Here is a 57,671-nt window from a genome sequence, read left to right on the forward strand (position 1 = left end):
TCGGTTTCCGAACTATTCCTCAAGCACAACGCGCACTCTCCAACCAACTCGATAGAGTTTTTTCTTTCTTTGTATGAAACCACCCTGCTCCCCGCCTGCGGGGAGGGGAGACAAAGCATTGCTTTGGCGGGGTGGGGTTCTTAGGGTTTAGTAAGTAATCAAACGGACATGATATTATGTGTACAGCGTAACCTTTTAGGAGAAAAGTTTATGCATTTGAAAAGCGCTTTAACCATCAAAAATCGCCAAAATCATTATCTATACTTAAGCTAATAGTCCAATCTTGTCGCACCAATTCGCTGTCATCATCAGCATCACGCAGCGTCTCGCAGACAAAAAATTCGTAAAGAGTGAGTAAGTCCTAATTCACTCAATCTTGCATTTTTTTAAACATCTGTTACATTACTTTACAGACAGTTATAACTGCTACAACACTTGAACCTTGGAGTTATGCTCATGTCAGGTTTTAAGAATCCTGCGCCTATTGTTTCAGAAGATCCTAATGCTGTACGTTTTGGCTTCACTCCTCAGAGTGAAAATTGGAACGGTCGTCTAGCTATGATTGGTTTTGTATCTGCGATTTTGATTGAGGCTTTTTCTGGTCAAGGGCTACTCCATTTCTGGGGTATCCTCTAAATTGGCGATCGTAGGGTAGAACGGCTGTACTACCCTACATAACTCTCTATATTCCATGCAAGTCATTCGTTTCTAACATATGACGGCTATTGCCATTGGTGCAAAATATCAGATTTTTCCGGTTGAGCCAAAATATAAGTGAATAATTACTTTACATTGAATATGTATAGCTAAAACTCATGGAACTACCCCAACGCGTATCAGTCCGCTACAAAGACGCGTCCTTCAACACCAATGAAATCCGCTTGAGAACTTTTCGGCTTGGTTTGCAAATATGGGATGAACAAACCAAACCTAGAAAAACAGAGCTTTATCAGTTTATATCGTCTTGTTTGAAACAAGTTGACCGCCAAGATCGTTTTATGTTTTCTCTGTTGTTCATAGAATTAACAGACCTCATCCGCAACTCTTCTCTGGAAAGAGGAACGAAAGAGGTTCTGATTAAAACAGCTTTTAGAGAATTTGCTTGTGCAATAACAGACTTTGAAGACGTTGCCAAATAAGCTTAGTCCTGGGGATACTGGAATTGCGTAAGCGTAAGCATCGCCCGAAAGTCAGCTAACCTAATCGAGTAGGATATTTATAAAGCAAACAGCTTTCCAATCAGATTAGTTTTTTCGCTCAATGCGCGGATGGGTAGGTGTTGGGGAAGGGGGGAATACAAAAATAGCTGAATTGCGGTATATGCAAGGTTTTGAGGACTGTAGCATCTTCAAACCATCCGCGCACCTTATGTAGACTGAGTTTCAGCTATTTACATTTAGCACAATTGCCACTCCTTATGTTATGATTTTTGCATTCGCGCTATTGAACCTTGAAAACCAAATAACACAAGTCTTTCAGACGCCTGCCATCACAATCAACTAAAATCCCTATTAGGGATTGAAACGATTTGCCCAAGATGGAAACCAAGATATCTGATTTTATCACAATCAACTAAAATCCCTATTAGGGATTGAAACACCCGGCATCCCTGGCAGAGATGGGAGAAATGGTATCACAATCAACTAAAATCCCTATTAGGGATTGAAACATTTTTAAATCTTTATTTAGGCACAACTACGTAAATCACAATCAACTAAAATCCCTATTAGGGATTGAAACGTGTAAATTTAAGAGTTGGACTCCCAAGATTACCATCACAATCAACTAAAATCCCTATTAGGGATTGAAACATATCAGTAACTTTCCTAGTTACTATTCTTCACAAATCACAATCAACTAAAATCCCTATTAGGGATTGAAACGGGTTTACTACCCGGACAGTTGGGTAAGAAATACCGTGAATCACAATCAACTAAAATCCCTATTAGGGATTGAAACGTTGTCGAATAAGTAAGGAATGATTACAGAATCATCACAATCAACTAAAATCCCTATTAGGGATTGAAACAAAACAACTAGCTGGGGCTGGGGTAGAAGTTTAATCACAATCAACTAAAATCCCTATTAGGGATTGAAACAAAAAACTCTAAAGCTGTTAATAGTAAAGATTTCAATCACAATCAACTAAAATCCCTATTAGGGATTGAAACTTGTAATTGTCACAATCACCCGCGTCTATCCCTACATCACAATCAACTAAAATCCCTATTAGGGATTGAAACCCAAAGCGCGATCGCCCTTCACAACCGCAACGACTTATCGCAATCAATTAAAATCCCTATTAGGGATTGAAACTTATCTTCTATCGTCTTGGTGCGATCGCCCGATGGTGCAATACGATCGCAATCAATTAAAATCCCCATCAGGGATTAAAACGTATACTGAAAATTAACCTCTAAAAGCTAGTATCAAAAAGTACAAATATTACTTCAAAGGTCATTCCACATCCAGCTTGAGGGCTGTGATATTATAGGAGACTGCTGCATACATTTAGAAAAACAAGAAACCGAATCGACCATGGCCCTCACGCAACTGCGGAAACAAGAAATAATCTCCAACTACCAAGTTCACGAAACTGACACTGGCTCGGCTGATGTCCAAGTAGCTATGCTAACTGAGCGCATTAACCGCCTCAGCGAACATCTTCAGGCAAATAAAAAAGACCATTCTTCTCGGCGGGGACTGTTGAAGCTAATCGGACAGCGCAAGCGTCTTCTAGCTTATATATCGCAAGAAAGCCGTGAAAAATATCAAGCTTTGATTGCTCGTCTCGGTATTCGTGGATAGGACTACCGCTTATGTCTGCTGAAGAATCTGAACGCAGTCGTTTGCCCTTTGAACCGAACAAAAAGCGCCAAAAAACACCAAAAACTCAAAGTAAACCAGCCGCACAGCCCCAAGAATCTGTCAAACAGGCTGATAAAAAAGTGGTTTACACCAAACAAGAGATGGCAATTCCCCAAGTTGTCAGCCAACGGATGATCCGACGGGTAGCTGGGTTCTCTGGTGTACCAACGGCTTTGGGTATTAGCGCCTTGGTTGCTAGCTATCTGCTTGCTGCCTACTCCGATATCCGACTACCTCCCATCGCCGTGTTATTGGTGAACATGGGATTATTTGGTTTGGGGGTTTTAGGGATAACTTATGGCGTTCTCTCTGCCTCTTGGGATGAAGAAAAAGTCGGAAGTTTTCTGGGTTTGGGTGAGTTCAACACCAATTTGGGACGAATGGTGGCAGCTTGGCGCGAAACTCGGCAAAAAAACTTATAATGAATGGCGCTCAGATATTAAGTAACTGTGATATTGGGTAAATGAAGAAGTGAATGTTGAAGTTGAAATTTTATCACTTCAACATTACTAGTTAAATTTCATAGTCTTTTTTTTATACCATATATAGTTATTTAGCAGTAAAACTACTGACTGAGCGCTACATTTTATCTATTTATTTTGTAAACAAATTTTATTTTTAACTATTTGTAATTAGGCCAATAGGCAACAATAAAGTTAGCCTATCCACAGAAAATTTTACTCAATTAATTAATTAGGAACTTTCAGATGATTATAGTAATGAAAAGTGGTTCCCCAGAGGCGGAAATAAACCGCATTGATGAGGAACTAACTAGCTGGGGGCTAACTCCAGAAAAAATTGTAGGTCAACACAAAGTAGTTATTGGTCTAGTAGGTGAAACCGCCAACTTAGATCCGCTACAAATTCAGGAACTTAGCCCCTGGATTGAGCAGGTGTTACGGGTAGAGCAGCCTTACAAACGAGCTAGTCGTCAGTATCGTCACGGCGAAGCTTCCGATGTGGTGGTTAATACTCCTGATGGAGCAGTAGTATTTGGCGAACATCAGCCTTTGGTAGTCGTTGCTGGCCCCTGCTCCGTAGAAAATGAAGAAATGATTGTGGAGACGGCGCGGCGCGTCAAGGCTGCTGGAGCCGCATTTTTGCGCGGAGGGGCATACAAACCCCGGACTTCACCTTATGCCTTCCAAGGACACGGCGAGAGTGCTTTAGATTTGTTAGCGAAGGCGCGGGAAGTCAGCGGACTAGGTATTATTACAGAAGTGATGGATGCCGTAGACCTGGATAAAATTGCCGAAGTTGCTGATGTGATTCAGGTGGGGGCAAGAAATATGCAAAATTTCTCCTTGCTCAAAAAAGTCGGAGCGCAGCCCAAACCAGTTCTCTTGAAGCGAGGAATGGCAGCTACTATTGAAGATTGGTTGATGGCAGCAGAGTATATTCTGGCATCTGGCAATCCCAATGTAATTTTGTGTGAAAGGGGAATACGCACCTTTGACCGTCAATATACGCGAAATACACTGGATTTATCGGTAGTGCCCGTGTTGCGAAAACTGACTCATCTGCCAATTATGATTGACCCCAGCCACGGCGTAGGTTGGTCTGAATTTGTGCCTTCAATGGCAATGGCTGCGATCGCAGCTGGCACAGATTCCTTGATGATAGAGGTTCACCCTAATCCTGCCAAAGCTTTATCCGACGGGCCCCAATCTTTAACACCAGACCGTTTTGATAACTTGATGCAAGAATTGGCAGTAATTGGTAAGGCGGTGGGACGCTGGCAACAACCAGCAGTTGCTCTAGCTTAAAATTCAGTTGCGACTTGTTGCTAGGCATAAATAAATTAAAGTTTGTAGTCAGGACTTTAGTACTGATAAATCAGAAGAAGCGATAAATCGCTCACTACAAACTAGGATTTTTTGTATGTCTAATTATGCCTACCTATTTATTCTAGAAATGAAATAATCCCCCTTTAGAAATCTTCTAAAGGGGATTTTAAACACTAACTAAAGCTATGAAAAAACAAATCTGCAAAAAATCTTGATGGACAATATTTTTTGCAATTGTAATACTTCTTATCTATATACAGAGCGAGCAGGTATCCAGCGGCGACCACGATTTGTTTGCACCCAACGTCCAGGAATCACTATTCTCCTTCTCGCTTGAACAGGGGTACGAACCCTAACTCGCACCGGTCTTCTGATTATTCTAGCTGGAACCGATCGCCTAACTGGTCGTCCGATCTGAGCATCGGCTTGAAAAGGAATAAAGGTAACAGCAATTGGTAAAATCAGCGCTGCACTAGCAAGCATTCTTTTAATACTCATTCGCAAACTTCCCTTTTTTGATATTGACATCAAAGAAATTAATTTTTCATAAAATATGAATTCCTTTGACAAATAAATACTAGGGCTTAAAAGAGCTATACACTAGTGAAAAAGGTAATTAGTTAAACCGTGACTAATGTCATGGATAAAAAATTTAAACATGACTCTGCTATTGAATAAAACTATTTTTACAGGATGGCACTGTTAATACCGAAAACTTCGATTTTGATGTTTGTGGTAGTGCTTACCTGACTGCAATACGGTTACTGCAACTCAATTTTGCCACCAGAAAAAAAGGGACGAGCAAAATACCCATCCCAGAAAATTCACTTTTTTTCAATTGATTGCAAAACGTTTATTGCACTTGGGTTTGGGTGGGGAAAGCACCAGGTTGCACAGCTATATTAAGATTCTGCCCATTGCGACGTAATTCCATACGTAAATCGCTTCCGACTTGACTATTTTCTACTGCCCTTTGGACACTGCTGGCATCTGTGACTGGTTGACCTCCAAGCGTTTGGATCACATCACCAGCACGTATCCCTGCTTTAGCAGCTGGTGAATTTGGTACAACTTTTACAACTAATACACCTTTATCTTCATTCACACTCAAACCGCTATTGGGATCTGAGTTGATATTTTGTTTTAGCTGAGGTGTTAACCCCACCATCTGAATTCCCAGGTAAGGATGTTCTACTTTACCTGTAGCTATTAGTTGACTGGAAATACGTTGTGCTGTGTTGATAGGAATAGCAAAGCCTAATCCTTGTGCCCCTTGAATAATGGCTGTATTCATGGCGATTACCTGGCCACGAGAATTTAGCAAGGGGCCGCCGGAGTTACCGGGGTTAATTGCAGCGTCGGTTTGAATATACTCTACTCGCTTATCAGGAGCGCCGATTAGATTGCTACTGCGTCCAGTAGCACTGATGATTCCGGTAGTTACTGTATTATCTAATCCAAGGGGGTTGCCGATCGCGATCGCCCATTCTCCAGGTTGTAATTGATCTGAGTTACCCAAGGCTACTAATGGGAGATTATCTGCCTGAATCTTGACAACAGCAACATCGGTCAACTCGTCTTTTCCTAACACCTTACCTTTAAAGCTACGTCCATCTTTGAGTGTAACTGTCACAGTATCAGCACCATCGACTACGTGAGCGTTGGTAAGAATACGACCATCAGCACTAATAATAAAACCTGAACCAGTACCCTTTTCTACGCGATTCTGTTGTTCTGGGATTTGAGAGCCAAAAAAGCGTTGGAAAAGTGGATCGTTAAATTCATCTGGTAACTGGGTTTTTACGGTTCGGGAAGAGTCAATTCGCACTACAGCAGGCCCTACTTTTTGCACCACCTGGATAACAAAGTTAGGATCTGTGCCTGCTGGTAATGGAGGAGCAGCATTTACTCGGCTTACTGCCAAATTAGATGCATTTTCAGACACCTGCTGAGAGTGTCCAGCCATATAACCGCCTGCCAATGTCATACCTGATCCCAGCAGCACCAGCGATAGAGAGGCGGCAGCCTTTCTCCAGGGTTTATGATATTTGGCATCAGCAGTGTTATGTGAAATGCTATTTGATGGGTGTTCTCTGTCGCGAGATTCGTTTTGCATTGCTGTCTGGAAGGATATTTAGATGTATTACTAATGTAGATATTATTTGTGACAGTTTTGTTGCGGAGGTATTGCGTTGTTGTGAAAGCTTTGGTATTTTATTGAACCGTATTGAAATATAGTCATTCGTAGAGACATACATCGCTGCGTACTCTTTAGCAAACTCAGCACTCTTCATCATGCCTGAAGGAATGAAAATGGCACAGGGGAAAATCTTACTTAAACCTGGCACTTTATGGACAAGTGTTAAAGAACGGACTGAATATGCTTTGCAATGCGGGGCGCTACTATCGATTCCGACAGAATTTGAATTTGTTGAACAGGATGGCGTGCGCTTTTTGGTGCGGATTTTGTCTAACCTGAATCGCAAAAAAGCAGCGAAGGATAAACAGGAAAAACAATCTGTTACTTCTGGTGAAGAGTTTAATCCTTTTTTGCCCTACGAAGAGGATTTATTTGTGGCGGATATCTCCGATACCCATGTATGTATTTTAAATAAATTCAATGTTGTAGATTATCATCTGCTAATCATCACCCGTGGTTTCGAGGAACAAGAAAGCTTACTCACCCTGGAAGATTTTACGGCTATGTGGGCGTGTTTAGCTGATTTTGATGGTTTAGCATTTTATAACAGTAGCAAAACCGCAGGTGCTAGTCAGCGACACAAGCACTTACAATTAGTACCCCTACCACTTGCCCCTTCAGGGTTGGAAATACCGATTGAACCTTTGCTAACACCAGTACAATTTCAAAACTCGAATGCAACTTCAGCAAAACTTCCTTTTGTACATGCTTTCGCACCACTAAATTCTAATTGGGTGCGATCGCCATTGGCAGGGGGCCAAGCAACACTGAAAATTTATCACACTTTACGTCACGCTGTGGGTTTAGATGACAAGCAATCTGGTGCTTACAATCTGCTAGCAACACGAGAATGGATGTTAATCGTACCGCGATCGCAGGAGCATTTCCAATCTATCTCTGTGAATTCATTAGGATTCGCAGGTGCCCTGCTGGTGCGAAACGCAGCAGAAATGGAGATTCTCAAAACCCAAGGGCCTATGACTATCCTCCAAAATGTTGCTGTATCCTAATTGATTTAGTGCGATATACAGCAGTTTTCAAGTAGATGCGGTAGAAAATGCAGGACTTAAAATCAGCCATAAAAAAAAGTTTTACTCCCTTCCTCTGCCCCCTGCTCCCCTGCTCCCCTTCGGTAATGTCAATTTAAATCATTCTCAAGTGTTAGTGTTTCCCAATCTAAATCTGATGCTATTTGAGCTAGTTTATCTAAATCAGTCAGATTATCTAGATAGGGTAAGCAGCCTAAAACTGGTGTGTTAGTAAGTGATTGAATCAATTGAAATGGTGCCCAGTCGGCTATTTCTGCATCCGTTCGGGGTTGTACGCAGTTCAACACAATGCCTTTGAGATTGATGCGCGATTGTCTAGCTAATGCCACATTTGCCACTGCTTGAGCGATCGCACCCAATCTCACTGGTACTACCAATACTGTTGGTAAACGCCATTCCCCCGCCAAATCAGCTACCGTTAATTCCTCAGTTATTGGCGAACCTAACCCTCCCAAGGCTTCTACAAGCACAAAATCGCGCTGCGATCGCAATTTAGATAAAGCTTGCCAAACTACTGCTAAATCTACTCGGCGATTTTCCCGTGCTGCTGCGATTGGAGGAGCCAGAGGTGCTTGAAAGTATAAAGGTGTAATTTCTTCAGCAGATTGTTCTAGCGCAAATAGCTTTTGATACCACTCGCGATCGCCAATCCCCGATTGAATCGGTTTCATGATTCCCCAGCGCCGCTGCGGGTAATATTTTTGCCAATAAGCTGCTAACGCTGTTGTTAAAACAGTTTTACCAGCTTCCGTATCAGTTCCAGTAATTAGTAGTGTATTTAACATTAATTTCTTTGGCCAGAAAATGGTTGTGTTTCATCAGCCGGCGGCAAAGTTGGCGCTTCAGTAATCGTCGGAATTGGTAAAGGTGTCTCTGTGGGAAGTGGTAATGTCTCTGTAGGAATTGGCAAGGGTGTCTCTGTGGGAAGTGGTAAGGGTGTCTCTGTGGGAATTGGCAAGGGTGTCTCTGTGGGAATTGGCAAAGGTGTTTCTGTGGGAATTGGTTGGACTGGTTTTTCTAATGCAACATTGAGATTGTAATTGCTTTCGGCAACTCCTGAAAGCAGAGTTAACTCAATAGTATATCTACCAGTAACCAACAATGTGCCTTGATAAAATGTGACTTGTTGGGCAGTACTCTCAATTGGTTGTCCATTGGGACTTAAGACTGTTAGCAGAATGCTGCTTCCTGGATCGATAAACGTGTTTAATTTAGTACCTTCTCGCCCAAAAAAGCTGTACTGGATGATTTGATTTGCTTTGAGAGTACCTTCAACCGCGATCGGGTTAGATGTTGTAAGCTTGAGGCGCTTAGTAGATATAACAGGTTGGTTAGTAGGTGTTGGTGTTGGTGTTGGTGTGGGTGTTGGTGTTGGCGTCGGTGTGAATGTAGTACCACCAGAAATTACTGGTGAAGGGAAATTTTGTGGAAGCGTCTCATCTGGTGTTTTCGACTGACTGCGGATAGAACTGACTAGTGCCCAAGAACCAAATCCTGCTACGATCGTTACAGCAATGGCAATTGCGGCGATCGCTAACGGATTATCTAAAACTGAACTAGTGGAACTTGGTGGAATTACAGGATCGGGTTTCTTGGGCGAAGCTGCTGGTGCTACTAAGTCAGGACGGCGACTAACTGCCATTGTCTGCAAGTTAGACACATTCACATTAGGAAGATTGATTTCGTGTAAAGGTTGTAGTGCTTGAGATACACTAGCAGCACTTTGATAGCGATCGCTTGGTATATGATTCAACATTCGATTCAACACTACAGCAAATCGCGGGTTCACTTTTACCCACCGTTGCCAATTCCAAGTTAGTTGGTTTCGATCGAATAGATCCTTTGGTTCTTTACCAGTCAGCAAAACAATCGCGCTTACCGCTAATGCATACAAATCACTACTAGGATAAGCTCCCCCTGTTTGCATTTGTTCGCTAGGAGAGTAGCCTAATTTTCCTACGGTGGTTTTTGGTATGGGACTATCTGGCGATTGTAAACGCGTTGCCAGTTCCTTCACCACCCCAAAGTCAATTAACACAGGTTTAGCATCACTATCTCGCAAAATAATGTTTTCTGGCGAGATATCCCGGTGAATAATCCCTCTATTGTGAATATGCTCTAAAACAGGCAACAACAACTCTATCAGCTGCAATACTTCAGCCTCTGTGAAAGTTTTACCCACAGCTTGACGTTCAGCCAGCAGAGTGCGGTACGTCTGACCTGCAACGTAGTCCTCCACCAAAAATAAGCGTTGGTCTTGCTCAAATCTTTCCCGGAATTTCGGCACTTGTGGGTGTTCGATTTGATATAAAATGGCAGCTTCTCGGTGAAAAAGCTCTTGTGCCCTCTCCCAATCCAAAGCCGACCTTGCTGTTGAATTCAATTCTTTGATCGCGCAAAGTTCGTTAAAGCGCCTCTGGTCTTCTGCCAGATAGGTTCTACCAAATCCTCCTTGTCCGAGAATTTGAATTATGCGGTAACGGTTTTGCAAGACAGTGCCAACTGTAATCGGTGGTTGCATGATCGGTTGATTGAGTGTAGTAGCAACTGAGGAGAAAGTCACCTACAAAGATTAAGTCCAAAAGGCGACGGACAGTTACCTGCGGCAATATTCTACTTTATTGGAGCAGCGATCGCCCCAACATCCCAAATTATCATTCGTTTGAATCGAAAGTCAGAGGTAGTTATCACTGCACACAACTGGAGCGATCGCAACCACCCAAAGATTAGAGCAAACCCAACAGTACTAATTTTATCCCGGCAGCAATACGGATGCTAACTAATTCAGAGGCAATTGGTAGCTTACACTTGACAGGATGCTCAGGTTCAAGTTCAACATTTACAATGTTATTGATATTCAACAACTTTTCTAGATTTAATTAAAAACTTTTAAGTAAAAATATTTACATAGATTTACTTAGACAGGATTATTTTTATTGAGTCATATTTTTAGTATTAAAAAAAATATCTTTATTTAATATTTATTTAATATTTATGCAAACTTTATCTAAAAATGTGCTTCTACACGGACTAATTTGTCCACTGTTAGCCTCTTCTGGGCTTGTATGATTATCATTTTTGTCAATGCGTAAGTCATAGAGTAATAAGCTACCATTTGACTACTTAGTGATAGGTGCTATACTGTGTAAAGACAAACTCTTTAATATCATTAAAGTTGTCAATGCTTTACTGTCAGCTATCAATGAGGTAATTATAAGAACCTACCACACCAATAATGTTTAAGCGATTAGGTTATTTACCTCAACCAAAAAATTGAACTATAGACCTAGTGCATTAAGTTGATGTCAGTTAAGCTATCAATAGCTTGTTTGCCAAGAAAACTAGATAATTAGCGAATAATAATTTTATGCAAAAATGTTTAAATTTTGTATGGAAGCTTCAATAAAACTTACAGATGTTTTTTTAGGCTATTTCTTGGTTAAATCTATTAAATCTCTAATGATAATATTGCTATGAATGCACATAGAGGATCTGCTGTGCTCAGTTCTGCAACTTTCAAAGTGCAACCATCTGCAACAGGACTGAACGATAATCATCGCCTGCGGCTGTTTTCTGGCTCTGCCAATTTACAACTGTCTCAAGAAGTCGCTCGTTATCTGGGCATGGACTTGGGACCAATGATTCGCAAGAGATTTGCGGATGGAGAACTTTACGTTCAAATCCAAGAATCGATTCGGGGTTGTGATGTCTATTTAATCCAACCATGTTGTCAACCCGTCAACGATCATTTGATGGAATTATTGATTATGGTTGATGCCTGTCGTCGAGCTTCGGCGCGACAGGTAACGGCAGTAATTCCCTACTATGGCTATGCTCGTGCCGATCGCAAAACAGCAGGGCGAGAGTCAATAACCGCCAAGCTAGTTGCGAACTTGATCGTGGAAGCAGGTGCCAACCGCGTTCTAGCAATGGATTTACACTCGGCTCAGATTCAAGGCTATTTCGATATCCCCTTTGATCATGTTTACGGTTCACCAGTATTACTAAATTATCTAGCAAGCAAACAGCTGCCAGACTTGGTAGTTGTTTCTCCTGATGTTGGTGGTGTAGCAAGAGCTAGGGCATTTGCAAAAAAACTGGGTGATGCTCCACTGGCGATTATTGACAAACGTCGTCAAGCCCATAATGTTGCAGAAGTGTTAAATGTCATTGGCGATGTTAAAGGCAAAACGGCAGTGTTAGTAGATGACATGATTGACACTGGGGGAACGATCGCAGAAGGAGCGCGATTACTGCGTGAAGAAGGAGCGCGTCAGGTATATGCCTGTGCAACTCATGCGGTATTCTCTCCACCAGCGATGGAGCGGTTGTCTAGTGGCTTGTTTGAGGAAGTCATTGTCACCAATACCATTCCCATACCAGAAAGCAATCGTTTTCCCCAACTAGTGGTGCTGTCAGTAGCTAATCTGTTGGGAGAAACGATCTGGCGGATTCATGAAGATACTTCAGTCAGTAGCATGTTCCGCTAACTACATTCCCGTTACAGCGATAAATTACCCACATTGATCCCTCGATCGGGTGCAGTGTGGGTTTTTGCTTTTAGTTATTACGCCAACACTAACATCCCTTGTGGGCGAAAGCATCCCTAATCGCTGCCCAAGAGCTTTTTCATGTGCGGTAGTAAAATGAATGCAGCACTGCCAAATTAGAATATTTTGATTTAGTTTGGACAATTTGGGTAAAGAGGACAAAAGGATGGTTGCAACTCCTAAAAAAGTTATTTCAGTTTTACCTCTGGAAAATGGCGATCGCTTATCTCGCTACGAATTTGAGCGTCGCTATCAGGCAATGCCGCATTTAAGAAAAGCTGAACTGGTTGAGGGAGTTGTGTATATCATGGCATCGCCACTGAGAATTAAAAGTCATGGAGAACCACATGGAGAACTGATCGGGTGGTTATGGAACTATAAAACTGCAACCCCTGGCGTTGTTTTGGGAATTGAACCCACAGTGCGTTTAGATCCGGATAATGAACCACAGCCTGACGCGGTACTATTCATTCCGGGCAGACAGGCATTGATTAGTGAGGATGATTATATCCAAGGCGCACCCGAACTGGTGATAGAAGTGGCAGCAAGCAGTGCAGCCATCGATTTACATGACAAAAAACGCACCTATCGGCGGAATGGAGTACAGGAGTATATTGTCTGGCGGACATTAGATAATCAATTGGATTGGTTTAGGCTGCAAGCGGACGAGTATGTTTCGCTACCAACTGATGAGCAGGGAATTATTCGCAGTCAGGTGTTTCCGGGCTTGTGGTTGTCGGTACTTGCCTTACTCTCAGGAGAAATGGCAACGGTGTTATCTGTGTTACAAGCAGGTTTAGCTGCCACTGAACATCAAGAATTCATGCAAAAGTTAAAATAATTTTCGTAATTCGTAATGACGCTCTCTACGAGACGCTAAAAGCGTAGCTTGCTTCTCTGTAAGAGTACGCGGACTCGCTAACCGCCGGCGCTAACGTAATTTAGTTTTGTAACGACGATTGGCTCTGTATGGGAACGAGAGACTCCCTACTCTCTACTTCCTTAACGATAGAGCCAAACCCGGAGTAGTGAAAGCAGTTGCTCAGTATCTACAGGTTTGGTGATGTAGTCAGAGGCTCCAGCTTCGATGCACTTTTCCTTGTCACCTGGCATGGCTTTGGCAGTTAAAGCAATGATTGGTAGTGAGCGAAACTGTTGTTGCTGGCGGATGGCGCGGGTGGTTTCGTAACCATCCATTTCTGGCATCATGATATCCATCAAAACTATATTAATTTCAGGATTAGCTTGCAGTCTCTCTATACCATCTCTACCGTTTTCGGCAAACAGCACTTGCATTTGATAGCTTTCTAAAAAACTGGTAAGGGCAAAAATATTTCGTAGGTCATCATCTACAATCAAAATTTTCCGATTAGCCAGCACCGGGTCAGTTTGATGTAGTTGCTCTAACATTTGCCGCTTTGGTTTGGGCAAATTTGCTTGCACCCGATGCAAAAACAGGGCAGTTTCGTCTAACAACCTCTCTGGCGATCGCACATTTTTAATAATAATTGTCTCTGCCAGTCCCCGCAGCTGGGTTTCTTCTTGTCGGCTGAGTTCTTTGCCTGTGTAAACAATTATCGGCAGTTTCAAAAGCCTGGGTTCCAGCTTTATCTGCTCAATTAGGGCAAACCCGCTCATATCGGGCAGACCGAGATCGAGTACCATACAATCAAAGTGATGCGATCGCAAAATCGAGAGAGCTTCTGCTCCTGTACCTACTGCTGTACTCTGGACATCGCCGTTACCAATCAGTTCGATAATACTTTGGGCTTGTACGGGGTCATCTTCTACAATTAGGAGATTTTTTACCTGACGCTCAATAAAGCCTTTTATTTCAGTCAATACCTGAGTTAGCGCTTCTGGAGACACGGGTTTTTGGAGATAGGTAATCGCTCCTAGCTGTAATCCCCGTTGTTGTCTTTCATCAACAGAAAGTATGTGTACTGGTATATGTCTGGTATCTGGTTTATGCTTCAGACGATCCAGCACCGTCCAACCATCCATCTCTGGCATGTGGATATCTAGCATAATCGCATTGGGTTTAAACTGTTCTGCCAGTGCTAAACCTTGTTTGCTTTGTAAAGCAACAATAGTTTTAAAACCCTGCTGACGTGCCATATCTAGTAAGATGCGGGCGAATTTATCGTCGTCTTCGATAATTAGCAAAATGCGATCGCCTGGTTGAATTATTTCCCGGTCATCTGGAATATCGTGGGGTAAGCTAGGAAGTATTTTCACTGATGGAGAGATGTTCGCAGTTGGGGATCTGTTTTCCACCAGTGACACTTCTTTTATGGTCGATGTTGTGCGGATAGAGGTAGTTGGCTCAAGGGGTGGTGTAGCGATATTTGGGCTATTCTTTTCCTGTTGCCTGGGCAAGTAAAGGGTGAAGGTGCTTCCCTGTCCTGGTTGGCTGAGTAGTTCAATTCTCCCTCCTAACAGTTGAGCTAATTCACGGCTGATGGATAAGCCCAAGCCAGTCCCGCCATACTTGCGGCTAGTTGTGCCATCTGCCTGCTGAAATGCCTCGAAAATAATCTTCTGCTTTTCGGCTGGAATGCCTATGCCCGTGTCGCTGACGGCAAAAGCAATCGTGGAATTATCAACTTGGAATATTTGTAACTTCACGCCTCCTTGTTCTGTAAATTTAAAGGCGTTAGCTAGGAGATTTTTCAGCACTTGTTGCAGACGTTTGGAGTCGTTATAAATTGTCGCGGGTAACTTCTCATCCCGTTCGATAGTAAAACTGATTTCTTTATTGTGGGCAACTTGCCGGAAAGTCTGCTCTAGAGATGTCTCCAAATCTGCAAGAGTAATTTGCTCAATATCGAGCGACATAGTACCCGACTCAATTTTTGCCAAATCTAGAATGTCATTGATCAATTCCAGCAAATCAGTCCCAGCCGAGTAAATAGTTCGGCTGTACTCTACCTGTTTGTCGGTCAAGTTGTTAAGAGAGTTATCTGCTAGCAGTCTTGCTAAAATTAATAGGCTATTTAACGGTGTCCGCAGCTCGTGGGACATATTCGCCAGAAATTCTGACTTATATTTGGAAGACAAGGCCAGTTGTTCAGCTTTTTCTTCAAAAGATTTCCTCGCCCGCTCAACTTCCTGGTTCTTGCGAGCTACTTCTCGATTTTGAACTTCTAACAATTCTGCCTTTTCTTCTAGTTCCTCATTTAGTTGTTGCAATTCTTCGTTAGATTGCTTGACAAGAAATTGTGATTCCTCCAGTTCTTGCGTCTGTTCTTCCAGGCGTTGATTGCTTTGCTGTAGTTCTTCTTGCTGGGTTTGCAGTTCCTCTGTTAAAGCAACAGATTCTTCAAGTAGTTGCTGTGTTTGCAATTGTGAAGCGATGTTATTTAAAAATACACCCAGATTTTCACTCAATTGCTCTAAAAATGTCAGGTGTAACTCACTAAAAGGCCCAAAAGAGGCAAGTTCAATTACAGCATTTACCTGCTCCTCAAATAGTATGGGCAAGACAATAATATTTAGCGGTGGTGCTTCTCCTAAACCGGAACTGATGCGGATATAGTCATTGGGAACTTCCGTGAGGAGGATTCTTTGTTTTTCTAGGGCGCATTGTCCCACTAATCCCTCACCCAAACGAAACTGATTTGCTAGGTTTTTTCGCTCTTTATAAGCATAACCACTCAGCAACTTCAGCACAGGCTGGTCGTTGATGGAGTCCATTACATAAAAAACGCCCTGTGAGGCCCCAACTAGTGGTGCTAAATTCGACAATATCAGATTAGAAACGCTTTCCAGATTTCGCTGCCCTTGGAGCATCTGGGTAAATTCAGCTAAGTTAGATTTGAGCCAGTTTTGCTCCTCATTTTTTTGAGTTGTGTTTCGCAGATTAACGATCATCTGGTTGAAGGTGCGCGTCAACACGCCAATTTCATCTTGGCGATCGCTATCTGGTAAACTTACCGATAAATCCCCATCTGCCATTTTTTCTGCCAAATCAGAAACTTGCTTCAGAGGTACTGAAATATGTCTGGTCAGGGTGAATCCAATCAAAGCTAAGAGCAAAGAAAAGAAGGGAATACTATAGACAATGCTGGCGAGCGTTTGCCGTCCAGCTGCTTGTGCTTTCTCAGAGCGCTGTTTTAGCAGTGCATTCTCTTCATTTTTCATCGCCTGGATAACTTTCTGGATATTATCCATCAGTTGCTTACCCTGGTCTGTCAGAACTGCTTTCTGAGAAGCTTCTAAGCCCTGGCTTTGCCGTAGCTCTATGACATCTTTCATTACAGCCATTCTCTGATTTAGTAGTGGCTGCAAAATATCAAGCCGATTTTGTTGGTTGGGATTATCTGCCGTTAACCTTTGAAGTTCCCTAACTTTTTGATTCAGTACTTGAATGGCAGCGTTATAAGGTTCTAAATAGCGCTGTTCTCCAGTAATAATGTAACCGCGTTGCCCTGTCTCAGCATTTGTCAGTTGCAAGTTGAGGTCTTCAAGCTGACTTAACACCTGGTAAGTATGGCTTTCTTTGCGCGAAGTTTCAATTAGCTCATTGGTGCTTTGGTAGGAGATTAGACCAATGGTGGTCAGAGTTGCCAAACTCAAAGCAAAACTTACTCCAATCTTGGTTCCAATCTTCAAACGGTTCAACATTATTCCAAACAGGTATTCAAATTATTTCTGTTTTTGAGACTATTTTGATTATGTTTTGGCTATCCCAAAAAAATGGAGGATATTTAGTTTATGTTAGGATATGCCTAGTACCGCAAGGCGGAATTAAAAATTAAAAATTAAAAATTAAAAATTAAAAATTAAAAATTAAAACAGCATAAAAGTTTTGTTGATTTGGAACGTTCGGTTTATTTCCACCGTGTTTTACTAGCTTTTTGTACAGCAACTATTATCATTTTTCCATGTAACGTTTAGTTTAAATGATTATATATTTAAATAATAATATTCTTATTAAAAACTTTGACAATTTTATTAACAATAAACCATTCGCTAGTATAACTTATCTCAAAATAAGCAACTACCTGATTTTGTAACTGAATCTCACCGTGGATAATTAAATACTTGTGCTGAAATTATAAATTTAACATTAATTTTTACTAAAAAATGATATTTTTTAAGCCTATATATTGTAGTGCTTAAATAATTTTGAGCTTCACAAATAGGCTGGATAGTAAAATTAAACAGCCGGATAGTGAAAATTAAATTAATGAAAACACAATTTATCTAAACACTAAATATAGTGACTTTTGTGGTTGGATATGACATGTATGCCATTGTACATCAATCTACAGAGCAACTGTAACCTTAGCGATCGCCAGCGGTATTCATTCCACAGGAAAGTTAAGGTTTCAAAACACAACCTATACCCATAGAAGTATATAATAGACTTCTTGCAAAAGTCGGGGTAAAGGGGAAGGTGAGGCCCCCTCTGGGGATAAGGGGCGGGGGAAAAAGGTAAAAAAACTCAAAATCCTTTCCCTTTAACATGAGTTCTTTTTCCCTAAGAGTGCAAAAATATATTTTTGCAAGAGGTCTAATTTACAGTACAAGTGTATTATTTAGACTATAAATTATTAGGAATATGCACAATCATGATGTGTCGTAAAAACTATTAATATTAACTTGAGGATTAACTAGAAGTTGTTAATAACCTGGCGATCGCTTCTACCCGCATCAAGTTCAGATTGACTATAAATACTCAAATGTTGAATCTTGTTACTCTCTAAGATGGCTCTTGCGCCTGCTACATAGATATCAGTGCTTTTTAATACTAATAAGTAATGACCAAGAGTCAGATGATGTTCATAATATCTAGCTAACTCATCAGAAATTCCTAAAGTAGTATATTTATCTTGGGAACTGCTGATTTCCACCTCACAAATATCACTTAAGTTGCTTGTATTTTTAACAACTATTGATATTTGACTCATGGGGAAGTCAGCAGTTCTCAGTTCAGTAAGCGCTCTTTCTGCATCTTGACGATGATAAAAAACACCAAGTGCGTGTTTATAGCGATTATTTGGGGTCGAGTATGGCTCAAAGACTCCCCATTGTTGAATATCACGGCGATTAAAAATCCTCTTGGCGAGACGAATTTCTATGTCTATACCGGTTACTATCACCAAATAGTAACCCTTACAGACAAGATCGCTATAACCCTGTGCTTGCTTTTCAGTAATTCCTAAACTTAGGAACAAACCAGGCAAACCACCTGCTAAAGTAGTAGCGATCGCAGTTACTTCCGCTCCGCCTAAGATGACTGGGCCTATACCAGGAATTACTAACAAGGCTAAACTGACTGATAATTCAGTAAGACCGCCTAAAGCATTACTAGCAACGGCTCCAGCAGCATCTTCTGAGGATGTATTGCCAGTGTTTTCGATGATTTCAACACCAGCAATATCACTTTGTTCTTCTGTATTCCGTGCAATAACAGAAACTTTGTCCATTGGAAAATTAGAAGCTTTTAGTTCCTTTAGTACCAATTGTGCATCGGAATACCCAGCGAAAACTCCTATAGTTCTTCGCTCTTTTTCTAATGTCATTTTATCGGTTTATTGCAGTTAGAAGTGATTCCCAAGATTGTTACCTGAAATTGAGGTAATTACACAGCTCGACGAGTCAGTAAACCCCAAAGGAAAATTAGTATCATTGCACCAATAACAGCAAATAAAATGCTTCCCAGAGATAAAGCTCCTACAGATGCAGCTGCTGCCGAACTACTTCCTAGCAATACTTGACCCAAATAACCACCGAATACGGCTCCAAGGATTCCTAATATAATGGTAGAGATAATACCGCCACCTTGGGTTCCAGGATAAAATAATTTAGCTAACGCACCTGCGATTAAACCCAAAACCAGCCAAGCAATAATGTTAGTCATCGAATTTCTCCTTCACTGAGAATCTGCTTTGTTTGCATTTGACTATTTCATATTAAAGTTTGCCTCCAAAATTTCCGATCTATCTAAAGAACTAATATCATAAATCTTTAGATATCATTTGAATATTCGCTATGTCATCTTTGAGGATCAATATACAAATTAGTCACATTCTGTACATTCAAGTATTTGTATAGCAGTCCGATTTGACATCATACAAGATGTATAGGAATCCGTTTTGATTGCTGAATTTACTTGTGTGCGGAGGGAACAGGGAATAGGGAATAGGGAATAGGAAAGAAGGCATAGATCCGTACTGAGTCTTGTTCAAAAATCAAATAGGAGTCCTATAGATAAGAAAGCTAACCGCATTTTATATGAGACACGAGGTGTAGCTTGCTTCCCTGTATGGGTAAGGGTAGGACTTCTTGCAGAAGTGGGTTAAAGGGTAACGGTATGGAATTTTCCCTTCCCCTTTAACCTTTCCCCAACCGGAAAGCAAAAGTAACTTTTGCAAGATGTTTGTAGTATTTCGTAGAGAAGGACAGAAAAGGAAGAAAAAATCAAGAAATATAGACATTTCACATCTAGATTTTTAATTTTCAAAAAAGCGATATCAGCCGTTCAAGGCTCAGGACTGGAGACTATAGAAAGAGCTAGTTGATATAGTTGCCGACGGGGAAGGGAAGTAAATTTTGCTAACTGACGGCTAGCTTGCGATCGCGATATTCCTTGACTAATTAACTGTTTCAATTCGGCTTTCAATTCTTCTTCTGTCAGTTGGGGCTGACTGGCTGGAATTCCCGCTACTACTAATGTATATTCACCTTGGGGTTCTCGTTGAGTGTAGTAAGCGATCGCTTCGGCAATTGTCCCCCGCCAAAATTCTTCATACAATTTAGTTAACTCCCGTCCTAGCACAATTTGGCGATCGTTTCCCCAAACAAGAGCTAAGTCTTGCAAAGTATCTCGCAAACGGTGCGGCGATTCATAGAAAATCAAAGTGCGAGATTCTGTTTGCAGAGATTCTAAATGTTCTTGTCTCTGTTGGGTTTTTGCCGGGAGAAAGCCTTCAAAGACAAAGCGATCCGTTGGTAGTCCGGCTGCACTCAAAGCGGTAATTGCTGCACTAGCGCCAGGAATGGGAACTACTGGAATTTCCGCTTCAATGCAGGCTTTCACCAGTTCATATCCAGGATCGGAAATACCTGGCATCCCCGCATCACTCACCAGAGCGATCGCTTTATTATTAACTAAATGCTCTAATAATTCTGGAATACGGCTGGTACGATTGTGTTCGTGGTAACTCACTTGGGGTGTTTTAACTTGAAAATGTTGTAGCAGTTTCCCCGTATGACGCGTGTCTTCCGCAGCAATGATATCCACAGTTTGCAAAATTCGTACTGCCCGAAAGGTGATATCTTCCAGGTTGCCAATTGGTGTGCCGACAACGTAAAGTGTTCCTGGTTTTGGATCGGTTTGCATGAGCAAGAGTTAGGAGTTAAAAGTTCAAAATAATAATTTACGTATAATGAGAATTGAGTATTGACCACACTCCATACTCAAATTTTGTTTTTTTTGACCCTACGAGACTGTCTAATTCATCAATTTTCAGTGATTTCGGATATTTCTGGTTTTTGAAGACGCGATCAATCGCGTCTCTACATCTGGGTTTTGTCGCTCATCTGGCGTGCTATCTTATTTCAATAATCTTAGTCCACTGAGGGTAACTAATACTGTGGAACCTTCATGGCCAATGACGCCGATGGGTAGGTTAATATTTCCTAGAAAGTTGCCGACTAAAAGCAACATAATGAAACCCAACGCTACGACTATATTTTGTTTTACTATGAGTTGCGATCGCCTGCCCAAATGCATCGCTACAGCAATTTTTTCTAACCTGTCTGCCATCAGTACGATATCTGCGGTTTCTAATGCCACATCGCTACCAGATACTCCCATCGCTATACCTACAGATGCTTGCGCTAAAGCTGGTGCATCATTAATGCCATCGCCTACCATTGCAACTATTTGATATTGTTGCTGTAAACGGCGGATAACATTCAGCTTATCTTCTGGTAGAAGTTGGGCATATACCCGATCGATTCCTACTGCTTTGGCGACACTGCGAGCAGTTTCCTGATTATCCCCGGTTAACATGACAATTTGTTCAACTCCCAGTTTCTTTAATCGGCTGATGGTTGCGGCTGCTTCGACTCTCACCTCATCTGCGATCGCAATTACACCCATCACCTCTGTTCCCCGTGCTACCCAAACCACAGTTTTACCTTCTTGTTCCCAAGATTGAACTATTTCTGGCAATTCTTCAGGTAAATTTGTTACATACTGCTGCACAAAAACCGCATTTCCGACAATTACCTGTTGTTCTTGAGCAATTCCGACAATTCCCTGTCCCGGTACAGCTTGTACTTCGATTGCAGCAACCCAATCTAAATCGCCAGCGGCTTGCACAATTGCCTTACCGATGGGATGTTCGGAAGATGCTTCGACACTGGCAGCAGTTTTTAATACATCCTTAGTAGTGTATTCACTAGCTGAAACCACCTGAAATACCTGTACCTGTCCTGTTGTTAGAGTACCAGTTTTATCAAATGCGATCGCTCGGACTTTGCCAATCTTCTCCAACTGCGTCCCATTTTTAAACAAAATCCCCTGTCTTGCACCATTGGCGATTCCTGAAAGCAGGGTGGGCATAATTGCAGCCATCAACGCACAGGGAGAAGCCACCACAAGGAAAGTAAGAGCGCGATAAATTGTTGTTTCCCAATCCCAACCCCAAAGAAATGGGGGTAAAGTTGCCAGCAATATCCCAGCTACTACAATGACTTTGGCATATCCCTTCTCAAAGCGATCGATAAACTCTTGGGAAGGTGGTGCTTCTGTCTGCGCTTGTTCTACCAAACGAATCACACGCTGAATCAAGCTGCTTTGGGCTGGTTTGTGTACCTTAATCTGCAATGCACCATAGCCGTTGAGTGTGCCGGCAAATACTTCTGCGCCCACTGTTTTCTCTACAGGTAAAGACTCGCCTGTAATTGCAGCTTGATTGAGGGTGCTGTAACCAGATAAAATTATCCCATCAGTAGGAATTAGTTCTCCAGGTTTGACGACAATCTCATCGCCCACTTTTAGCTGACCGATCGGAATTTCCTCTTCCCTTCCTTGAAGTAAAACTCTTGCTGTATCTGGTGTCAAACTCATCAAACTGCGGATACTCCGCTCAGTTCGCTGCATTGCATAGCCTTCTAGTGCGCCACTGATGGCAAAAATGAGAATCAAAATTGCCCCATCAATAATTAGCTGATATTCTCTTCGCCATAAGCCAAGACTAGCAGCACCAATCGCTGCCACAATCATCAGCAAATCTACATCGAGTTCTTTTTCTTTGAGGAGAGTAGTCAATCCTTCCCGCGCACTTTCGTAACCGCCGATTACATAAGCAGCGGGTAGCAGCAGGAACGCCAATCCCAACCAACCGAGATGTAAGGCGAACCATCCGAAAAGTAACAGTAAGCCACATAAAAGGGCGGCTACGGTATCTGCGTGTTCTCTGGTGAATTGGCCCAAACGTTGGGGATAGAGCATAAGAGGTGAATTAACAAGGGCTCTCTCACGCTAAACCTTGACATTGATGTTAATGTCAAGCCTTATAATGATTTTAAAACGCAGAGTGAGTAGGTTTGCAGAGTGATTTTCTATGTTAATGTGTGTTTTATTCTGAGTATGGTGTGCTAATTTGTAAATCTTCAAATTTTTGATCGGAGGATGAAAGTGATTGCCTGTGACACGCTTTGCAATCGCAAAAAAGCGCTAAATCATGTTGATACCAGTGTTAAAGTTCAAGATATAAATAACTAATAAATATCTGTAATAGTCGGAGCTATCTTGCTGTTAAAGACTAAAAACCAGTCAAATTTAATTCTTTATGTACCCACAATTGATGACAATCTATATCATTTTAATAAGTTATTCAAACTCCGGGATGAAATTGAGCAATTACCCCAAGATTGCTTAAATATCAAGGTAGATTTTCACTACTGCGAATTCTTGGGACACTACGGCGTTGCTTTTTTGGGGGGACTATTCAGTTTTATCGAAGCTCGTGGCGACTCTCTCGCTTTCGATTGGAATACACTTCCAGAGAAAATTAGTATGAACTTGGCTCAGAATGGCTTCCTGTGTGATTTTGGTTGTGACAGGAAACCCTGGGACGGCAACTCCATACCTTACCGGAATGATCTTCATCAAGATTATAATGCTATTGCAGATTACCTGAAATATAATTGGCTGGGCAAAGATTGGGTCAATATCAGTCCAAAATTACAAGATGCAATTACAGGGCGAGTCTTAGAGATATATTTCAATGCATTTGATCGTAGTCAATCTCCTGTGGGGGTGTTCAGTTGCGGTCAGCACTACCCCAATCTTGGTTTTCTTCATCTGACTGTCATTGACTTTGGTATTGGTATCCCTACTAGTGTTCGCTCTCTACCTCAGAACTCAGACAAGACTGCTAATGAGGCTCTACAGCGGGCGTTCGAGCCTGGAAATAGCACTAAGCAAGACAGTATCTCGCGTGGCACAGGCTTAAATTTATTGCAGGAGTTCATCGTAAAAAATCATGGAAACCTTACAATTTTTAGTAATGACGGATATGTCAACATAGGCAATAATATTATATATCAGAACAAATGTACTAATTTTAGAGGAACCTTAATTAATATCGCACTTCGCTGTGATGAATCTTACTACTGCCTAGCAACTGAAGCTCATCAACTTGAGAAGCGGCTATTTTAAAGAGGGACATAGAGGAATGGCACACAAAATTTTTGAGCTTGTCGGAAAATACGCCATCAGCGCTGAGAGTGGGCAGAAGGTATATGACCAGATTCATCCAGTTCTGCTTGCTGGCAACCCTGTAGAATTAGATTTTACTGGAGTTCAGGTCTTTGCTTCTCCTTTTTTCAACTTTGCGATCGGTCATCTCTTGAAGGATATTCCAGCAGATAACCTTAATCGACTGGTTGAGTTCAGCGCTATAAGTTCTGAGGGGTGGAATGTTCTTGAGCGTGTGATTGCCAATGCGAAGCATTACTATTCCGATGAGCAATTTCGTAATGCGGTTGATGCAGCGATCGCAGATCGGGCTGCAACTTTTTAAAGCATGGTGGTCAACCTTAGAATTCAAGCTGATATCATCGACATCAAAACTGATAATCCCCAGCAGGGTGATATTTTCCTTGTAGATACGAACGTCTGGTTTTGGCAGACTTATACAAATGCTGGTTTTGGTACTAAAACCTCCAAATTCAGCAATTATCTCAAATATATGAATCAAGCTCTTTTAAATGGAGCCACACTGACATATTCTGGGCTAATTTTGGCTGAACTAGCTCATATTATTGAAAAAACTGAATATGAGATTTATAAAAAATTGCATGGGTTTTTGCCACTTAAAGAATACCGTCATAATTACCCAAATGAACGGATAAATGTTGTTGCGGAAGTTCAGTCAGCTTGGAGTCAGGTTAAGGCGCTTGCTGTTCCTGTTGATCTGACAGTAGATGACGCAACAACCGATGCAGCACTAAACAGATTCCAAACTCAAGCTGTTGATGGCTATGACTTACTACTTCTCGAAGCTATTAGCAGAGCAGGAGCAGGGAAAATTAAAATTATCACAGATGACATGGATTATGCTGTTGTTCCAGATATTCAGGTATTTACAAGCAACAACAACGTCATCCAAGAAGCTAATATACAGAAAAAATTATTGGCTAGCAGGTAGTTTAACTAAACTAGTTTAAAAGCGTAGATACGCAGTGGCTTGTCTTCAGACATCGCCTTTTCTAAATGTCCCGTTGGCAATAATTAACCTCTTTAAGATCATAATTCGTGGAAATCAAAAGTAGCGAGCTGACAATTAAGCAGTTAACGCACTTGGTAGGAGGCGGTTTGACTCCGCGGATGGTGCGCCATTACCATCAGTTGGGACTGCTACCGCAACCAGTGCGATCGCGCAGCAATTACCGTCTCTACACCCAAAAAGATGTTCTCCGGTTACAACGGATTGTGGCACTGAAGCAGCAAGGGTTTCAGCTAAACCATATCCGCAATATTTTAGAGGTGGAACCAGAAGCCGACACAACGGTTAACCTCATGGGACAACTCCAGCAGCAATATCGCGCGGTTATGCAACAAATTTCTCAACTGCGACAAACTGCATCAGCATTAGAAGGATTATTGGGGCGCGATCGCCATTGTCAAATTATCCAAGCGGAAGTTTTGGCGCAACTCAAGTTACTTGATGTTGAAACCCAAGCCGGATTGGGAGGATTGGAAAATCTCTGGAGTGGTTTGGATGCCGAAATTCATACCCACTCGGAAGCTTTTACCGAATCGCTACAACGTTTACTTCCTGATTTGTCTCACCGTTCGGAAATTGAACAGCATTTAATTTCTCAGTTGGTTTTGGCTTGTGGCGATGTCAGTTTGGTGTCCTTTGTGAAATTGAGTCGAGATGCGATCGCAGCTAGTCGAGAAGCTTTATCTTTAAGTTGTCAAATTGTTGTCGATACTCAAACGGTTGCGGCTGCTTTAGATCAAACCCGATTACTTCACTTGGGATGCCGTACTGAAACCTTGATTGATAATCCCCATATTACTACTGCCACAGAAGCCGAAGTTGCTTTTTGGCAGCATCGAGAATGGCGAGAAAAATTGCAGCAAGTAAGTCAGGGTTGTGTGCTGGTAGTTGGTTATGCCCCATCAGTACTTCTGGAAGTTTGTGAAGCCATTGCTAACCAAAAAATTCAGCCTGCATTAGTAATTGCAATGCCCATTGGCTTCAGCCATGCTCCCGCAGCCAAGCGACAACTGATGCAACAGGGGATACCTTATATTACAGTTGAAGGGACTTTGGGAGGTGGCGCATTAGCTGCGACTGCCTTAAATGCTTTGGTTGAGTCACTGATTGATAAGCCAGATTGTCATTGTTATCTTCATAACTCATAACTCAGCACTCAGACTCAGCACTACTGAAAATAATATTGTTAAATAATATTGAATTTGCTACACTTTACCAGTTTTAGTAATTCAATAATTCATAATCGCGGTCATCAACTACCAACTTGGTATAAGTTGCAATATAACTTAGAAGAATTTATAGTAAACAGACTTTGGCAATTAGAGTATAAATTATCATGCTATCCAAGCTAGAGCGAAGTATAAATCAGCATAAGTGCTTTGAAGTAATTAGAACTAAAGATAACTCAGATGTATAATTAGCCCGTCTCCTCCATAATCTTTATAAAGATCGCGATTTAGGACTGGCAGGCTTTCTATTTTTTACTTTAATTAAGGGGCTTATGTGGCAACAAGAAAAAAAAGATACTTCGATAGTCAGACTGTTATTATGGGTTGCCTTAGCTACAACCCCGATGGCAGCATCTCTGGTGGCATCAGCACCGATGCTGGCACAATCTACACCTGAAGCTACCTCTTCGCCACTGCCACAAACAGTGCAGAATGAACCGATAGTGCGGATTGACGGTTCCAGTACCTTGAGTGCTATCAACCAAAGCCTGAAAGAAAGTTTTGAAAAACAGTTTGTCGGTAAAAAGGTTGAAGTTGCTGCAAACGGCACTGAGACAGCGCTGAAAGATTTACTAGATGGCAAAATCGATATAGTCGCAATGGGGCGCGGGTTGACGCCAGCAGAAAAAGCTCAAGGACTAGAACAAGTTCGTTTGCAGCGTGAAAAGATTGCGATCGTGGTTGGTGCAGACAATCCTTTCAAAGGAAGCTTGACTAGTAGGCAATTCGCCCGGATTTTCCGGGGGCAAATTACAAATTGGTCACAATTGGGAGGGCCTTCAGCCAAGATTCGGTTAATCGATCGCCCGAACACGAGTGAAACTCGCAATACTTTTCGTACTTATCCAGCCTTCAAAACTGCTGAATTTGCTACAGGGGCTAATGCTACCCAAGTAAGTGACGATAATACCGCAGAAATCATCAAACAACTGGGCAAAGACGGCATCAGCTATGTGTTAGCTAATCAGGTGTCGAAGTTGAAAGGTGTGCGAGTTCTGCAATTACATCAAGCCTTGCCAGCTGATGCAAGATATCCCTTCTCGCAACCTTTAGTTTACGTTTACAAAAAAGATCAGAGTTTAACCACAGTAGATTTTCTGGGCTTTACCCTAGCACCCGCAGGACAGCAAGCTATAGAAAAAGGTAGAGCTGCCGAAGCCGAGGCGATCGCAGCCAGCGTCTTACAACCTGCTGTTGCAGCTTCCTCCGGTGTCCAAACTACACCAGCGCCTACGCCTTCCCCTAGTGCCAGTAGTTCTGCATTTGCCGAACAGCCCTTTGTGGCTGCACCTACACAAAGCGCCCCCATTGTAAATAAAGAAACACCATTGTGGCTGCTGCTACCTGTCTTTTTTATTACTGTTGGTGGATCTGCACTATGGTGGATTCTGAAAAAACGCCCATTGCCCAGCGAAGAAACAGACAATTTACCAGAATCAAATCCTCATCCACCCAATGGAGAAACGGCGGCGCTCGATGCCAGCACAGTTTCCTCTCTGAATGGAACGACGCTAGAGGAGCAAGCAGTACCTCATTTCCAAGAGCAAGAAAACCCAGATCGCACTCCTTTCAACATCTACGCTCAAACACAATCTGACCTGAACCCAAATGCTACTCAGGGGACAGCAAATCTAGTACAAGAGACAAGTAATGGTACTTCTAACCTCTATGAAGGCACGACATCGGGCGTAGCTAATGGCTCTGAAAATAACAACTTAGGAGCCGCAGCTTTAGGTGGTGCGGCTATAGCAACAGGCATTGGAACGGCTACCTGGTCTACCTTTAACAACAAAGAAACAGAACCCAATGCAATCGATGAGACAGTTGAGCTAAATAATTATACGGAGACATACACTCCCGATTCTGATGAAGTTGCATGGGATATAGAAGCTCCGGCGGCTGTAGTAAATACTTCATATCCTTACCCCGGTAATATTCCAGAAGAGGTGTCTGATGTGGAACTGCCTTCATCTGAAGTGACAGCCTCACTCCCAGAATTACCAGATGTGCCACAAGCATCATCTGATTTTGGATATTGGGACACAGCAATTAGTGAAGATGAGGTAGATGAAGAACTTCAGGCAGAATTGAACTGGCTAGAGAGCATCACCTCTACTGAAGATACAGCCTCAGTAGATGAATTGCCCTTAGCGGAATCTGACGAAGTGACAGCCGATGTGGAAGCATCAGAGACAGATACATCTTCACTGCTCGATTTACCAGAATTTCCAGAAGATGTATTGAGCAAAGATGCATTGAATGTGGTAGCGGACGCAGCCGAACCCACTTTAAATTTGCCAGAGTCAGAACTTCCCACCGAGCCGACTGTTGGGGAAGCTAACTCTACAGATTTGGCCGCAGCCGCAGCTTTAGCAGCGGGTGCAGGAGTTGGCGCTTGGGCTAGCACTTTCGGATCGGATGCTCAAAATGGGACAATCGCAGCCGAAACAGCTAGCGGTTCGGTTGATGCAGATGAAGAAAGCAGTATTGTGCTCACACCACATACTTATACATCGGCTCATGTCTCTTGGGATATTCCCCCAGCAAAGAAAGCAGAACTGTGGCAACAAGGCGGTACTCAATTGGCAGTGCGGCTGTATAATGTGACTGGCATTGATTTGAGCTATCAAACTCCGCAGCTGGTACAGCAGTATGAATGTGCAGAGACAGCACACGATCGCATTGTAGAAATTCCCCAGGGCGATCGCGACTACATGGCTGAAATTGGCTATATCGCTTATGGCGAACACTGGTTATTCATCGCCCGTTCTGCAATTGTGCGTGTCTTCAGTCCTGTGAATCCAGATCCCATAGTCGATCGTGTAGCAATCGCAGGCGAAACAGCTATTGGTTTGGTAGATTCTCAAGAAGAAAGCAGTATTGTCCTCACACCAGATACTGATGGATCGGCTCATGTCTCTTGGGAGATTTCCGAAGCCAAGAAAGCAGCACTACGGCAACAAGGCGGCTCTCAATTGATCGTGCGGCTGTATGATGTGACTGGCATTGACTTGAGTTATCAAACTCCGCAGCTTGTCAAGCTGTATGAATCTGAGGAAACAGAAAACGACGGATTGGTGGACATTCCCCAAGGCGATCGCGACTACATGGCTGAAATTGGCTATCTCGCTGATGGCGATCGCTGGTTATTTATAGCTCGTTCTGCGATCGTTCATGTCTTCAGTCCTGTGAATCCAGATCCGGTAGTTGATGATGTCGCAATCGCGGATAAAACAGATATCGATTTGGTAGATGTCCAAGAAGAGAGCAGTATTGTCCTCACACCCCGCACTTTCCAATGGGCTGAAGTCTCTTGGGAGATTTCCGAAGCTAAGAAAGCAGCACTGCGACAACAGGGCGGCTCTCAATTGGTAGTGCGGCTGTATGATGTGACTGGAATAGACCTGAGTTATCAAAATCCTCAGTTTGTCCAGCAGTATGAATGTGAAGAGACAGCACACGATCGCTTTGTAGAAATTCCCATCAGCGATCGCGACTACATAGCTGAAATTGGCTATGTCGCTGATGGCGATGTCTACGGCGGTAAACTACGCTGGTTATTCATTGCCCGTTCTGCGATCGTTCGTGTCTTTAGTCCAGTGCCTACAGAGCCGACGACAAAAGATCCCGTCGTTGAAAATGTAGCATCAGTCAGCGAAACAGCTATTGGCTTGGCAAATGTAGAAGCAGAAACTGCCCCAGAAGAGAGCAGTATTGTCCTCACACCCAGGACTCCCAAGTGGGCTTATGTCTCTTGGCACATCTCCAAAGCTCAGGCGGAAGTACTGCGTCAACAGGGCGGTTCCCAATTAGTAGTTCGGCTCTATGATGTCACAGGCATTGACTTGAGTTATCAAAGTCCCCAGCTTGTCCAGCAGTATGAATCTGAAGAAGTAGCACGCGATCGCTTTGTAGCGATTCCCGTGAGCGATCGCGATTACATGGTTGAAATTGGCTATATTGCTGATGGCGATCGTTGGTTACTTATAGCGCGTTCCGCTAACGTCCGGGTATTCAGTCGTCCCCAAGGAGATTTCTGGTTTGTGGCTGATGCTGAGTTAATTATTCACGGAGCAACTCAACCAAATACCAACGTAAACATTGGTGGTCATGCCATCAAAGTTAAACCCGATGGTACTTTCCACCTACGTCTTCCCTTTTCAGATGGTTTAATGGACTATCTCATAACGGTAGCTGCTGATGGGGAATCCACAAGAACTATCCATAAGAAGTTCTTTCAGGAAACTTCCGAAAGGTAACATTCTCTGAGTTATCCCCTCTAACCCGAATGGCACTAAGAAAAGCCCAAAGGCTTGTGTCGTCTTGTTACCAACCTGGAAGCTGGGAATGTATTTAAAGTGGGCTTCTGCCTCTTGTCAAGCTACTGGAGGCGGAGCCTCACAGAATGGGTTCCCAGCCTAGAGGCTGGGAACCAGTTAGAGGAAGGGCTGTATCTTTTCTTAGCGCCATTCCCCTCTAACCCGATTCTCTCTTTTTAGGGAGTGTAGGAAGGGGGGATTTTATTATGCCAACTTTTGTTTTTATCCCTGTTAAGGGAAGCGATCGCAATACGATTCGATTAAGGTTTTTTGATGAAAATTATAGATCGCAAAAATGTGAGAAATCATCACAAAGACACGATTCATCGCGTATTGTAGAGACGGCGATTCATCGCGTCTCTTGCTCTGGAAAAATTTCTTGAGTTAGACATTTTCTCAATGCTAACGTCTACAAGGTGACACAGGATTTGGAGCGGTTTTTTTAACTATGAAACATAGACACAAAGTAGCTTTTAGCTTAACATCGCTAATCGGTCTTAATTTAATCTCTAGCTTAGTCGCATTCGATCGGGCGAACGCAGCGCCACCAAGAACCCCAGACAAAAGTGTAAATTGCGAAATTTTAGTTGTGGGTGGTGGACTTTCTGGTGTAGCCACAGCTTATGAGGGTTTGCTAGCAGGGCGAACAGTTTGTCTCACAGAAATTACTGACTGGTTGGGAGGACAAATTTCTGCTCAAGGGACATCTGCATTAGATGAACGTCCAACTCAGCGTGCTTTGAAATTTTATTCTCGCGGCTATCTAGAATTGCGAAACCGCATTGGGCGTAAATACGGTAAGCTTAACCCCGGTGAATGCTGGGTAAGTGAATCGTGTTTTCTTCCCCACGATGCTCACACAATTTTGACCCAGATGCTTAAAGATGCCGAAAAGCAGGGCAAAGGGAAGTTGCAATGGTTTCCCAACACAGTAATTAAGGATTTAGAAATCGCTGCCGATGGCAAAATAATTAATAGTGCGATCGCAATTCAATCTCAACCACCAAAAGGCGCACCACCTCTTAATACTTTTACATTATCTCAAAGTATTGAAGATGCTTATCGCTACGACAATTCATCTCGGTTTACTAAAACCATTGTCCGTTTTATCCCCAAAGCAACGGAAGAGGATGCTCCTAAATGGTACGTCGTAGACGCTAGCGAAACTGGCGAAATTATCGCCCTTGCTGATGTCCCTTACCGATTAGGTATTGATGCCCGTTCTTACCTAGAACCTTCTGCTTCCAGCACTAACAACGACCCATATTGTCCTCAAGGCTTTACCTATACCTTTGCAATGGAGGCTACCAAGGAACCGCAACCGCAGACAATGCCTGCATTTTATCCACAATATGCGCCATATTTCAGTTATGAGTTGAAGCGACTAGCTAACTTTGATTTAGTTTTTACCTATCGTCGCATTTGGAGTCCAAACAAAGGGAAACCAGCAAAATTTGGCGGTGTAAGTTTTACTGCGGCTGCACCAGGCGATATCTCGATGCAAAACTGGACTTGGGGTAACGACTACCGCCCCGGAACAGCCCAGGATAACCTAATTTATACCCGCCAGCAGTTACAAGCGACTGGACAGTTAGAGCCAGGAGGTTGGATGGGAGGACTGCGGACAGAAACCCTCCGCAAAGCTGAGGAAAATGCCTTATCTTTCTATTACTGGTTAGTAGCTGGGACTACGGATTCTCAACTAGGGGATGGTGTCAAGCAGCCACAAACTAATAACCGCCTTGTTTCCGGTTTAAATTCGCCAATGGGGACAGCGCATGGTTTATCGAAATATCCCTATATGCGAGAAGGACGGCGGATTATTGGCCGCCCCAGTTGGGGACAAGCCGAAGGTTTTAGTATTGGGGAAATTGATATTTCCCGCCGAGATTATAATGACGAGTATTACTCCAAGACTCTGCCAGCAGATATGTATCGTCGCCTACGAGCAGCAGTTGCAGGTTTAGAAGCAATATCAGTAATTGACGGTAGAGTTCCACCAGATAAAGCAATGCGACGGACTCGTTCTACCATTTTCCCCGATGCTGTGGGTATTGGTCACTACGCTATAGATTTCCATCCTTGCATGGTAAATAGTCCCCCAGAAGCCCCTGGTAACGCAGAACGTCCAGGCGAAAGACGTGGTGCGGGTCAAGCTTATCCCTTCCAAATTGCTTTGAGAGCAATGATTCCCCAGAAAATTGATAATTTGCTCGTAGGTGGCAAAAGTATTGCGACTAGTCATATTGCCGCTGCTGCCTATCGAGTACACTCATTTGAATGGTCGGCTGGCGCAGCTGCGGGAACTGTTGCTAGTTTTGCACTCAAAAATGCGATCGCACCTTACCAACTTGTTGATGACTTACCTAAACAAGAGCCACAACTAGAAGCACTCAAACGGCTTTTGCAACAAAATGGCAATCCTACCGCCTTCCCCGATACATCTATTTTTAACGAAAACTGGGATAATTGGAAATAAATTGTCATTTGTCATTGGTCATTAGTCACTTGTACTGAGTTTCGACTGCGCTCAACTACTGCGTAGTCCTTCGCGCAGCGTCTCGTAGAGAAGTGCAGCCTTTCCAAGAGTTGTATTGGTCATTGGTCATATCAAGTCCGGTTAATCACTTATGATTACCGAATCTGTGCAAAAATCCCAAAAGCCTATTCCCCCAGTAAGAACTGCGGTATAAATGATAAGTCTTTAGCCGGACACGATATCATTGGTCATTGATTAGAGACAACGAACAAATGACAAATGACAAATGACAAATGACAAATGACAAATGACAACAGACTACTAAACAATGAACTAAACTAATTACTTATAGTGTAGTTTTGTAAAATTATCTTGACAATTGTTTTATGGTTATGACACTTTCAGCAGATGTTTACGGGATGTCCACAGCACCAACTATAGCTCCTGAACGGTCTAATCAAGTTATCCGTAAGACTTATCCGAATTACAAAGTGATTGTATTAAACGATGATTTTAATACATTCCAACACGTGTGTGAATGTTTGATGAAATATATTCCGGGGATGAGTGGCGATCGCGCGTGGGATCTGACTAATCAGGTACACTATGAAGGTCAAGCGATCGTCTGGGTCGGGCCCCAAGAACCTGCGGAACTATATCATCAGCAGCTGCGCCGAGCAGGTTTGACAATGGCACCTCTAGAAGCAGCTTAATTATTATGGGCAAACCCTCCGTAGATCCCCTTCGCACGGCTTCTCTACGAGACGCTACGCGAACACAGAAAGCTGCCAGACTGGTTTGGAATCACTCAACACACCTTTCTGGTCTTATCCCCATTTTAGAACGTCTTTGTCAGCAAGATGGTATCCAAACTGTGACGCCGGGAGTGATTGGGCGATCGAAGGGTCACTGTCCAAAAATGCAACTACGCGTCTCTGTACCTATTCGCGGCGGCTATAAAGTCATTGCACGGCAGGGGAAAACGGTACAAGAGGTCTTTATTTTAACAACTTTGCCCCAGGATCAACTAGAAGCTGCATTAGCGATCGCCATGAGATGTTAATCATACCCGATAGGAGTGCCGAGTGCTGTACATGGATAGCGGGGCGTTTAGCCCGTGCTGAGTTGGGGAATCTCACTTTTTTACCCAATGCCCAATGCCCAATGCCCCATGCCCAATAACTATTCCTCAACTCGATGTACTGCAAATTTGTGTAGCGGCAGACTAACGATGCAAGAAAAAGTTAAGAAATATGACAGAGCCGTAGTTATTTTCAAAGTCATGACTACAGATTCCCAGCCGGGTAAAACTATTTTTTCGATGCCAAAAGCTACACAGTAAACTAGCCAGTAACTAAAGCTCATTCTAAACAGAATTCGCTCTGTTTCTTCCATCTCATTTGTTTGCTGCTTACAATCCCACAGTAACAACAGTCCAATAATGCAAGCGACAAAGGAAACAGCAACTACAGATTCGTGACAAAATATATTTAACGAATGCATTTGTGTTTATTCCCACATTTTTTCAGTTGAAACTCAGTCTAAAGGAATATTCCTTGCGGAGCTACAAATTATTTACAAACCTCAATAGATTGAAGAGTGCTGAGTGAAAAATCTCACTTGCAACTCAGCACTCGTAACTCGATTAATCTGCAACGCTAGTTGCCAAAATTGAAGCGTTTGCAACAATTGCTGCTTCATGTATAAGAAACGTTTAAGTATTTCCAAGAAATGTATAAGCAATTGCTGGAAAGGCTTAATACTTTGCAACAATTGCTGCTTCATGTATAAGAAAGGTTTAAGTATTTCCAAGAAATGTATAAGCAATTGCTAGAAAGGCTTAATACTTTGCAACAATTGTTCCTCCATGTATAAGAAACGTTTAAATGATTGCAGCAATTGTTGTAATTAGCTTATGAGTTAATCTTGGTTAAAAAATCAAAATCTTTTAACTAAGATTAACTGCCCTCATCCCCTAATCCCTCCTCCCAAATCGGGAGAAGGGGAGCCAATTTTAAAGCCCCTCTTCCAAATTGGGCTACGGTGTACACACAAGTCTGAAATAGTTGATTAACCAGGGTTTTACCCCACCCTAACCCTCCCCTTTACAAGCAGGGCTGATTCATTCCCCAAAGAGCTTTAAAAATCAAGGGTTCTAGCGATTAAAAATTAGTTATTTTGTTACCGACGTGCCGATGAAACCAACTATTTTACTGGTATTTCAGTGCTTAAATGTTCATCTCTTCGTCACGCTTACTTACAATTTTCTCGCTAACCATCTTGACAAATCCTGTTTGAAATGGAATGAAACAGCCCTGCTTTCTAAGGGGGGATTAAGGGGGGTAAATCCAGAATTTGGGCTTCATTACCAAGATGTGTATACACCGTAGCCCACTTTATAAGAGGGATTTAGAGTGAAGGCTTTTGATAAACATAATTTTGAGCCACTTTCCAATAACGCGAGAACCGTTTCAAGTCAATATAGCCGTCATAGTCAAAAAATGCTTCTACCTCTAACACTTCCACTGCTAGAGAACGCTCCATTTCATTACAGATATCATCAAATCGGGGACTGGGACTATCGGCTGTGACAACTAAATTGGCATCATGTTCTTGAGCAAAAGCTAAAATTTCTTGTGCCACATCGCCACGGCGAATAACAACAGGTAACTCTAGCAAACATTCGTAGATAAAAGTCAGACGTTTAAGACTCAATTGCCATTCCTCTATCAAAGCCTCATCCCAAACCCAGATAGCTGGGGCATCAGGGTATTTTTGCAATGCGGGATTATTTGGACTGAGGCAATCTCCATGCACCCAAACAATTGGTTTATTCATTTTTTACCTTTCTTTCCACGCTGCCAACTTTGGCTATTAGGTTGTTTGCTAAATTCGCCTTTGGGAAAAAGTCGCTGTTCTAATTCTTCATAACTGCCTTCAAAATCACAATGACCGTAAAGGGGACATTTCTGACAATAAATGCCTTCAGTGTAGCGTTCTAAGTTTTCACGGTTGAAAAAATACGGTTTCTGACTAAAAGTGCTAGCAACCCACTGCCATGACATATTATTACTAGCAGGATCTCCATCTAAAAGATGCTCAAGAAACCATTTGGCTCCAGCTTGCCAATGAATACGCTGCCAATGGACAATATAAGCCGCTAGCCACATTCGTGCATGGTTATGTAGATAACCAGTTTCTCTCAAATCATGACTGAAACTGTCAATGCAAACTCTGCCTGTAGTTCCTTCTCTAATATCTTGTGGAAATTCGGGTGCATATTCGCCTACAGTATAACCAGTTTTGTACTCTTCCTGGTCTTTCCAGATTTCATCCCCCAACTTCATATACAACCGTTGCCAATAGTCGCGCCACCCTAACTCGTTAATTAGTTTCGTAGCATCTTCTTGTTGCTGTACCTGGTTGAGGACATAATCTCGAATTTCTCGCAAACTCAAAACGCCATAGCGGATGTAAGGCGAAAGACGCGTGACTGCACCTGCGAAAAAATTACGTGTTTGGGCGTAGCGAACTGGGTCGATTTTTTCCAGCGCTGTTTGTGCCGCTTTGCGTCCTCCCAGAGTTTCGCTGATGTGGTTATCGTGTTCTGCTGCACCTGGGAATTGTTCGCGCAGGTAGGCTACCAACTCATCGCGGTTGGTAAATTCGCGTTGCATATCTTTAGGCATGTGAACTTTGAAGAGTAAGAATAGATAAACAAAAATACTTGTAGGTTAAGTCATTATTATGGCGCAATACAGTTCAGAATGAGCAACAAAACCCTCATGTAGAGACGCGATTTACCGGGTCTTGAAAGACCAATTATCTATACCAATAACCATTAACTGAAACGTATTGTATTATGGCGTATCAATATAAGTGTACACGGTAGGCATTTCTCTCAACTTAGTGAGAGGACTTTTTTCATATTAAGCAAAGATGAATGAGTGATATGGAAACCTAATTAATTACTCAGGCAGTTTATCTAACTCTTTGATTCCTCGTTCTTGCAATAGTTGAATTACTTCATTATCAACAAATGTCACAGCATCAAGACTAAAACTATAAATGCAGCAACATGTTTTACTGTCTTCATCTACAAATTCTTCGGATTTGATGACTCGAAGATCGTCGATTAATCGGTCTTTCCATTCTTGTAAAGTTTCAGTCATTGTGGGAAAAAGGTTCTTCTATCGGTATTTTTTGTCTAAGTCCCAATCAAAGAAAGCATAGCTATATGTACAATTCTAAAGCGATCGCAATTTCTCACACCTCCATCATGAGCAACATTCCCCAAGTCGGACAACCAGCACCAGATTTCTCCACACCTGACCAAAATGGCAATTTAATCACTCTTGACGACCTCAGCAGTCAGTGGGTTGTCCTCTATTTCTACCCTAAAGATGATACACCGGGCTGTACCACCGAAGCGAAAGATTTCACCGAGTTGTATCAAGACTTCAGCGCACTGGGATCAAAAATCTTAGGCGTAAGTCCAGATTTGGGTAAATCCCATTGTAAATTTATCAGCAAACATAACTTGTTAATTACCCTCTTGAGTGACCCAGAACATATTTTGACAGAAGCCTACGGTGCTTGGCGCTTAAAAAAATTTATGGGCAAAGAATATATGGGTGTTGTTCGCTCAACTTTTCTAATTTCACCTGATAAAATTATTGTCTATACTTGGCCTAATGTGAAAACCAAAGGTCACGCTCAAGCAGTTTTAACTAAATTACGAGAATTAGCAGCCACCTAACGAAACTGAATGCAGGTATAGTTACAGCAATGCTACGTAATATTCCTCTAGAAACTGCCAGCGTGATGATTAAAGTAAATAATTAGACTTTTTGCAACTTGAAATAAACATGGTTCAATTTATCCAAGCACAAAATGTCGGGCTTGCCTATTTAGAAGAAAGATTTAGCCTAAAGCTAGCCGAAGATGAGGCATTCTTCACAGAATGGTTTGAAAATTTACCGGAAATTACAGATTTAGAAAAGCAAGATTTAGACAAAATAAAACTTCATTTTCTCCGTTTAGTCAAGCGTCCTCCTTTGTCAGAAGAAACGGTTAAATTAGTAGTTTTATCTCCTTTACTCAATTTAGCTGGATTTTATGATGAGCCTTTTTATATGAGAGGCGAGGAATCAATAGAAATTTCTGCGGAAGATGAAGGAGAAATTATTAGAGGTAGAATTGATGTTTTAGTTATTCAAGAACAATTATGGTTGTTAGTCATTGAATCTAAAAGGTCTAGCTTTTCTCTTTTAGAAGCCGTACCTCAAGCACTTGTTTATATGTTGGCTAATCCTAGTCAAGACAAACCTACTTTTGGATTAGTAACAAATGGTAGTCATTTCATTTTTATAAAACTGACTAAACAAAATATACCAAAGTATGCATTGTCTGATGAATTTAGTCTGTTGAGGAGAAAAAATGAACTGTATCAAGTTCTAAGCGTATTAAAAAATTTGAGTCAAAGTTTGAGTTAATAATTATGTCTATTCGTCCGATCTACCTTGATTGTCACGCTACTACAGCCGTAGACGAACGGGTACTAGCAGCAATGCTTCCCTACTTCACAGAAAAATTTGGCAACCCAGCAAGTATTAGTCATGTTTATGGTTGGGAAGCAGAAGCTGCTGTGAAGCAAACGCGAGAGATTTTAGCAGCAGCAATCAACGCCACACCTGAAGAAATTGTGTTTACGAGTGGTGCAACAGAAGCAAATAATTTAGCAATAAAAGGTGTTGCTGAAACTTATTTTAAAAAAGGTCAGCATATTATTACTGTTGCTACTGAACATAATGCAGTAATCGATCCTTGTAATTATTTAAAAAGTCTTGGTTTTGAAATTACTATTCTCCCTGTCCAGAAAGATGGATTGATTGATTTAACTGAGTTAAAAAACGCTTTCCGTCCTGAAACGATTTTAGTATCAGTGATGGCTGCAAATAACGAAATTGGTGTGTTGCAGCCATTGGCAGAAATTGGAGAAATGTGCCATGAACACCAAATCATTTTCCACACCGATGCCGCCCAAGCTATTGGTAAAATTCCCTTAGATGTGCAAGCGATGAAAATTGACTTGATGTCGCTAACAGCACATAAAGTATATGGCCCTAAAGGCATTGGAGCGCTGTACGTCCGCAGACGCGATCGCAGAGTGCAACTGGCTCCCCAGCAGCACGGCGGCGGACATGAGCGGGGGATGCGTTCTGGTACATTGTATACACCGCAAATTGTCGGCTTCGGTAAAGCTGTAGAAATCGCTTTGGCTGAACAAGCAACAGAAACCCAACGCCTCACCCAATTAAGACAAAGATTATGGGAACAGCTATCGCAAGTTAAAGGGATTCATCTCAACGGACATCCTCAACAGCGATTGGCGGGAAACTTGAGTATCAGTGTTGAGGGAGTGGATGGAGCCGCGCTTTTGCTAGGATTGCAGCCAGTAATGGCTATATCTTCTGGTTCTGCTTGCTCGTCGGCACATACTGCACCTTCTTATGTTCTCACAGCATTGGGACACCCCCAACAGCTAGCTTATGCCTCAATTAGGTTTGGTATTGGTAGGTTTAATACAGAAGAGGAAATTGATATTGCGGCGAAACACGCGATCGCTACTATTCAAAGTTTACAAAATAAACGGTAAGAACTGGATGCCACTAAGATAAGCCTAAAGTCTTACGTTGCCTCTGGTCAAGCCACTGGAGGCGGAGCCTCCGAGAATCGGTTCCCAGCCTGGAGGCTGGGAACCAGTTAGAGGTGTAGCAATGCTAGGTCTTTTAGGTTTTAGCAAACCTCTGCAACTTTTCTTCCATACCAACGTTACCCTGTAAGCCGCCTGTGTGTACCAGCAACAATCGATCGCCTTTACAAAAAAATCCCTGCTGTAGTAAATCCATCACTCCGTAAAACATTTTGGCGGTATATACGTAATCGAGGGGTACGCCATGTTCCTGTGTGAACTGTTGGCTGAACAGTAGTAACTCATCGTTCACCTTTGCATAGCCGCCGAAATGATAATCACATACCAATTCCCAGGAAGCGGGAGAATTATATGGTGTGGGTAAACCAGAAGCTAGGTAATTTGTCAATAAACTTTTGATTTCTTGGGCAAGAAATGCGCTATTTTTTAATACGGGAAAAGCGATCGCTCTTTGTCCTTCATGCAACGAAAGCGCAATACCGGCTAGTGTAGTGGCTGTACCGCAGGCTACGCAGATATGATTAAATGCGGCACGCTCAATTATCTCTGTACAGCCGCGCACACCATTTAAATTACTCCCACCTTCGGGAATGATAAACACCTCACCAAAACTTTGTCGCAGATATTCTTCTAACGCTAGTGTGTTGCGCTGTCGATACATTTCGCGGTTCAGATACACAAGCTGCATACCCTGTTGTACAGCAAAATTCAGCGTTGCGTTTAATGGTAGCCTCTCTTCTCCACGAATTACGCCGATTGTGCGAAAATCGAAAAGATTACCAGCCGCCGCAGTTGCATAGATGTGATTGGAATAAGCGCCGCCAAAGGTTAGCAGTGTTGTGAAATTTTTCTCTTTGGCCTCTAAAAGATTGTATTTCAGCTTAAACCACTTATTACCATTAACCCACGGGTGCATGAGATCCAGGCGCAGCACATATAGTTCAACACCAGCATGACGGGCGATTTCGCTGTTAATTTGTTGTAGAGGAGGAGTAATAAAGGTTAAAGACATCTGTCAAGATTCTAACTTATAATTTGCATTTTCTCTCGTTTATTATCAAATATAAAAGTAATGATAAACATTGAGTAATTCAATGGTAAGTCAAGCTAAATGATGAATAAATCTTTCTAATGATTAGCTTTAGAAATTGGCATTTTACTAATTGAGTGTTTCAGGTAAATATAAGAAACATAACACTCGCTCCAGATAATATTCTTTTGGAGAAAAGAAATGGTTGCACTCACACAGCTTACTCAAGTTATTTCCCATCCTGGACGTTTGACGATTGAAACTGTTGAAATTGCTCCTCAAACGACTGCTATACGCTGTCTCGATTGGGATAGAGAACGTTTTGATATCGAGTTCGGTTTACGTAATGGTACAACCTATAATTCTTTCTTAATTCAGGGAGAAAAAATTGCCTTAGTTGACACATCCCACCGCAAGTTTGAGCAATTATATCTTGAGGTAGTAGCGGGATTAATCGATCCAACTAAGATAGATTACTTGATTATTAGCCATACAGAACCAGACCACAGTGGCTTAGTGAAAGATATTTTGCAATTAGCTCCTTCCATTACTGTTGTTGGTGCAAAGGTAGCTATTCAATTTTTAGAAAATATGGTTCACCAGCCTTTTAAATCAATGCAGGTGAAAAGTGGAGAGCGATTAGATTTAGGCAACGGACACGAATTAGAATTTATCTCTGCACCTAACTTACACTGGCCTGACACAATCTTGACCTATGACCATAAAACTTCCACACTTTACACTTGTGATGTGTTTGGGATGCACTACTGTGATGACCACACTTATGATGAAAATATCATTTTACTTGAGGAGGATTTTAAATATTACTATGATTGTCTTATGGGGCCTAATGCCCGGTCTGTCTTGGCAGCTTTAAAGCGGATTGAAAAGTTAGAAATAGCAACAGTTGCTACAGGACATGGTCCTTTATTACAAAACTATATCTCCGAATGGCTGGGACGATATCAAAACTGGAGTTTAGAACAAGCAAAAACAGAGACTTTAGTGGCTCTATTTTATGTTGAAGATTACGGGCATAGCGAACATTTAGTCCGTAACATTGCACATGGATGCGCAAAAACAGGCGTAGCAATAGAATTAGTAGACCTCAATAGTGCAGAGCCTCAAGAAGTTCGAGAATTAGTTGCACAAGCTTCTGGTTTAGTAATTGCAATGCCACCCCAATCTTCGGTGATGATTCAAGCTGCTTTAAGTACAATTTTGGCTGCTGTTCATAAGAAACAAGCAATTGGTTTATTAGAGTCGGGAGGGGGAGAAGACGAACCAATTTACCCCTTACGTAATAAGTTTCAAGAACTGGGATTAACTGAAGCTTTTCCACCTATTTTAGTTAAGGAAATTCCTACCCAAGCAACGGAACAACTTTGTGATGAAGCGGGGACAGATATGGGTCAATGGTTAACCCGCGATCGCACCATAAAACAAATCAAATCTATCAACACCGAGCTAGAAAAAGCTTTAGGGCGGATTACCACAGGATTATACATCATCACTGCCAAAAAAGGAGAAGTTCAGAGTGCAATGTTGGCTTCATGGGTGACACAAGCCAGCCTTGAGCCTTTAGGAGTTGCGATCGCAGTATCCAAAGACCGGGCAATTGAATCCTTGATGCACGTTGGCGATCGCTTTGTTTTAAATGTTTTAGAAGAAGGCAAATATCAAGGATTAATGAAACATTTCCTCAAACGTTTTGCTCCTGGTGCAGATAGATTTGCGGGAGTGAAAACATATCCAGCTAAAAATGAATCGCCCGTTTTAGCTGAAGCTTTAGCTTACATGGAATGTGAAATTACTAGCCGCATGGATTGTGGAGATCATTGGGTAATTTATAGCACAGTTCAAACTGGAAGAGTTGCCAACCTACATGCACTTACTGCCGCACATCATCGCAAAATTGGCAATCATTACTAAATTGTCATTTGTCATTGGTCATTTATCATTTGTCAATAATTAATAATTCTTCTTCCTCTGCTCCTCTGCTCCCCTGCTCCTGTGCTCCCCACAGACGCGATTCATCGCGTCTCTACCCACTCTTGTACAGACGCGATGAATCGCGTCTCCCAAAAACTATGTATAAATCTGTTGAAAATACCCCGATTACCATGTACGAAATCAATCGTGGGCGCGTTGTCCGAAGCTTGGAATTTATCCAAGATGTAATTGTAATTTCTTTGTGTATCGGTTTATTTAGCTTCATGGTGCTTCAGGTGAGAGATATGTTTCTCTCCTTGCTTCCACCTCTAGATTTTCATGCTGTTACTGCCGATATTCTCTTTTTACTTATCTTAGTTGAGCTATTCCGATTGTTGATTATTTACCTACAAGAACATCGAGTATCTATTGGGGTAGCTGTTGAAGTTTCTATCGTTTCCGCATTGCGAGAAGTCATTGTTAAAGGTGTTCTAGAAACAAGTTGGAGTCAAGTTTTAGCAACTTGTGCTTTTTTATTAGTCCTGGGAGTACTACTATTTCTCCGAGTTTGGCTACCTCCTACCTTTGAAGGTATCGACCCGGAACAAGAAGTATCTAAACGCTATAGAAGCCGAGCAAAGTCTGAATTAATACAAAACAATGGTCATTAAAAATAAGGAGTGGGGAGTTAGGAGTTAGGAGTTAGGAATTGGGGAGATGAGGGAGACAAGGATAATAACCAATGCCCCATTCCCCATTTCCCATTCCCCATTTCCCATTTCCCATTTCCCATTTCCCATTCCCCATTCCCCATTCCCCATTCCCCATTCCCCATTCCCCATTATTAACAGAGGTTATTATGTCTGCTGCCACATTAATGCCCAACCATAGCAGAGATGTACAAGTTGCTGAAATTGGTAAAAATACTCTGATTTTGCGATCGCGGACTTGGGACAGATTAAAATTTGAGGTTGAATATTCCCGTCAACGGGGAACTACAGCGAATTCTTATCTGATTCAAGCTGATAAAAAGGCTTTAATTGACCCTCCCGGCGAATCTTTTACCGAAATTTACCTCGAGCAACTAGCACAACATCTAGATTTCATCTCCCTCGATTACATTGTTCTTAGCCATGTCAATCCGAACCGCAGAGCAACCTTGCAAGTATTACTCTCTCTGGTTCCTCAAGCCACTCTCATTTGTTCTCGCCCCGCCGCCAATGCTCTCAAAACTGCCTTTCCCGAATTTGAATCACCTATTCAAGCGATGCGATCGCAGGATACTCTAAATTTAGGACAAGGACATCTTCTATCATTTATCTCTGTACCGACTCCTCGGTGGGCGGATGGACTTTGTACCTACGATTCCGCTACAAAAATACTCTACACAGACAAACTTTTCGGCGCTCATATTTGCGAAGATACTTTGTTTGATGAAGATTGGAAGGGTTTAGATGCGGAACGTCGCTACTATTTTGAATGTCTTCATGCGCCCCAAGCCAAACAAGTCGAAGTAGCCTTAGATAAAATATCGCTTTTGGGAGCCAGATGTTATGCCCCAGCACACGGGCCGGTTGTTCGTTACAGCCTGAGTCGTTTTACTTATGATTACCGTCAATGGTGCCAAGGGCAAAAATCTCAAGAGTTGAGTGTCGCTTTGCTTTATGCTTCTGCTTATGGAAATACAGCAACTCTGGCAAATGCGATCGCTCAAGGTTTGATCCAAAATGGAGTTAATGTAGAATCAATCAACTGCGAACTAGCCGATTCTGCGGAGATTAACCGCATTGTAGAAACCTGCGATGGCTTGATTATCGGCTCACCCACTTTAGGCGGACATGCGCCGACTCAAATTCAAACTGCTTTAGGAATAGTTCTCTCGGTGGCGGCTAAAACTAAGTTAGCAGGGGTGTTTGGTTCTTATGGCTGGAGTGGCGAGGCAATAGATTTAATCGAAAGCAAGCTCAAAGATGCTAATTATCAACTAGGGTTTGAAACAATTCGGGTGCGTTTCAGTCCGACTCCTGAGATTCTTCAGCAGTGTCAAGAAGCAGGTGCTTTTTTTGCCCAAAACTTGAAGAAAACTAAAAAACTGCGGACTTCCCGCCACATTGTCACAGAAACCCATGTAGATCGTACCGAACAAGCGGTAGGGCGGATCGTCGGTTCTCTTTGTGTTGTGACAACTCGTGATGAAGAAACTCACAAAGGGGTTTTAACTTCTTGGGTATCTCAGGCAACTTTTAACCCGCCAGGAATTATGATTGCGATCGCTAATGAGCAAAATGCAGATTTAATGCATCATCCTGGTGATAAATTTGTGCTGAATATCCTCAAAGAAGGAAGAAATGTCCGCCGCTATTTTTCTCGTCATAGCACTTTAGGGGATAATCCTTTTGCAAAGCTTGACACAAAAACTGCTCTGAATGGTTGTTTAATTCTGAATGAGGCATTAGCCTATTTAGAATGTACAGTGCAAAATCAGCTGGAATGTGGCGATCGATGGTTAATTTATGCCGTCATCGATCGCGGTGAAGTGTTGGAAAATGATGGTGTCACGGCTTTGGAACATCGGAAATCTGGCAGCTATTATTAACCTGACTTTTTATAGTATGTAAAAAATCTCCCTCGTCTCCCTCGTTCCCAGTCGGAGACTGGGAATGCATTCATTGAGTCTCTGACTCAATATCTGACTGGAGGCAGCAGCCCCTAATAAGCTATTCCCATGCTCTGTATGGGAACGAGAAACGAATTTTTCCACGCACTCTTGAAAACGAAGGCGAGTACGTCGATTATCCTATAAGGCTAGAAGTCTTTTAAAGTTGCAATCTTATTGTTTCGCCTGACAATAAACTCATTATTGATTGCACGAACGAGCGGGTTATATATTTTAATATTATCAAAAATCTATTTCTTATAATATTTAATAATATTTTAATGTTATTTGTATATATTTCAAAGGTAAAAATTTTAAAAGTGTTTATTTTTGTAAAAAATGTGAAGTACCACTTATCAAAACCATAGTGTATCTATAGACTTGAAGTAGTTTAAAAATTTCAAAAAGTAGTTTTTTAAGCAATGAAGTCTTTACTCATGGCTAAGTAATTGTTAAAATTCCAATTTTTAACTTGATAAAAGCTACAACTATCCTCAGCCGATGCATCGACTGAGATATTACTATGTGAATTCTGTACAAAGTAACTTTGTACGGCATAAATTCGCATATTTAATCGGAAAACTCTCAGCAAACAGAGTATGTAATTTTTGAGAGCTTGCTTTAGCAAGTTAGCTTTAGCTTGTGAATAATACAGTATTCACAATAAACAGTGGTGTTTGATTTTGTGTGTGAGGAATGAGTGTGAATTACTACAAGTTAATGTGTACAAAAAGAGCCAGTTGGCTGTGCTTACTTACTGCTTTAATTTCGCTGGGTGCATCTCCTGCAACTGCTCAATCAATTGCTGACAATCCTATAAACAATTTTGAGAGTGCAGACAAAGACAACAGTAGCAGATTTTCAACTAATTTTAATTCTTTAGAATCGAATGCGATCGCTCAAGTAAACTCAGTATCTCAATTATCTGATGTTAAGACAACAGATTGGGCATTTCAAGCACTGCAATCGGTAGTGGAACGTTACGGTTGCATTGTGGGATATCCTGACAGTACTTATAAAGGAAATCGTGCCTTAAGCCGTTATGAATTTGCTGCGGGATTGAATGCTTGCTTAGATAGAATCAACGAACTAATTGCTACTAGTACTGGTGATTTAGTTAAAAAAGAAGATTTAACTACTCTCCAAAAACTTCAAGAAGAATTTACATCTGAACTTGCAACATTGCGTGGTCGAGTAGATGCCTTAGAAACTCACACAGCTACCTTAGAAAAGCAACAGTTTTCTACCACAACTAAACTTAATGGCGAAGCGATTTTTTCTTTATCCACAGCGACAGGTGGAGAACCAGGTAGCCAAGATGCTAAATTAGCTTTCAATAATCGCGTCAGGCTCAATCTTACCAGTAGCTTTAACGGCAGTGATTTGTTGATTGTTGGACTTCAAGCTTACAACTTCAGATCGAGCGGTTCATTTTATGAAAGAGGAACCATTCAAGGCCAATTACTGCCGAATTCAAGTTCTCTTGGTGCAGGTTCAACCAAGTTAAGCTTTGAACCTCAATTTCCTGGCTTTAACCCTCAGACATTACAACCCGACGGCGGAGCAAACTCAGTTAGTCTTTACAAGCTAGCTTACGTCTTACCGTTGTCTCAGAAATTCGTTGTCTTTGCTGGAACAAATGCAGAAATTACAGATGTTTTTCCTGCCATCACTCCCTACGCCAGCGATAGTCAAGGTGCAATCTCTCGATTTGCAGGTTACAACGCTGCTGTCAGAATTACAGGAGGCACTTCTGGTACGGGTTTACTAGCTGGTGCTGGTTTCTTGTGGAATCCTTCAAAACAAGTTGGACTTGGAGTTATCTATGGTAGCGGTTCAGCTCCGATATCAGAAGATCGTGGTCTTTTGAACACGCCTTTGGGAGCAGGTGTCTTTAACGGTACACAAGCAATTGCTGCCCAACTGACCCTCAAACCAATCTCAACTATTGATATCGGCATCAACTATGCACACAGCTATCACACTATTAACATTTTAGGTACAGGCTTGGGTAGCGCTGATATTGCTTCTATTCGATTTACTCCCAATGCAGCACAACTGGCGAGGTTTGGTGGTGACGCTACACTAGCAACTCTTGATGAGCCAATCAACGTAAATTCTGTTGGTGCAACGGTAACGTGGCGGTTTGCGCCGAAAACATCCTTATCACTATCAGGTGCATTGCTTTTTGCTAATCTCTCGAATGTAGATGCCTCTACAACCTTCAGTAGCTGGTCGGCTGGGTTGCATTTTAGAGATATATTCCATGAAGGGAACACCGCCGCCGTCATTTTTGGACAGCCACTTTACCGAGAATCTGTAGCGGGAATTGCTTCTCGTCCAGAAGACGCGACTCCCTATCATTTAGAAACGTTTTATAACTATCGGGTTAATGACAATATCTCCATTACCCCAGGTGTATATTTCATCTTTAGCCCGGAAGGCTTTAGTGCTAATGACACAGCAATTGTAGGCGCACTTCGCACTACTTTTACTTTCTAGTAGTTCGCTTTCGTGACGCAACCGGGGTAAAGGGTAAAGGGTAAGGGGTAAGGGGGAAATGGTAAAGGGTAAGGGGGAAAGGGTAAAGAAACTCAAAATCCTTTCCCTTTAACCTTTTCTCTAAGAGTGCAAAAATATATTTTGCAAGAGGTCTCTTAACTTGGCACCAACGGCAGGATGCCCACCCTAATACTCTAACTTGCTACTGCTTCAGCAGGAGCTGCCTCAGCAGCAGTTATGGGTAAATAAACACTAACTTTTTTACGGGTTTTGCCCTTTCTCTCAAACATTACAACACCGTCGATTAAGGCAAACAAAGTGTCATCGCTACCAATACCGACGTTGTTACCAGGGTGGAATTTGGTGCCACGTTGACGCACGAGAATGTTTCCTGCACGTACAACTTGACCGCCATAACGCTTGACACCCAGACGTTGGGCATTAGAATCACGACCGTTACGTGTACTACCTGTTCCTTTCTTATGAGCCATGATTTCCTCTTGTGTATCTACTTCTTTTATTATTCAGCAGCGGTTTCAACTTCTTCAGCAGCAGTGTTATCTACAACGGGGGTTTCCTTCTCCGGTTCTCCTTGGGCAGCAAACACTGCACCGTTAAGGGTGATGGAGTCAATCATAAGTCTGGTAATTTCCTGACGATGCCCCCGTTTTTTGCGGGTTTTCTTTTTCGGCTTCATTTTGTATACCAGGACTTTACGACCTCTGTAATGTCGCATTACAGTCCCTTCTACAGTTGCACCTGTTACTAATGGCTGTCCAATGGTGACTTCGCCATCGTGCTGCACGAGTAATACGGAATCTATTGTAACTTTTTCATCTGGTTCGATCGCCAGCAGTTCAATGTCGTAAAACCGCCCTGGCTCTACTCGTATTTGTTTGCCGCCAGTTTCAATAATCGCGTAGGTCATGGAATTGTCCTTGAGGTTGCCGTACAGGTAGCTGGTTTTTATCTCCTATAGAGATGCTTTTGCCAGCCTTTGTAATATGTCTACCTGATCCGAGCAGGAATTAGACAGACAATCTAACATAGTATTTTATTCATAGGCGTCAAGTCAAGCTCTAATAGGATTTTTGCGTTTGGCATTGCTGTCTGGTCAGCCCAAAGATGAAAAATCAGTTAATTACTCTGTCTGTGCGATCGCTCATTTTCCAAGAGTGAGGAGGAATTAGTCAACAGTCGTCATAAGTGTAGACATCGCCCACTCGCACGAATGTAAATTGTATTTATAAGAAGTCAGAACAAATACTTTTTAGATAAAATTTGCTACTATCTTAGGGCTGAATCTTCCAAAAGTTAACATTAGTTAGTATTAGCTTAAAACTTATATTTTGTTATCAAAATCAACACATTCTTCTTCTTTGTTTTAAGATGAAATATAAGGTATCTCATCTAGAAATTCTTTACAAAAGTTAGTGAATCCTCAAGAGTTAAACTATCACATTCAAACCTGATATTTCAAACAGGAGATTGATTGTCATGACACAGCAAAATGCTGCCCGACTTTTTCAAGCTGTAAAACAAGATCAAGCGTTACAGCAAAGACTTAAAGCAACAGCCGATCCAGAAGCCTTCATCAAGATTGCTCAAGAGCGTGGCTATGATTTCACCGCCAAAGAACTGGATAGTGAAATCAGCAAATTATCTGAAGAAGATTTAGCTGCCATTGTCAATCCAGGATGGGGAACTAGACGCCACATTTATCCTAGATAATTCTTGTTCTAGGAAACCGAAAGTATAGAAACAACTGAATTGACAAGTTTTGCTCCTCAAGGGGATACTGTTGCATCATCTCCAGGAGTATTCCTGTTAAACACATCAAATCCCTGATTTCCTAGAGAAGTCGGGGATCTTATTATTTGCAAATGATTAAGTAGAGCTATTATCTACCAATTTTCAGCTTGATTTATCCTGTGACAGGATCTATGCAATATCTGAAGAAAGCTAAAAGCCCTTTCTCTACTCTCTATCTCGCCACCTGCTTAACTCATGAGTTAGGATGACTATATTTTAATCAGGTGATATGAAAAGAATAGAAGTTGAGCAAAGAACTATTTTAATTGGTTTGGCTGGTAGCCACGGCTATGGTTTAAATCGTCCTGATTCCGACTTTGATTATCGGGGAGTATTTATTGCACCCAAAAGGTACTATTTGGGATTTGATCGGATAGAACAAAAAGATACTGGTTGGGATGAACCAGGAATATTTCCATTCGTTGATGGTAACAAAGACACAGTTATATATGAATTAAGAAAAATTCTCCAGTTATTAGCTGGCGCGAACCCCAATGTTTTAGAATTGCTCTGGTTAAATAACTATCCTTTTTTAAACGCAGTCGGACAGCATTTGATCGATCGTAAACAGTTATTTTTGAGCAAGAAGGTAAAACATACTTACACTGGTTATGCCTTTGCCCAAATCAAAAAGATGGAAACTCATCGTAAGTGGTTGTTAAAGCCACCGCAAAAAAAACCAATACCATCTGACTTCGCTATAGAAGATGAAGCACCTCTGAGCAAAGATGAGTTAAATGCTTTTCTGGAGTATCTTTATAACTTAATTAGAGGACGGATTGAGTTTTTAGAAGAAGCGGAACAATTATATCAATTGCTGACAGCAGATATTGACTTTAAAGGAGTTTTAAAACAATATACTTTACCCGATGAAACTTTGGAATATACCCAAAAGTTAACCAATAGTCGTAAAGATTTTATCCGTCTGCTTCAGAAAAGTCAAAGCTATCAAATAGCTTTAAGAGAATGGAAGGCTTACTTATCTTGGCAGGAGAATAGAAATCCGGCTAGAGCAGAAATGGAAAGAAAGTCAGGTTTTGACCTCAAACATGGAATGCACTGCATTAGATTGTTACGCAGTGGAGTAGAAATATTGCGGCGAGGTGAAGTGATTGTAGATAGAAGAATAGCTGGTGATGTTGAAGATTTAAAAGCTATTTTAAAAGGTGAGTATTCTTATGAGCAGGTGATGAAAATAGCAGAAGATTTAGTCGCCGAAATGGAAATTGTTTGCGAACAATCTCCCCTACCTCATAAACCTGATTTGGAGCAAATTAATGAGTTGTGTATGGAATTGGTGGAAATGCAAAAATGGAGTCATTAGTCATTAGTCATTAGTCATTAGTCATTAGTCATTAGTCATTGGTCATTGGTTATTGGTGCTTACAACTAACAAAAAACAAATAACAAAGGACAAATGACTAATGACAAATTTTAAAGAGCGTACATTAAATCAGCAAAGCCATAGAGGCTGATGATGAGTAATAGGGATGCTGTTAGTTGGGTAATTCGTGTTTGATGCGAGGGAGCGATCGCTTCCCGCACTAAGATGGAAATAGATGCCCCAACTACTAAGCTCAAGCCTAAGATTAAATAGGGCATGTCAGGTAAAATACTGGCTATTGCCAGCATCGCGATCGCTAATAAGAGCATCAATAATTCTACAAACCTGGGCGGGTTGTATTGGCTAGATAGAACAAAGCTGTTGAACCAAAAAGACCAAAATCTCATATTTTAGTACTGAGTTAGGAGTTAGGAGTTAGGAGTTAGGAGTTAGGAGTTATATATAGTCAGTGCTGATTGAGGAATTAAAGTTGTGAGATATGAAGCAGCTTTCCATTCAAAACTCTTAACTATTAATTCTTCACCGGAAGCGGAGCATTTCCGGCTCCGCTCCTAACTTTTAACCCCTAGCTCCTAATTTTTGACCTGTGCCGTTCTTTTGTGCATTATCACTTTCTGGTAGTTCGACACCAAAGACGCGGCTAAAAACTTTGGCGACTTTGTAGCCAGAATCAATCGATTCTAAAGGGTCTTTCCGCAGTCTGTGACGCAAACATAGGGTAATTACGCGATGGATATCATCAACTGTAACTTCAGTGCGTCCTTCATAAGCTGTTAAGGCTTTGGCGGCGCGGTTACTAACTATGTCACCCCGCAAACCATCTACATCCAGTTCTGAGCAGACTTCAGAAATTTTCACCCGCAGATCGTAGTCAATTTTCACTTCTGGCAAAAGCTGTTGAGCATTGACAATTTGCTGTTGTAATGCTTCTTGCTGGGGTTTGTAATTTTCGAGAAATACTGGCGGGTTTTGGTCAAAATCCGCCCGTTGTTCCACGATTTGTACCCGCAAAGCTGGTTCTTTGACTGTGTGAATTTCTGCGTGCATCCCAAAGCGATCGAGCAGTTGGGGGCGTAGTTCGCCTTCTTCGGGGTTTCCAGAACCCACAAGCACGAAACGCGCTGGGTGACGGATAGAAATACCTTCTCTTTCTACAGTGTTCCATCCACTGGCAGCGGAGTCGAGTAACACGTCTACAAGGTGGTCATCTAGTAAGTTGACTTCATCCACATAGAGAATGCCCCGATTAGCTTTTGCCAGCAGTCCGGGTTCAAAGGCTTTGACACCTTCAGATAAAGCTTTCTCGATGTCGATTGTGCCACAAACTCGATCTTCTGTAGCTCCTAGCGGCAGGTCTACCATTTGGACTTTTTTGTGAGCTACGGGAATTTCCGCCCCTTGTTCTAACAGTTGGCGGACTTCATCGCTCATCAAGTCAGGGTCGCTAGGATCGCTACTGAAGGGGTCATTAGCAACCACAGAAATTTCTGGTAGCAGATCCGCCAGCGCCCGGATAGTTGTGGATTTCCCGGTGCCGCGATCGCCCATAATCATTACACCCCCAATTTTGGGGTCAATCACGTTCAATAGCAGCGCCAGTTTCATTTCTTCCTGGCCCACAATTGCCGTAAAAGGAAATACTACGCGACGCGCACTTGCCGTGGATTGAGCAGTTGGACTCACTAAATTACCTTAACAATATTTTTCTTATTACAGTTCTTTATTGTGACACAGGTAGGGCATGGGGGAATGTGAAGATCGGGAGCAGGGGAGCAGGGGAGCAGGGGAGCAGGGGAGCAGGGGAGCAGGGGAGCAGGGGAGAAGTTGCAGTAAGTTTTTCTCCTCTGCCCCTCTGCCCCTCTGCCTCTTTTAAATGCCCCATTCCCCATACCAATATCTATATGGGCACAAATGCTTATTAGCTGCGTCAACTATCTTAATTTGTCTGTTTTAGTTTTTTTGGTGCAAAAGTTCCATAAGTAAAGAACGAACAACTACCAACTCATCAATTCTGTACTAAGCATAAATACTTGTAGACTATATGGTTAGTAGATTCAATCGTAAAAGCGAACAATGGCGTGTGTGGGTAGCTAATGCATCATTCAAATTTATGAAATCATCTTTTATTGTCCAAAGTTGGCGGCGACTACTCAAGTCTTTTTTTCCCATTCTCATTTTAATATCGTTTGTTAGTGTATTGCTGGTGGATAGTTTCACCCCTGCGATCGCACAGTTACCCCGTCAGGAAATTCGCGGGGTTTGGATGACCACTAATGATTTTGACACCCTCAAAAATCGGGACAAAGTGCAGGATGCGGTGAGTCAACTGCGGCGGATGAACTTCAACACAATCTATCCTGTGGTGTGGAATTCTGGCTATGTGATGTATCCTAGTGCCCTAGCACAACGTGCAGGTATTCAACCTTTTGTCTACAAAGGTTCAGATGGACATGATATTCTGGCAGACCTCATTACCCAAGCCCATCGCAAAGGATTGTTAGTGATTCCCTGGTTTGAGTTTGGTTTCATGGCTCCCCCAACCTCAGAACTAGCAATGAATTACCCGGATTGGTTCACACAAAAGCGGGATGGTAGCCAAACTTCAAACAGTGCGGCTGGTGAGGTGATGTGGCTCAATCCGTTCCATCCAAAAGTGCAACAGTTCATCACTAATCTTGTGCTGGAAACTGTTACCCAATATGATGCCGATGGCATTCAGTTTGACGATCACATGAGTTTGCCTCACGAATTTGGTTACGACCAATATACAGTTGCTTTGTACACCAAAGAAACCAAAAATGCTCCCCCAAAAAATCCCCAAGATGCGGCATGGGTAAAGTGGCGGGCAGATAAGATTACGGCGTTCATGGTAAAACTTAACCAAGCTGTGAAGCAGAGAAAACCCCAGGCGATTTTCTCTGTTTCTCCTAATTATTATGATTTTGCTTACAAATTTCACCTGCAAGATTGGCTAGGTTGGATGCGGCAAAATATTGTGGACGAGTTAATTGTGCAAATTTATCGCCCGGATCTGAAAAGTTTTGTGGACAATATTTCTCGCGCAGAAATTCAAGAAGCGCAACAAACAATTCCAACTGGAGTTGGCATTATGACAGGGTTACGAAATAACCCAGTTCCCATGCAGCAAATTAAGTCTCAGGTGCGGGCTGCCCAAGAACGCGGTCTAGGCGTAACCTTCTTTTATTATGAAAGTCTTTGGAACGATGCTCTAGAATCTTTAACTGAGCGGCAAGCTGGATTTGAAAATCTTTTTCCATCTCCTGCACTCCGCGCCAGAGTTGAATAACTTTTTTGTTTAAGATGATGTTAATGAGTTTGTAGTAAGGACTTTAGTCCTTCTTTTTTAAGCACTAAAGTGCTTACTACAAACTATCAAAACTAGGTTGACATAACTTCTTACTTCCCACTCCCTACTCCTAACTCAGCATGGCAATCTTCTACTGAAGCGCGTTGTCGCATGGCACTAACTAAAGTCTCGTAGCTAGACCAATTTTCTTGCAGTAGAGTTTTTGCCTGGAGAGCATGAAACCGCAGTTTTTGCTCATAAACTGATTCAGAAAAGCCTAACATTGTCAAGACTCCTATCAGCTTGCTTTTATCATCAGTTCCACCCTCAGCATTATTAAAAACCAGGGTTTCAGCAGCAATACCCGCCATCCAAACAGTACAGTAGCGGTCTAGCATTTGGGCGCTGATTTTTCCTACTTCTAGTTGAGATGCTAATTCGCCATCATCAAAGCTAACACCGCCTTGGCCAGGTTGCCCCTTTTTCCAGGCTTCCCAAGCGCTGAGTGTGTAGCCAGTAACGGGAATACCCAACAGGTAAGCAACCAAGAAATGTCCTGCTTCGTGATGGACGATGCGATCGCGGTGTTCTTTTGAAAAACCAGCAATCCAATCTACAAAGATGCTACCACCCTTGCCTTGCAAGCTGAAGCTATCTAATGTCGCTATACCTAAGATGGTGAAGGTAGCAAGTGCTGGTACTGCCGGAGATAAGTTGAAGAATGGCCCCACCAGTACCGATAGGGTCATGAGAAAGATAGATATTGCAACTAAATTTAGGCTAGTTTGACTCATTGAAAGTTTTCTGAATGCAACTTAATATTTCTTTATTATGTAGGAATTAATGTATATTTAATTGTTTAGGTGTAAATTTTTGATTTTGGTTGATTAATTTATTCTTTGGAAGTTCCTTAGTTCTCAATCCGATAACGTATCAACTGCTTTATTGCTGTTATTGGTAATCCTAAAGCTTGAGCGATCGCAGCATCGACTTGAGCAAATTCAGTCACAGGAAACTCAAATTCCATCTCCTTTAAAAGCGAATCAGCAGTGTAAACTTTAACTTCAGTCAACTTTTGTTTGCGTTGAATCACAGCTTCAATAGACATGACAGCTAGTGAAACAGAAAACTGAATTTGATGTTTTGAGTCGGCGTGAATTTGGGCGGTTGGATCGTAGGTATAGCTCAATACTTGATGCGTTAGCAAACCCGTACTCAACCAAAAAAACAATCCGATTAAGGGTATTGGTAGCCAAAACTCTAGTCCTAAGTTAATGAGAAATTGCAACCAACGGGGTCGAGCCATAATACAGAAAAAGTTTGATGATTAATTCATCATAGGAAAAAGAAAAAAGTACAGCGACATAATGAATGAGAATTTTACTTGTAGAGGATGATGTTACTCAGTTACAACCACTACAGGGTGCGCTATCGAAAGTCGGACATATTGTAGATGGTGCTGAAGATGGTGAAACAGCCCAATGGTTAATGCAACAGAGAGAATACGATCTGTTAATTTTAGATTGGATGTTGCCCAAAGTGAGTGGTGTTAGTCTGTGTCAACAGTATCGTCAAGCAGGAAAAACGGCTCCAGTGCTGATTCTCACAGCTAAAGATGCAATTTTGGATAAAGTATCTGCTTTAGATGTTGGTGCAGATGACTATTTAGTTAAACCCTTTAGTTTGCTGGAACTGTTGGCAAGAGTACGAGCACTGGGACGCAGAGCGCCACTCTGGCAAGGCGACACGCTAGAGTTAGCCGACCTACAACTTCATCTCAATACTCTAACGTTACAACGCCAGGAAGTTACAGTCCAGTTATCGGGTCGAGAGTTTCAATTGCTAGAATATTTCTTTCGACATCCCAGACAGGTACTCACTCATGACCAAATCGAACAAGCACTTTGGGAGTGGAATATACAACCAGACAGTAAAGCGATCGCCATGTCAGTGCATCGACTGCGGCAGCGCTTACAGATGGTGAAAGCAGAAGATTGGCTACAAACCGTTTACGGTATGGGATATAGATTGCTTGCTCCTGAATCATGCGATCGCTAATCCCTAACATGTTCAACCGCAGTCGGCGTAACCTAGCTCGCTGGTTTACGCTCTCTATGGGAAGTATTTTGGCGATCTTTGCAACAATACTTTACTTTTTAGAAGTAAAAGAGCAATTGCGGGCATTTGACCAAGAACTTTACAACACAACTCAGTTGATGGCGGCTGGCGTTGAAGATGGACTTTACCAAGAACAGCAACGCATTAGTCTCGAAGATGTCCCCATCTTGGGTGGTGAAGCTTTGCCCTTTGACAATAAAATTATTTATGCCCGTTGGTACACTCCCAAAAAGCAATTACTAGAGTTTTTTGGTGTCATTCCATCAGAGCAGTTAAATAATCGATTAGGATTTCAAACAATTGAGTTAAGCGATCGCGTTTCTACCAGTGTTCGCCAAAATAAACAACTGCGTCAATTAACAGTTCCTGTTTTTCAGGATAAACAATTAATTGGCTATCTAGAGATAGCCGCTTCTTTAGCGCCTGTTGAAGAAACTTTATGGTCGTTGAGACTGTTTTTAATAGTAGGTGTACCCATTGCTTTAAGCGTAATTGGTTTGACGGGGTGGTTTCTTGGTGGAATGGCCATGCAGCCAATTCGCCAAGCCTACGAGCAATTACAGCGCTTTACAGCCGATGCTTCCCACGAGCTACGAACACCCCTTCAGGCAATTCGGAATCATGCTCAGTTTAGTTTGCTCGAACCAATCGATCCCAATCAACAGCAAAGTTCCCTGGAAAATATTGACCAGATTGCTGAATTAATGGGAATGTTGATTAGTGATTTATTATTCTTAGCTCGAAATGAAGGACGGTTAAAGCCAGAGGCACTTAACCTCGTCAATTTGGTTAGCTGGCTGGGAGCATTAGTAGAGGAATACACTCATCCAGCAAAGGTAAAAAACTTAGAATTCACCAGCGAATTTCCTGAACAATTGGTAATGTTGAGAATAAATCCAGATTTAATGCGGCAAGCAATAACAAATCTTCTTAATAATGCCTGCCGCTACACGCCGTCTGGAGGTAGAGTTTGCTTACGAGTCTTCTTTGAGTCTCGTTGGGTAGTAATTGAAGTACAGGA

General features: G+C 42.1%; 49 protein-coding genes and 1 CRISPR repeat array (1 of these 50 running past the window's edge). Of the genes, 29 read left to right on the forward strand and 20 right to left on the reverse strand.

Annotation, left to right across the window (positions count from 1 at the left end):
* Positions 1 to 456 precede the first annotated feature (456 nt).
* The 5 genes from V7K53_RS29225 to aroF all read left to right on the forward strand — a co-directional run bounded on the left by V7K53_RS29225 (position 457) and on the right by aroF (position 4,634).
* Entirely contained in the window at positions 457 to 636 is a 180-nt protein-coding gene (locus tag V7K53_RS29225; protein WP_094348356.1) for a chlorophyll a/b-binding protein, read from the forward strand.
* 179 nt (positions 637 to 815) lie between these two features.
* Positions 816 to 1,139 (forward strand): hypothetical protein, encoded by a 324-nt coding sequence (locus V7K53_RS29230; RefSeq protein ID WP_292738173.1) that lies wholly within the window; start codon positions 816 to 818, stop codon positions 1,137 to 1,139.
* Between the two features lie 349 nt (positions 1,140 to 1,488).
* A CRISPR array of direct repeats spans positions 1,489 to 2,397; the repeat unit is 37 nt; unit sequence ATCACAATCAACTAAAATCCCTATTAGGGATTGAAAC.
* Positions 2,398 to 2,538: 141 nt separating this feature from the next.
* Positions 2,539 to 2,808 (forward strand): 30S ribosomal protein S15, encoded by a 270-nt coding sequence (gene rpsO / locus V7K53_RS29235; RefSeq protein WP_041565894.1) that lies wholly within the window; start codon positions 2,539 to 2,541, stop codon positions 2,806 to 2,808.
* An 11-nt stretch (positions 2,809 to 2,819) separates the two neighbouring features.
* A complete protein-coding gene (locus V7K53_RS29240) occupies positions 2,820 to 3,290 on the forward strand; it encodes a PAM68 family protein (RefSeq protein ID WP_335200960.1) in 471 nt (156 codons plus the stop codon).
* Positions 3,291 to 3,575: 285 nt separating this feature from the next.
* Positions 3,576 to 4,634, forward strand: coding sequence for a 3-deoxy-7-phosphoheptulonate synthase (aroF, locus tag V7K53_RS29245; RefSeq protein ID WP_335200962.1), 1,059 nt, complete (start codon positions 3,576 to 3,578; stop codon positions 4,632 to 4,634).
* A gap of 267 nt (positions 4,635 to 4,901) precedes the next feature.
* Here aroF and V7K53_RS29250 read toward each other — a convergent pair whose 3' ends face one another.
* Positions 4,902 to 5,153, reverse strand: coding sequence for a hypothetical protein (locus V7K53_RS29250; RefSeq protein WP_335189695.1), 252 nt, complete (start codon positions 5,151 to 5,153; stop codon positions 4,902 to 4,904).
* A gap of 355 nt (positions 5,154 to 5,508) precedes the next feature.
* Positions 5,509 to 6,771 (reverse strand): HhoA/HhoB/HtrA family serine endopeptidase, encoded by a 1,263-nt coding sequence (locus V7K53_RS29255; protein WP_335200963.1) that lies wholly within the window; start codon positions 6,769 to 6,771, stop codon positions 5,509 to 5,511.
* Positions 6,772 to 6,968: 197 nt separating this feature from the next.
* Between V7K53_RS29255 and V7K53_RS29260 the strand changes: the two genes are divergently transcribed.
* Positions 6,969 to 7,865 carry an ATP adenylyltransferase family protein gene (locus tag V7K53_RS29260; protein WP_335201076.1) on the forward strand — a complete coding sequence of 299 codons (897 nt, stop codon included), beginning with the start codon at positions 6,969 to 6,971 and terminating at the stop codon, positions 7,863 to 7,865.
* 128 nt (positions 7,866 to 7,993) lie between these two features.
* On the opposite strand, the gene bioD is transcribed toward V7K53_RS29260, so the two are convergent.
* Together bioD and V7K53_RS29270 are read right to left on the reverse strand one after the other, a co-directional pair.
* Positions 7,994 to 8,689 carry a dethiobiotin synthase gene (gene bioD, locus V7K53_RS29265; RefSeq protein WP_335200964.1) on the reverse strand — a complete coding sequence of 232 codons (696 nt, stop codon included), beginning with the start codon at positions 8,687 to 8,689 and terminating at the stop codon, positions 7,994 to 7,996.
* Positions 8,689 to 10,425 carry a protein kinase domain-containing protein gene (locus tag V7K53_RS29270; RefSeq protein ID WP_335200965.1) on the reverse strand — a complete coding sequence of 579 codons (1,737 nt, stop codon included), beginning with the start codon at positions 10,423 to 10,425 and terminating at the stop codon, positions 8,689 to 8,691. Before V7K53_RS29270 ends, bioD begins: the two co-directional genes overlap by 1 nt.
* A gap of 952 nt (positions 10,426 to 11,377) precedes the next feature.
* Here V7K53_RS29270 and V7K53_RS29275 point away from each other — a divergent pair.
* Together V7K53_RS29275 and V7K53_RS29280 are read left to right on the forward strand one after the other, a co-directional pair.
* Positions 11,378 to 12,394, forward strand: coding sequence for a ribose-phosphate pyrophosphokinase (locus tag V7K53_RS29275; RefSeq protein ID WP_335200966.1), 1,017 nt, complete (start codon positions 11,378 to 11,380; stop codon positions 12,392 to 12,394).
* Positions 12,395 to 12,620: 226 nt separating this feature from the next.
* Entirely contained in the window at positions 12,621 to 13,295 is a 675-nt protein-coding gene (locus V7K53_RS29280) for a Uma2 family endonuclease (protein WP_335200968.1), read from the forward strand.
* Between the two features lie 161 nt (positions 13,296 to 13,456).
* Here the strand turns inward: V7K53_RS29280 and V7K53_RS29285 are convergent, their stop codons facing one another.
* The 5 genes from V7K53_RS29285 to V7K53_RS29305 all read right to left on the reverse strand — a co-directional run bounded on the left by V7K53_RS29285 (position 13,457) and on the right by V7K53_RS29305 (position 22,925).
* A complete protein-coding gene (locus V7K53_RS29285; RefSeq protein ID WP_335200969.1) occupies positions 13,457 to 17,080 on the reverse strand; it encodes a response regulator in 3,624 nt (1,207 codons plus the stop codon).
* 992 nt (positions 17,081 to 18,072) lie between these two features.
* Positions 18,073 to 18,984: a hypothetical protein gene (locus tag V7K53_RS29290; protein WP_335200970.1), complete on the reverse strand. Its 912-nt coding sequence runs from the start codon at positions 18,982 to 18,984 to the stop codon at positions 18,073 to 18,075.
* Between the two features lie 59 nt (positions 18,985 to 19,043).
* Positions 19,044 to 19,322 (reverse strand): GlsB/YeaQ/YmgE family stress response membrane protein, encoded by a 279-nt coding sequence (locus V7K53_RS29295; RefSeq protein ID WP_289796500.1) that lies wholly within the window; start codon positions 19,320 to 19,322, stop codon positions 19,044 to 19,046.
* 621 nt (positions 19,323 to 19,943) lie between these two features.
* Complete coding sequence (rsmI, locus tag V7K53_RS29300; protein ID WP_335200971.1) at positions 19,944 to 20,804, reverse strand: 16S rRNA (cytidine(1402)-2'-O)-methyltransferase; 861 nt, start codon at positions 20,802 to 20,804, stop codon at positions 19,944 to 19,946.
* Between the two features lie 213 nt (positions 20,805 to 21,017).
* On the reverse strand, positions 21,018 to 22,925 hold the full coding sequence (locus tag V7K53_RS29305) for a heavy metal translocating P-type ATPase (protein ID WP_335200972.1): 1,908 nt from the start codon (positions 22,923 to 22,925) through the stop codon (positions 21,018 to 21,020).
* 300 nt (positions 22,926 to 23,225) lie between these two features.
* On the opposite strand from V7K53_RS29305, the gene V7K53_RS29310 reads away from it, so the two are divergent.
* The 9 genes from V7K53_RS29310 to V7K53_RS29350 all read left to right on the forward strand — a co-directional run bounded on the left by V7K53_RS29310 (position 23,226) and on the right by V7K53_RS29350 (position 34,296).
* Positions 23,226 to 24,137: a hypothetical protein gene (locus V7K53_RS29310; protein ID WP_335200974.1), complete on the forward strand. Its 912-nt coding sequence runs from the start codon at positions 23,226 to 23,228 to the stop codon at positions 24,135 to 24,137.
* 16 nt (positions 24,138 to 24,153) lie between these two features.
* Positions 24,154 to 24,501, forward strand: a complete 348-nt coding sequence (locus tag V7K53_RS29315; protein WP_335200976.1) for an STAS-like domain-containing protein — start codon at positions 24,154 to 24,156, stop codon at positions 24,499 to 24,501.
* 3 nt (positions 24,502 to 24,504) lie between these two features.
* Positions 24,505 to 25,128: a hypothetical protein gene (locus V7K53_RS29320; RefSeq protein ID WP_335200978.1), complete on the forward strand. Its 624-nt coding sequence runs from the start codon at positions 24,505 to 24,507 to the stop codon at positions 25,126 to 25,128.
* A gap of 113 nt (positions 25,129 to 25,241) precedes the next feature.
* A complete protein-coding gene (locus tag V7K53_RS29325) occupies positions 25,242 to 26,354 on the forward strand; it encodes a precorrin-8X methylmutase (protein ID WP_335201077.1) in 1,113 nt (370 codons plus the stop codon).
* Between the two features lie 353 nt (positions 26,355 to 26,707).
* Positions 26,708 to 30,694 (forward strand): DUF4912 domain-containing protein, encoded by a 3,987-nt coding sequence (locus V7K53_RS29330; protein ID WP_335200979.1) that lies wholly within the window; start codon positions 26,708 to 26,710, stop codon positions 30,692 to 30,694.
* Positions 30,695 to 30,960: 266 nt separating this feature from the next.
* Positions 30,961 to 31,137, forward strand: a complete 177-nt coding sequence (locus tag V7K53_RS29335) for a hypothetical protein (protein ID WP_335200981.1) — start codon at positions 30,961 to 30,963, stop codon at positions 31,135 to 31,137.
* A gap of 65 nt (positions 31,138 to 31,202) precedes the next feature.
* On the forward strand, positions 31,203 to 33,233 hold the full coding sequence (locus tag V7K53_RS29340) for an FAD-dependent oxidoreductase (protein WP_335200983.1): 2,031 nt from the start codon (positions 31,203 to 31,205) through the stop codon (positions 33,231 to 33,233).
* Between the two features lie 386 nt (positions 33,234 to 33,619).
* Positions 33,620 to 33,946: an ATP-dependent Clp protease adapter ClpS gene (clpS, locus tag V7K53_RS29345; protein WP_292738203.1), complete on the forward strand. Its 327-nt coding sequence runs from the start codon at positions 33,620 to 33,622 to the stop codon at positions 33,944 to 33,946.
* A gap of 5 nt (positions 33,947 to 33,951) precedes the next feature.
* Positions 33,952 to 34,296, forward strand: a complete 345-nt coding sequence (locus tag V7K53_RS29350) for a DUF2103 domain-containing protein (protein WP_289798576.1) — start codon at positions 33,952 to 33,954, stop codon at positions 34,294 to 34,296.
* A 119-nt stretch (positions 34,297 to 34,415) separates the two neighbouring features.
* On the opposite strand, the gene V7K53_RS29355 is transcribed toward V7K53_RS29350, so the two are convergent.
* The 4 genes from V7K53_RS29355 to V7K53_RS29370 form a co-directional block, all read right to left on the reverse strand.
* Positions 34,416 to 34,736: a hypothetical protein gene (locus V7K53_RS29355; protein ID WP_334929240.1), complete on the reverse strand. Its 321-nt coding sequence runs from the start codon at positions 34,734 to 34,736 to the stop codon at positions 34,416 to 34,418.
* Between the two features lie 906 nt (positions 34,737 to 35,642).
* Complete coding sequence (locus V7K53_RS29360; protein WP_335200984.1) at positions 35,643 to 36,071, reverse strand: hypothetical protein; 429 nt, start codon at positions 36,069 to 36,071, stop codon at positions 35,643 to 35,645.
* The gene (locus V7K53_RS29365) at positions 36,068 to 36,922 is read right to left on the reverse strand and encodes an FAD-binding domain-containing protein (protein ID WP_335200986.1); all 855 of its coding nucleotides are present in this window, start codon (positions 36,920 to 36,922) and stop codon (positions 36,068 to 36,070) included. Before V7K53_RS29365 ends, V7K53_RS29360 begins: the two co-directional genes overlap by 4 nt.
* Positions 36,923 to 37,201: 279 nt before the next feature.
* Positions 37,202 to 37,405 (reverse strand): hypothetical protein, encoded by a 204-nt coding sequence (locus tag V7K53_RS29370; RefSeq protein WP_335200987.1) that lies wholly within the window; start codon positions 37,403 to 37,405, stop codon positions 37,202 to 37,204.
* Positions 37,406 to 37,512: 107 nt separating this feature from the next.
* Between V7K53_RS29370 and bcp the strand changes: the two genes are divergently transcribed.
* The 3 genes from bcp to V7K53_RS29385 all read left to right on the forward strand — a co-directional run bounded on the left by bcp (position 37,513) and on the right by V7K53_RS29385 (position 39,891).
* The gene (bcp, locus tag V7K53_RS29375) at positions 37,513 to 37,992 is read left to right on the forward strand and encodes a thioredoxin-dependent thiol peroxidase (RefSeq protein ID WP_335201078.1); all 480 of its coding nucleotides are present in this window, start codon (positions 37,513 to 37,515) and stop codon (positions 37,990 to 37,992) included.
* A 109-nt stretch (positions 37,993 to 38,101) separates the two neighbouring features.
* Positions 38,102 to 38,728, forward strand: coding sequence for a type I restriction endonuclease (locus V7K53_RS29380; RefSeq protein WP_335200989.1), 627 nt, complete (start codon positions 38,102 to 38,104; stop codon positions 38,726 to 38,728).
* Between the two features lie 5 nt (positions 38,729 to 38,733).
* Positions 38,734 to 39,891 carry a cysteine desulfurase family protein gene (locus V7K53_RS29385; RefSeq protein ID WP_335200990.1) on the forward strand — a complete coding sequence of 386 codons (1,158 nt, stop codon included), beginning with the start codon at positions 38,734 to 38,736 and terminating at the stop codon, positions 39,889 to 39,891.
* A 133-nt stretch (positions 39,892 to 40,024) separates the two neighbouring features.
* Here the strand turns inward: V7K53_RS29385 and V7K53_RS29390 are convergent, their stop codons facing one another.
* Positions 40,025 to 40,960, reverse strand: a complete 936-nt coding sequence (locus tag V7K53_RS29390; RefSeq protein WP_335200992.1) for a 1-aminocyclopropane-1-carboxylate deaminase/D-cysteine desulfhydrase — start codon at positions 40,958 to 40,960, stop codon at positions 40,025 to 40,027.
* A 219-nt stretch (positions 40,961 to 41,179) separates the two neighbouring features.
* Between V7K53_RS29390 and V7K53_RS29395 the strand changes: the two genes are divergently transcribed.
* From V7K53_RS29395 to V7K53_RS29410, 4 genes are all read left to right on the forward strand, one after another.
* Complete coding sequence (locus V7K53_RS29395) at positions 41,180 to 42,910, forward strand: diflavin flavoprotein (protein ID WP_335200994.1); 1,731 nt, start codon at positions 41,180 to 41,182, stop codon at positions 42,908 to 42,910.
* 158 nt (positions 42,911 to 43,068) lie between these two features.
* Positions 43,069 to 43,581 (forward strand): phosphate-starvation-inducible PsiE family protein, encoded by a 513-nt coding sequence (locus V7K53_RS29400; RefSeq protein WP_012407378.1) that lies wholly within the window; start codon positions 43,069 to 43,071, stop codon positions 43,579 to 43,581.
* A 188-nt stretch (positions 43,582 to 43,769) separates the two neighbouring features.
* On the forward strand, positions 43,770 to 45,506 hold the full coding sequence (locus V7K53_RS29405) for a diflavin flavoprotein (protein WP_335201079.1): 1,737 nt from the start codon (positions 43,770 to 43,772) through the stop codon (positions 45,504 to 45,506).
* 756 nt (positions 45,507 to 46,262) lie between these two features.
* The gene (locus V7K53_RS29410) at positions 46,263 to 48,068 is read left to right on the forward strand and encodes an iron uptake porin (RefSeq protein ID WP_335200996.1); all 1,806 of its coding nucleotides are present in this window, start codon (positions 46,263 to 46,265) and stop codon (positions 48,066 to 48,068) included.
* A 194-nt stretch (positions 48,069 to 48,262) separates the two neighbouring features.
* Here V7K53_RS29410 and rpmA read toward each other — a convergent pair whose 3' ends face one another.
* Positions 48,263 to 48,559, reverse strand: coding sequence for a 50S ribosomal protein L27 (gene rpmA, locus V7K53_RS29415; RefSeq protein ID WP_099099325.1), 297 nt, complete (start codon positions 48,557 to 48,559; stop codon positions 48,263 to 48,265).
* Positions 48,560 to 48,588: 29 nt separating this feature from the next.
* On the reverse strand, positions 48,589 to 48,996 hold the full coding sequence (gene rplU, locus V7K53_RS29420; RefSeq protein WP_335200998.1) for a 50S ribosomal protein L21: 408 nt from the start codon (positions 48,994 to 48,996) through the stop codon (positions 48,589 to 48,591).
* Positions 48,997 to 49,565: 569 nt separating this feature from the next.
* Here rplU and V7K53_RS29425 point away from each other — a divergent pair.
* Positions 49,566 to 49,799, forward strand: coding sequence for a Nif11-like leader peptide family natural product precursor (locus V7K53_RS29425; RefSeq protein WP_334720947.1), 234 nt, complete (start codon positions 49,566 to 49,568; stop codon positions 49,797 to 49,799).
* 310 nt (positions 49,800 to 50,109) lie between these two features.
* Entirely contained in the window at positions 50,110 to 51,204 is a 1,095-nt protein-coding gene (locus V7K53_RS29430) for a nucleotidyltransferase domain-containing protein (protein WP_335201000.1), read from the forward strand.
* Positions 51,205 to 51,314: 110 nt separating this feature from the next.
* On the opposite strand, the gene V7K53_RS29435 is transcribed toward V7K53_RS29430, so the two are convergent.
* Together V7K53_RS29435 and bchI are read right to left on the reverse strand one after the other, a co-directional pair.
* Complete coding sequence (locus tag V7K53_RS29435) at positions 51,315 to 51,611, reverse strand: hypothetical protein (protein ID WP_335201002.1); 297 nt, start codon at positions 51,609 to 51,611, stop codon at positions 51,315 to 51,317.
* A 172-nt stretch (positions 51,612 to 51,783) separates the two neighbouring features.
* Positions 51,784 to 52,908, reverse strand: a complete 1,125-nt coding sequence (bchI, locus tag V7K53_RS29440; protein ID WP_335201004.1) for a magnesium chelatase ATPase subunit I — start codon at positions 52,906 to 52,908, stop codon at positions 51,784 to 51,786.
* A 427-nt stretch (positions 52,909 to 53,335) separates the two neighbouring features.
* Between bchI and V7K53_RS29445 the strand changes: the two genes are divergently transcribed.
* Entirely contained in the window at positions 53,336 to 54,532 is a 1,197-nt protein-coding gene (locus V7K53_RS29445; RefSeq protein WP_442940519.1) for a glycoside hydrolase family 10 protein, read from the forward strand.
* Between the two features lie 110 nt (positions 54,533 to 54,642).
* On the opposite strand, the gene V7K53_RS29450 is transcribed toward V7K53_RS29445, so the two are convergent.
* Together V7K53_RS29450 and V7K53_RS29455 are read right to left on the reverse strand one after the other, a co-directional pair.
* Positions 54,643 to 55,326, reverse strand: a complete 684-nt coding sequence (locus V7K53_RS29450; RefSeq protein ID WP_335201007.1) for an ATP-dependent Zn protease — start codon at positions 55,324 to 55,326, stop codon at positions 54,643 to 54,645.
* Positions 55,327 to 55,442: 116 nt separating this feature from the next.
* Complete coding sequence (locus V7K53_RS29455; protein ID WP_322689782.1) at positions 55,443 to 55,838, reverse strand: hypothetical protein; 396 nt, start codon at positions 55,836 to 55,838, stop codon at positions 55,443 to 55,445.
* Positions 55,839 to 55,903: 65 nt separating this feature from the next.
* Between V7K53_RS29455 and V7K53_RS29460 the strand changes: the two genes are divergently transcribed.
* Both V7K53_RS29460 and V7K53_RS29465 read left to right on the forward strand, forming a co-directional pair.
* The gene (locus V7K53_RS29460; RefSeq protein ID WP_322683312.1) at positions 55,904 to 56,590 is read left to right on the forward strand and encodes a response regulator transcription factor; all 687 of its coding nucleotides are present in this window, start codon (positions 55,904 to 55,906) and stop codon (positions 56,588 to 56,590) included.
* A gap of 8 nt (positions 56,591 to 56,598) precedes the next feature.
* A protein-coding gene (locus V7K53_RS29465; RefSeq protein WP_335201009.1) for a sensor histidine kinase crosses the window boundary here: on the forward strand, positions 56,599 to 57,671 show its 5' portion. Its footprint extends 223 nt past the window's final position; the window shows 1,073 of its 1,296 coding nt (coding positions 1–1,073); the start codon lies at positions 56,599 to 56,601; the stop codon falls past the right edge of the window.

Source organism: Nostoc sp., from assembly GCF_036917355.1.
In the GTDB taxonomy this organism is placed as follows: domain Bacteria; phylum Cyanobacteriota; class Cyanobacteriia; order Cyanobacteriales; family Nostocaceae; genus Nostoc.

Bases quoted from the DNA above. Each gene is read 5' to 3' on its own strand.
- V7K53_RS29390 (WP_335200992.1), bottom strand. From the start codon at position 40,960: ATGTCTTTAACCTTTATTACTCCTCCTCTACAACAAATTAACAGCGAA.
- V7K53_RS29370 (WP_335200987.1), bottom strand. From the start codon at position 37,405: ATGACTGAAACTTTACAAGAATGGAAAGACCGATTAATCGACGATCTT.
- V7K53_RS29450 (WP_335201007.1), bottom strand. From the start codon at position 55,326: ATGAGTCAAACTAGCCTAAATTTAGTTGCAATATCTATCTTTCTCATG.
- V7K53_RS29280 (WP_335200968.1), top strand. From the start codon at position 12,621: ATGGTTGCAACTCCTAAAAAAGTTATTTCAGTTTTACCTCTGGAAAAT.
- V7K53_RS29445 (WP_442940519.1), top strand. From the start codon at position 53,336: ATGAAATCATCTTTTATTGTCCAAAGTTGGCGGCGACTACTCAAGTCT.
- V7K53_RS29295 (WP_289796500.1), bottom strand. From the start codon at position 19,322: ATGACTAACATTATTGCTTGGCTGGTTTTGGGTTTAATCGCAGGTGCG.
- V7K53_RS29355 (WP_334929240.1), bottom strand. From the start codon at position 34,736: ATGCATTCGTTAAATATATTTTGTCACGAATCTGTAGTTGCTGTTTCC.
- V7K53_RS29330 (WP_335200979.1), top strand. From the start codon at position 26,708: ATGTGGCAACAAGAAAAAAAAGATACTTCGATAGTCAGACTGTTATTA.
- V7K53_RS29360 (WP_335200984.1), bottom strand. From the start codon at position 36,071: ATGAATAAACCAATTGTTTGGGTGCATGGAGATTGCCTCAGTCCAAAT.
- V7K53_RS29230 (WP_292738173.1), top strand. From the start codon at position 816: ATGGAACTACCCCAACGCGTATCAGTCCGCTACAAAGACGCGTCCTTC.
- V7K53_RS29405 (WP_335201079.1), top strand. From the start codon at position 43,770: ATGTCTGCTGCCACATTAATGCCCAACCATAGCAGAGATGTACAAGTT.
- V7K53_RS29385 (WP_335200990.1), top strand. From the start codon at position 38,734: ATGTCTATTCGTCCGATCTACCTTGATTGTCACGCTACTACAGCCGTA.
- bcp (WP_335201078.1), top strand. From the start codon at position 37,513: ATGAGCAACATTCCCCAAGTCGGACAACCAGCACCAGATTTCTCCACA.
- V7K53_RS29430 (WP_335201000.1), top strand. From the start codon at position 50,110: ATGAAAAGAATAGAAGTTGAGCAAAGAACTATTTTAATTGGTTTGGCT.
- V7K53_RS29410 (WP_335200996.1), top strand. From the start codon at position 46,263: ATGAGTGTGAATTACTACAAGTTAATGTGTACAAAAAGAGCCAGTTGG.
- V7K53_RS29270 (WP_335200965.1), bottom strand. From the start codon at position 10,425: ATGCAACCACCGATTACAGTTGGCACTGTCTTGCAAAACCGTTACCGC.
- V7K53_RS29290 (WP_335200970.1), bottom strand. From the start codon at position 18,984: ATGACATTAGAAAAAGAGCGAAGAACTATAGGAGTTTTCGCTGGGTAT.
- V7K53_RS29260 (WP_335201076.1), top strand. From the start codon at position 6,969: ATGGCACAGGGGAAAATCTTACTTAAACCTGGCACTTTATGGACAAGT.
- bioD (WP_335200964.1), bottom strand. From the start codon at position 8,689: ATGTTAAATACACTACTAATTACTGGAACTGATACGGAAGCTGGTAAA.
- V7K53_RS29285 (WP_335200969.1), bottom strand. From the start codon at position 17,080: ATGTTGAACCGTTTGAAGATTGGAACCAAGATTGGAGTAAGTTTTGCT.
- V7K53_RS29425 (WP_334720947.1), top strand. From the start codon at position 49,566: ATGACACAGCAAAATGCTGCCCGACTTTTTCAAGCTGTAAAACAAGAT.
- V7K53_RS29455 (WP_322689782.1), bottom strand. From the start codon at position 55,838: ATGGCTCGACCCCGTTGGTTGCAATTTCTCATTAACTTAGGACTAGAG.
- rsmI (WP_335200971.1), bottom strand. From the start codon at position 20,804: ATGCAAACCGATCCAAAACCAGGAACACTTTACGTTGTCGGCACACCA.
- V7K53_RS29225 (WP_094348356.1), top strand. From the start codon at position 457: ATGTCAGGTTTTAAGAATCCTGCGCCTATTGTTTCAGAAGATCCTAAT.
- V7K53_RS29240 (WP_335200960.1), top strand. From the start codon at position 2,820: ATGTCTGCTGAAGAATCTGAACGCAGTCGTTTGCCCTTTGAACCGAAC.
- V7K53_RS29335 (WP_335200981.1), top strand. From the start codon at position 30,961: ATGCCAACTTTTGTTTTTATCCCTGTTAAGGGAAGCGATCGCAATACG.
- V7K53_RS29250 (WP_335189695.1), bottom strand. From the start codon at position 5,153: ATGAGTATTAAAAGAATGCTTGCTAGTGCAGCGCTGATTTTACCAATT.
- V7K53_RS29275 (WP_335200966.1), top strand. From the start codon at position 11,378: ATGAATGCACATAGAGGATCTGCTGTGCTCAGTTCTGCAACTTTCAAA.
- aroF (WP_335200962.1), top strand. From the start codon at position 3,576: ATGATTATAGTAATGAAAAGTGGTTCCCCAGAGGCGGAAATAAACCGC.
- V7K53_RS29350 (WP_289798576.1), top strand. From the start codon at position 33,952: ATGGGCAAACCCTCCGTAGATCCCCTTCGCACGGCTTCTCTACGAGAC.
- rplU (WP_335200998.1), bottom strand. From the start codon at position 48,996: ATGACCTACGCGATTATTGAAACTGGCGGCAAACAAATACGAGTAGAG.
- V7K53_RS29380 (WP_335200989.1), top strand. From the start codon at position 38,102: ATGGTTCAATTTATCCAAGCACAAAATGTCGGGCTTGCCTATTTAGAA.
- V7K53_RS29255 (WP_335200963.1), bottom strand. From the start codon at position 6,771: ATGCAAAACGAATCTCGCGACAGAGAACACCCATCAAATAGCATTTCA.
- rpmA (WP_099099325.1), bottom strand. From the start codon at position 48,559: ATGGCTCATAAGAAAGGAACAGGTAGTACACGTAACGGTCGTGATTCT.
- rpsO (WP_041565894.1), top strand. From the start codon at position 2,539: ATGGCCCTCACGCAACTGCGGAAACAAGAAATAATCTCCAACTACCAA.
- V7K53_RS29460 (WP_322683312.1), top strand. From the start codon at position 55,904: ATGAGAATTTTACTTGTAGAGGATGATGTTACTCAGTTACAACCACTA.
- V7K53_RS29365 (WP_335200986.1), bottom strand. From the start codon at position 36,922: ATGCCTAAAGATATGCAACGCGAATTTACCAACCGCGATGAGTTGGTA.
- V7K53_RS29315 (WP_335200976.1), top strand. From the start codon at position 24,154: ATGGCACACAAAATTTTTGAGCTTGTCGGAAAATACGCCATCAGCGCT.
- V7K53_RS29400 (WP_012407378.1), top strand. From the start codon at position 43,069: ATGTATAAATCTGTTGAAAATACCCCGATTACCATGTACGAAATCAAT.
- V7K53_RS29435 (WP_335201002.1), bottom strand. From the start codon at position 51,611: ATGAGATTTTGGTCTTTTTGGTTCAACAGCTTTGTTCTATCTAGCCAA.
- V7K53_RS29395 (WP_335200994.1), top strand. From the start codon at position 41,180: ATGGTTGCACTCACACAGCTTACTCAAGTTATTTCCCATCCTGGACGT.
- V7K53_RS29340 (WP_335200983.1), top strand. From the start codon at position 31,203: ATGAAACATAGACACAAAGTAGCTTTTAGCTTAACATCGCTAATCGGT.
- clpS (WP_292738203.1), top strand. From the start codon at position 33,620: ATGGTTATGACACTTTCAGCAGATGTTTACGGGATGTCCACAGCACCA.
- V7K53_RS29305 (WP_335200972.1), bottom strand. From the start codon at position 22,925: ATGCTCTATCCCCAACGTTTGGGCCAATTCACCAGAGAACACGCAGAT.
- V7K53_RS29320 (WP_335200978.1), top strand. From the start codon at position 24,505: ATGGTGGTCAACCTTAGAATTCAAGCTGATATCATCGACATCAAAACT.